The sequence below is a fragment of the Streptomyces sp. NPDC005141 genome, from assembly GCF_053599975.1.
Map to the genome: position 1 here is coordinate 57,672 of NZ_JBSFYW010000029.1, position 49,579 is coordinate 107,250.

The window sequence follows — 49,579 nt, forward strand, 5'->3', positions numbered from 1 at the left end:
CCACCACTCGTGCAGCGTGCGGATGCCGAACAGCTCGCGCAGCCGCTCGTCCATGCCACCCGGCCGCACCCGGTCGTCCTCGTCGGCGACGCCGGTGAGGAAGCCGCAGACGAGCGTCCCGCCCGATCGCACGTAGGCGAGGAGGTTGTCGACCGCCGTGTCCGTGAGCAGATACAGCTGGGGCACGACGACCATGCGGTAGGCGGAGAGGTCGTGCCCGGGATGCGCGAACGCGGTGGTGAGGTGGGCCTCCCACAGGGCGCGGTGCCAGGCCCGTACGACCTCGGTGTAGTCGGCCTCCGAGGACAGCCGGCCGTCCTGTGCCCCCGCCCACCAGGAGTTCCAGTCGTGCAGGATCGCGATGTCCGAAACGACATGACTATCCGCCACATATGAGCTGATCCGCGCCAGTTCGGCGCCGATCTCTTTGATCTCCTGGAAGGTACGGCCCCGCTCCCCCGCGTGGCCGATCATCCCCGAGTGGAACTTCTCCGCGCCCTGCCGGGACTGCCGCCACTGGAAGTAGCAGACGGCGTCGGCGCCGCGCGCCACGGCCTGGAGCGACCACAGCCGGTTCAGGCCGCGCGGCTTGGGGTGGTTCACGCCGCGCCAGTTGACCGCTCCGGCCGCCTGTTCCATGAGCATCCAGGGTCCGCCCGAGGCCTGGGAGCGCGTCATGTCCTGGACGAGCGCGCCGTTCTGCGCGCCGAGGGGGTCGCGCGGGTCCGGATAGAGGTCGACCGAGACGACGTCCTCCTCCGCGGCCCACCGCCAGGCGTCCTGGCCGACCCACATAGGCATGAAGTTGCTGGTCACCGGGGTGTGCGGGCTGTGGCGGCGGACGATGTCCCGCTCGGCGACGTAACACTCCAGGAGCATGTCGGAGGTGAACCGCTTGAAGTCGAGCACATGGGTCGGGTTCTTCATGTAGTGCGCGTGGCGCGGCGGCAGCACCTCGCGCCAGTCGTCGTAGCCCTGGCTCCAGAAGGCCGTTCCCCAGGCCGTGTTGAGCGCTTCGAGAGTTCCGTAGCGGTCCTGGAGCCAGCGCCGGAAGGCGGTGGCCGCCTCGTCGCCGTAGTCGAAGGTGCAGTACTCGTTGTTGATGTGCCACATCGTGAGAGCGGGATGGTTCGCGTAGCGGGCGGCCAGGTCCTCGGTGATGGCCGCGGCACAACGGCGGTAGACGGCGCTGGAGTGCGAGAAGTGCTGCCGGGAGCCCCACCATTCGGTGCGGCCGTCCTCGTCCCGGGGCAGCGTCTCGGGGTGCAGCCTGCCCATCCAGGGGGGCGGTGAGGAGGTGGGGGTGGCGAGCACGACGCCGATGCCGTGCTGGTGCATCAGATCCATCAGCCGGTCCAGCCAGCCGAACTCCCGTGCTCCCGGGCGTGGTTCCAGCCTGGCCCAGGAGAAGACACCGAGGGTGACGGAGTTGACGCCGGCCTCCTTCATGAGGCGTACGTCCTCGTGCCAGGTCTCCTCGGGCCACTGCTCGGGGTTGTAGTCGCCCCCGAAGAGGATGCGGCCCCGGGTGGCGTCGCTCAGACTCGGCCGCCCGGACTCGGGACCGGTTCCGCGGGGCGTGCGCATGACCTACCTCGATCGGCGAGAGGAGAGTGGAGTGTGGACCACCGCGGCCGACCGCCGGTCAGGAGCAGGTCGGCCGCGGCGAGTGGAAGGGTGCGGCGGAGCGAGGGGTGCGGGAGGCCGCCCGAGGCGGTCCTTCACGGTCCCGGGGTCAGCCCTTCACGGCCCCGGTGAGCATGCCCTTCTTGAAGTGCCGCTGGACGAAGGGCGAGAGGACCGCCACCGGCAGCAGCGCCATCACCATGACGGCCATCTGGATCGCGAGCGGCGACAGTTGGCCGGTGTTGATCTGGGTGGCGAGTCCGACGGGACGCTCCTGCTTCTGCACCAGCTGGATCATGACGTTCTGCAGCGGCATCATGTCCTGGTCGGTCAGGTAGATGGAGGCGTTGAACCAGGCGCTCCAGTAGCCGACCGCGTAGAACAGCGAGATCACCGCGAGGACCGCCCGGGAGAGCGGCATCACGATCTGCCACAGGATGCGCCAGTCGCCGGCGCCGTCGATGCGTGCGCTGTCGACGAGTTCGGGCGAGATGCCCATGAAGAACGCACGCAGCACCAGGATGTTGAAGACGCTGACCGCGCTGGGGAGGATCAGCGCGAGATAGGAGTCGGTGAGGCCGAGAGCCTGCACCAGCAGATAGGTGGGGATGAGTCCGGCGCCGAAGAACATCGTGGCGAGCAGCAGCATCAGGAGCCAGCGGTGGCCGAGCGAGCCGATGCGCGAGAGCCCGTAGGCGCACAGGACCGAGACCGCCATGCTGAACAGGGTGCCGACCAGGGTCACGCCGACGCTGACGAGCGCGGCGCGCTGTACCTGCCCGCCGGTGAGCAGCTCCTTGTAGGCGACGAAGGTAACGCCCTTGGGGATGACCACCAGGCCCCCCGCCGCGTCGATGGTCTTCTTCGACTGGAGGCTGGTGACGATGACGATCCAGAGCGGGAAGAGGATCGCGAAGGCGGCCAGGGTGAGAGTGAGCCCCTTGCCCGCGAGGCCGGCCTTCGAAGGCTCCTCCTCCCAGGGCGGCCGGGGCGGCGCCGCCCAGCGGCCGGGCCTGTCGCGCGGTTCGTACGTCACGGCGGTCACTTCTTGTACACCCCCTGCTCACCCATGAGGTGGGCGACCTTGTTGGCGGTCAGGACGAGCCCCAGGCCGACGACACCCTTGACGAGTCCGGCGGCGGCCGCGTACCCGAAGTCCTGGTTGCGGATGCCGTTCCACCACACGTACGTGTCGAGGACTTCGGAGGCTCCGGGGCCCACCGAGTCGCGCTGGAGCAGGAGTTGCTCGAAGCCGACGGTGAGCGCGTCGCCGACGCGCAGCACCAGGAGCAGGGCGATCACCGGGCGCAGGGCGGGCAGCGTGACGTGCCACATCCGCCGCCATCGCCCGGCCCCGTCCATGGCGGCGGCCTCGTACAGGTCGGGCGAGACGGCCGAGAGGGCCGCGAGGAAGACGATGATGCCCCAGCCCGCGTCCTTCCAGACTCCCTCGGCCGTCACCAGGAACTTGAAGATCCCCGGGTCGGTCATCAGGTCGATGCCCTGGTGCCCGTGTTGGCGCAGGGTCTGCGCGATGATGCCCGCCCCGCCGAAGATCTGCTGGAAGACGGTGACGACGAGGACCCAGGAGAAGAAGTGCGGGAGGTACATGACCGCCTGGGCGACCGCCCGGACCCGGGGCCTGACCACGCTGTTGATGAGCAGCGCGAGCAGCACCGGGATCGGGAAGTACAGCACCAGCTGGAGGAAGAACAGCACGAAGGTGTTCTGGACGGCGTGCCAGAAGGCCGAGTCCGCGAAGATCCGCTGGAAGTTCTCCAGGCCGACCCAGGGGCTCTCGAACATCGCGACGAACCCGTTGTCGCTCAGATAGGGGTCGTAGTCCTGGAAGGCGACGACATTGCCCAGGACCGGTATGTAGGTGAAGACGAGGATCAGCGCGATCGCGGGCAGGGTCATCAGGATCAGGGTGCGGTCGCGTCTGAACCGCAGCCGGAAGCTCGGCCTTCCGGCGTCCTGTCCGGTCCTGCGACCGGCCCGCCGCCGGGCGGCGCGCCCGGTGGCGCCGTCCGGCGGACTCCCGTCCGGCGGACTCCCGTCCGGGCTCGTCCCGCCCGCCTTCGCCCCGGCCCTGCTCCGAGGCACCGTGCTGTTGGACACGGCCTTCTCCTTGCCTCAGTCCTGGGTCACTTGGCCGCGGAGCCGTTGTCGTCGAGCAGCTTCTTGTACCAGGCGCGCAGGTCGTCGCCGCCCTTCTGCTTCCAGTCCGCGACGGCCTGCTGCATGTCGCCGATCTTCTTGCGGCCACGGACGATGTCGTCCTCCAGCTGCTCGAAGTCGTTGGCGAGGTTGGTCCACCGGTTGGGCTCGGTGATCGTCAGGCCGTAGAAGGAGGACTTCTTGGTGAAGGCGCCCATGCGCTGCTGCCACTCGACCTGGAGCTTGGCGATCTCCGGCAGATCGGGGTGGGCGAGGTAGGCGGCCGGGTCACCGGTGTAGTCGTAGGCGCCGTTGACCTCGTTGGTGCCCTTGGTGGTCTTGGTGGGCAGGCCGCCCTTGAGCGTGTAGTCGGTGCCCTCGACGCCGTACACCGTGAGCATGTACTCCTTGGTGCCGTACGGCGCCGCGCAGAAGTCGGCGAGCGCGAGGAAGTCCTTGATCTGCTGCTTGGACGCCTTCTTGCTGACGAAGGTGAAGATGCCCGCGGGCTGGGTCGCCCAGAGTGTGGGGTCGCCGCCGTCGGGGCCGAAGATGTCGAACGCGCCCATCTCGAAGTCCGTCTTCTGGGTGCGCTGTTCGGCCGTCGAGCCGTACCAGTAGGACAGATCGCCGTTGAAGACGAGGGACTGGCCCGCGGTGAAACGGTTGGACGCGTCGCCCTTGACGGCCTTGGCGTCGGGGTGGACGACGCCTGCCGCGTACAGCTTGCGCGTCCACTCCAGGGCTTCGAGGTACTCGTCGGTCTCGATCCGGTTGACCAGTTTGCCGTCCCGGAGGTCCCACCACAGCGCCTTGTCACTGCCGTTGAGGACGCCGTAGATGTTGAACGCCGTCCACTTGAGGTCGTCGCAGGCCCACACCTTGGCCTTGGCGTCGGTGGCCTCCTTCGCCCAGGACAGGAACTCGTCGGGCGACTTGGGCAGGGTGAAGCCCTTCTTGGCGAAGATGTCCTTGCGGTAGAAGGGCGCGATGTTCGTGACGTACGAGGCCGGCATCGGGATCGCGCGCAGCCGGCCGCCGAAGATGGAGCGCTGCCATGCGTCGGTCGGTACGGCCGCGAGGTTCGGGTAGTCCTTGACCTTGTCGCCGGACAGATACGGCCCGAGATCGGCGAACTTGGCGTTCACGGCGCTGGGTATCTTGCCGTTCAGGTTCCAGCCCGGGACGACCACCACGTCCGGGATGTCGCTGGAGGCGAGGATCGCGCCCAGCTTCTCGTCGTAGGTGTTGCCGTCCTGGTTCTGCCAGGTCACCTTGACGCCGATGGCCTCGTTCATGGCCGTGTAGTACGCGTTGTCGTTGGACGGCGGGCTGCCCCAGAACGGCGACATGATCTTCAGGTCGCCGCCGGCGCCCAGCTTCTTCGGGACGGACGTCTTCAGCGTGTTCAGGTCGATCGCGCGGGTGAACCCCGCCGCCGATCCGTTCTTCGACGGAAGGTCGGGCGTGACGACGCTCGACGCCACGAACGTCGGAAGGATCTTCTGGGCGTCCTTCCCCGAGGTGGTGCCGTCCTTCTTGCCGTCCTGTCCGCCGCCGCAGGCGGCGAGCAACGGCATTCCGCCGGCCACGGCGGCCGCTGCGACCGCCGTGGAGGCGAGGAAGCTTCTCCGGCTGGGGGCGGAGGTGGCGGAGTTCGGCGTCATTGCGTCAACCCTTCATGGCGCACAGCAGGACACCCGGCGGTGGAGCCGTCGGCTGCGGTGTCTTGAGTGGATCTGGCTGAGCTGAAGCGGTCATCGGAGGACTGTGCCCTCCAGGGAGGGAAGCCCGACAGTCGAAGCGCTTCGATGTTGCTGCGAGGTTAGGTGAACGCCTGGGGGTGCACAAGGGTCGACCCCAAGATTCCTCGGAGGGGTCACGCAACTGAGCGGCTCCGTCTGGGACTTGACATCGCCGCCGAGAATCGGAGTTTTGCGCCCGGGTGTCTTGACACCCACCCCTCGTTCGATCGAGCATCGAAGCGCTTCGAAAGTGCCCCGCCGCTCCATCGCAAAGGGATCACCACGTGACCGCACAGACGCCACCCATGCCGCCATTTCGTGACGCGAGCCTGCCGTTCGCGAAGCGCATCGACGACCTGCTGGCGCGGCTCACCCTCGACGAACGGATCGCGTTCCTGCACCAGTTCGCGCCCGCCGTCGAGCGGCTCGGCGTGCGGGCCTTCCGCACCGGCCAGGAGGCGCTGCACGGGGTCGCCTGGATGGGTCCTGCGACGGTGTTCCCGCAGGCTGTCGGGCTCGGCGCGACCTGGAACGCGGATCTCGTGCGCCGGGTCGGGGAAGCCGTCTCCTCGGAGGTCCGCGCGATGCGCGCCCGCGACGACCGCGTGGGCCTCAACGTCTGGTCCCCCACGGTCAATCTGCTGCGCCACCCGCTGTGGGGCCGCAACGAGGAGGGCTACTCGGAGGACCCGGGGCTCACCTCCGCCATCGCCACCGCGTACACCCGTGGGCTGCGCGGCGACCATCCGACCTATTGGCGCACGGCGCCGGTCCTCAAGCACTGGCTCGCGCACAACAACGAGACGAGCAGGGACACTTCGTCCTCGTCCGTCCGCCCGCGCGTGCTGCACGAGTACGATCTGCGGGCCTTTCGCGCGACCGTCGAGGCGGGCGCGGTCGCCGGCGTGATGCCCGCGTACAACCTGGTCAACGGCCGTCCCAACCACGTCTCGCCGTATCTGCGCGAGCAACTGCGCGTCTGGACCGACCAGGAGATGCTGGTCTGCTCGGACGCGGGCGCGCCCTCCAACCTGGTCGACTCCGAGCACTATTTCGACACCCACGAGGAGGCCACCGCCGCGGCGGTCCTCGCCGGCGTCGACAGCCTCACCGACCACGGCACGGACGGCTCGCGGATCGCCGAGCGCGTCCGGGGCGCCCTGGCCCGGGGCCTGTTGAGCGAGGCGGACATCGACGCGGCGGTCCGCCGCCAGCTCTCCGTGCGCTTCCGGCTGGGCGAGTTCGACCCGCGCCTCGACCCGTACGCCGACACCAAGGACTTCGACACGCCCGCCCACCGCGCACTCGCCCGGGAGTCCGCGGAGCAGGCGATCGTCCTTCTCAAGAACGACGGCCTGCTGCCGCTCGGCCCCGGCGTCCGCGTCGCGGTCGTCGGCCTGCTCGCCGACGAGTGCAAGCTCGATTGGTACAGCGGCACACTGATCCACCGCTCGACCCCGCTGGAGGGCCTGTACGAGCGCTTCGGCGCCGAGCGCGTGGACTTCGCCGAGGGCGTGGACCGCGTACGCCTGCGGACGTCGTCCGGCGGGTATCTCGCGGTGCCCGCCGACGACGGCGGGTCCGACGGGACGCACGGCGCCGAGGGCGCCCTCGACCCGGCGCTGCTCGCGGGCCGCACGGACCTGCCCCCGCTGACCGCCGACGCCATCGGCACCGAACTGGCGCTGATCGACTGGGGCGAGGGCGTCCTCACCCTGCGGGCCCCGGACGGCCGCTTCCTCTCGGTCGCCGACGACGGCTTCGTCCGCGCCTCCGCCGACCAGCCGGGCGGCTGGGTCGTCCAGGAGACCTTTCGCCTGGAACCCTCCGCATCCCATGAGAACGGCCACCTCCTGAAGCACCTGGGGACGGGCAGGTACGTCTCTGTCGCCGCCGACGGCGTGAAGGTTGCCGAGGGGGAGCCCGGGAACGCCGAGATCTTCGAGCTGGAGTTCGGCGAGCGCGGCGAGGACGCGGTGGCCCGCGCCGCCGCCTCGGCCGACGTGGTCGTCGTCGTCGCGGGCAACGACCCGCACATCAACGGCCGTGAGACCGAGGACCGTACGACGCTGCGGCTGCCCGCCCATCAGGAGCGGTTGCTGCGCGCCGCCCGCGCGGCGAACCCGGACACGGCGCTCGCCCTGGTCTCCGCCTATCCGTACGCGGTCGACCACGCCGAGCTGCCCGCCGTGCTGTGGACCGCGCACGGCGGCCAGGCGGCCGGCACCGCGCTGGCCCGCGTCCTCGCCGGTGACGTCTCCCCCGCGGGCCGCCTCCCGCAGACCTGGTACGCCGGGGACGACGATCTGCCCGGTCTGCTCGACTACGACGTGATCGGCGGCCGGCAGACCTACCTCTACTTCGAGGGAACTCCCCTGTTCCCCTTCGGACACGGCCTGTCCTACGCCTCGTTCGCCTACGCGGACCTTCAAGTCCGGCGGAACGCCGACGTGTTGACGGTCTCGTGCACCGTCACCAACACCTCGGCGGTGACCGCCGACGAGGTCGTCCAGCTCTACACCCGCGCGGTCGCCCCGTCCGTGCCCCGCCCGCGCCGCGAGCTGGCGGCCCACCGCAGGTTCCGGCTCACCCCGGGCGCCTCGACGACGATCTCCTTCGAACTCCCTCTCTCGGCGCTCGCGTTCTGGGACGTGGCGCACGGCCGTCACCGCCTTGAGCCGGGCGCGTACGAGCTGCTGGTCGGCGCCTCCAGCGAGGACATCCGGCTCAGCGCGACCGTCGAGCTCGAGGGCGAGCCGGGTGCACCCCGCCCGGTCCTCGAACGCGGCCTGGACGCCGCCGACTTCGACGAGCAGCGGGACACCGTCATCGTCGACCGCACGAAGGCGGCGGGCGACGCGGTGACCCCGGTGGGCGGTGGCAGGGGCGAACTCGTCTACCGGGGCTGCGACTTCGGCGGGGGCGCCACTCGGATCACCATCGATGCGGCGGGCGAGGGTGTCGTCGAACTCTCCCTGGACGGCGGCCCGCCGGTCGCCGAACTCCCACCGGTCGCGACGCGGGGGGCCTACGACTACCGCACCCTCGCCGCCGCGTTCACCGCGGACGGCGTGCACGACGTCCGCCTCGGACTGCGCGGCCCCGTACGGCTCGCGCACGTCGGCTTCTCCGGCTGAGGGTCCGGAGGAGCCGGCGCAGGGGTCCGGCACCGGAAGGCATCGGTGCCGGGCCCCTTCATCGGTGACGTTATCTGAAAACGATTGTCACTAGACATGCCGTTTTCGGTCAGGTCCCGACGGCCGACGGCCGACGCCTTGCCGTGGCCCGCCGGCCGAAGCATTCCGTCCGGCCCGACTGCCGAAGCCTTCCCAGTGCGGGGCCGTGTCCTCGTACGCCGACGGCCCGAGCCCCCGCACAGCGGGCTCGGGCCGTCGGCTTCGGAAGGTCCGCCGTCAGAGGGCGATACCCGTCAGCACCAGCACACGCTCGTAGGTGTAGTCGTCCATCGCGAACTTGACGCCCTCGCGGCCGACACCGGACTGCTTCACACCGCCGTACGGCATCTGGTCGGCACGGTAGGACGGCACGTCGCCGATCACGACACCGCCCACCTCCAGCGCGCGGTGGGCGCGGAACGCGGTCTGCAGGTCGTGCGTGAACACACCGGTCTGCAGGCCGTACTTGGAGTTGTTGGCGGCGGCGAAGGCGGCGGCCTCGCCCTCCACCCTCTGCACGGTGAGGACCGGTCCGAAGACCTCCTCGCAGGAGATCGTGACATCGGCCGGCACGTCGGCGAGCACGGTCGGCGCGTAGGAGGCACCGTCCCGCTTGCCGCCCGCGAGCAGCGTGGCGCCGGCCTCGACGGCCTCGTCCACCCACGACTCGACGCGCTGGGCGGCGGCCTCGCTGACCAGCGGGCCGACATCCGTCGTGTCGTCGGACGGGTCGCCGGTGACCTGCGCCTCGACGGCGGCGACGATGCGCGGGAGCAGCCGCTCGTACACCGACGCGTCCGCGATCACACGCTGCACCGAGATGCAGGACTGACCGCCCTGGTAGTTGGAGAAGGTCGCGATCCGGGTCGCGGCCCAGTCCAGGTCCGCGTCGCTCGTGAAGTCGGCGAGGACGACGGCCGCGCCGTTGCCGCCCAGCTCCAGGGTGCAGTGCTTGCGCGGCACCGAGTCCATGATCGCGTAACCGACCGTCTCGGACCCGGTGAAGGAGATGACCGGAAGGCGCTCGTCCTGCACCAGGGCGGGCATCCGCTCGTTGGCGACGGGCAGGATGCTCCACGAACCGGCCGGAAGGTCGGTCTCCGCCAGCAGGTCACCGATGATCAGGCCGGAGAGCGGGGTCGCGGGCGCCGGCTTCAGGATGATCGGGGCACCCGCGGCGATGGCCGGGGCGACCTTGTGGGCGCACAGGTTCAGCGGGAAGTTGAAGGGCGCGATACCGAGCACGACACCCTTGGGGAAGCGGCGCGTGAGGGCGAGCCGGCCCTGACCGCCCGCATCGGTGTCGAGGCGCTGGGCCTCGCCGCCGTTGAACCGGCGGGCCTCCTCCGCGGCGAACCGGAACACGGACACCGCGCGGCCGACCTCGCCTCGGGCCCACTTGATCGGCTTGCCGTTCTCGGCGGAGATGAGCTGCGCGATCTCCTCGGTGCGCTCGGCGAGGCGGCGCGAGACGTGGTCGAGGGCGGCGGCGCGTACGTGGGCCGGCGTGGCGGCGAACTCGTCCCGCACGGCGTGGGCCGCGGCCACGGCCTCCTCGACCTGCGCCTCGGTGGGCACGCTGACCTGACCGACGACCCGGCCGTCCCACGGCGAGGTGACGTCGAACGTGGTCTCACCGGTGGCCTGGCGGCCGGCGAGCCAGAAGGCGTGGGTGGAAGTCATGTGCGAGTCCCGGCCCTTCCATGTCGAGGGGTGTTTCTGGTGGTCGTGCGCTTTCCAGTCCACGGTAGGGCCGGTTCCACCACCGGTCGTTTGTCCGGCACGTAGCAGTCGGGGGGCGGGGTGTGCCGGATTGGCCTGGTCGTGGAGGCGCGTGCCACTGCCGTGGGGGCCACCTCGGGCCCGCGGTGGAGGCGGGCGCGCCCTGGACGGAGCGGGGGTACCGGACGGGCGCCGCGGGCACGGGGCGCCCGTCCGGTACCGGAGGTGCCACTGGGCACGGGGCGCCGCCGGACAGGAGGCACCGCCAGGCAGGGGCGCCGCCATGCAGGGTGCGTACGGGGCAGCCGCTCAAGACGGCTGGCCGCGGTCACCCCGCCGTCGGCGTGGAGTCGTTGGCCGGCCTGTGCGGGCCCGGCGTCCCGGGTCTCCCCGGACCGTGCGGGGGACGTTCGCACCTCCCGCCCGCCCGGCAGGGGCTCCTGCCGCGGGCGACGGCGAGAAGGGGCTCACTCCCCCGGTGCGGTCGTGGTCTTCAGGGCCAGCCAGAGTTCCATGCGGACGTCCGGGTCGTCGAGTGAGCGTCCGAGGATCTCCTCGACCCTGCGCATCCGGTAGCGCAGCGTGTGCCGGTGCACCCCCAGGTCGGCGGCCGCCGCGTCCCACTGGCCGTGGCGCGACAGCCAGGCCCGCAGCGAGGCGACCAGGTCCCCGCGCCCCGTGGCGTCGTGTTCGTGGAGCGCCCGCAGGAGCCCGTCCGCGAACGCCCGCACCGCGTCGTCCGCGAGCAGCGGCAGCACGGACCCGGCGGCCAGTTCCTCGTGCTCGACGAGAAACCGGCCCCGCCGCCGGGCGACGGACAGGGCCTGTTCGGCCTGCTTGTAGGCGGCGCGGGCGGCGATCGGGCCGGCGGGCGCCGAGAGCCCGACGACGAGTTCGTTCTCGTCCCCGGTGGCCCCGCCGGACGGCTCGCGCGGGGCGGTCCGCGCCGCCTCCAGCACCACGGCGTAGTCCCCGCAGGCGGCGACCGCGGCGCCCCCGTCCACGGCGAGGACGACCAGCCGCTCCCCGTCGGGCACGACGAGCACGGACTCCCCGGCGCGCGCGGCGGCGGATTCGACCACCTCGGCGAGGCCGCCCATCGGATCGCCGTTGACGTCGGGCGCGGCGACCCCGGTCTTCGAGGGCGCGGCGGCGCCCACGCGCGCGTGCCCGTCGGCATGCGCCCGCCCGGCCGAGGCGGACACCGACTCGGCGATGATCAGCCGGAAGGGCGCGTCGAGCAGTTCGCCGTAGAGGTCCCCGGCGACGGCCCGGGCGTGGTCGGACTCCCCGGCGAGCAGCATCCCGAGCACGGCCGCGCCGATCCGCTGCTCGGCGGCGTGCAGGGATCGCGACCGCTCGGTGGTGAGCGTCAGCAGGGCGATCGCCGAGTGCACGGCGTAGCGCTCGGCGGTCCCGAGGGCTCCGGCGGTACCGACGGCGAGCGCGGCGCGCGGCCTGCGTCCCGTTCCGAGGGAGTGCAGTTCGACGCGGTCCTCCCCGCCCACCACCGCACTCGCGGGCGCCGGACGCTCCCGCAGCCGCTCCACGTCGGGGGTGAGGCGCGCGGCGCGACGGCCCGCCCAGTCCGGCGCGGTGGCGACGACGGCGCCGGACGCGTCGTAGAGCGCCGCCCATCCGTCGACCTGTCCGGCGAGCGCGGTGAGCAGTCCCTCCGGCCCGTCGTTCAGTGCCTGTTTGGTGAGTTCGCGCTGAGCCGCGAATCCTGCGGTGACGGCCCGGTACTGATCCGCGGCGATGGCGGCGGACACGGCCTTGTTGATGGCGAGGAAGGGCGTGCGCCGGGGCACTTCGAGGAGCGGCAGCCCTTCCTCCTCGGCCGCGTCGACGAGCGCCTTCGGGATCTCGTCGTAGTTGACCCCGACGGCGAAGCCGAGCCCGACGACTCCGGCACCGGCCAGCCGCTTCACGTAGCGCCGCATGACGTCCGGATCGTCCGCGTCCAGCTTGAGCGCGGTGATCAGCAGCAGTTCCCCGCCCTCCATGTACGGCACGGGGTCGGCGAGCTCGCTGACGTGTGCCCAGCGCACGGGCACGTCCAGGCGGTCCCCGCCGGCGCGCACCGTGAGCTTGAGCGCGGAGTGGTGGACGAGCGAGGCGAGCGTGGGGGGCATGAGGCCTTCAGGTCTGTGTGATCTCTGTGATCTTTTGTCCGCCGCGTATGAACGGCCTGTGTCGATTCTGCCTCACCGTACGGTCGCCGTGTGACTTCATGCCCATACGTCCTGCTCAGCGGGTCCGGTGCCCACGCGTCCCGCCGGCGAGGTCCCGAGACGCCGGGTCCACCCGCCCGGCGGCGCGTCTCCACCGGCTCCGTTCAGCCCCGCAGGTCCACCAGCAGCGGGGGCGCGTGCTCGCCCTTCACGCTGGTCAGCGACAGCACCGCGTGCCCCGGCGGCACCCCGTGGGCCAGTTCGGACGCGGACCAGCGCTCCCGCTCGACCTGACGCACGGTGACGGCCCGCGCGGTCGGGGCGTTGCCCGTGATCACCCGGCGCAGCATGTGCACGGCCTTGCCGGCCGGCGTCTCGGCGATGATCTGCCGGTCGGTGACGTCACGTGCCTCGATCCACTCCTTGCCCCAGACCTCGGCGAAGTCCTGCCCGTCCCAGGGGGTGAGCCCGGACAGGGCCATCCGGCATCCGATGGCCCCGAGCAGCGGGCTGCGCAGTGGCCGGGGGGCGTCGTCGAGGGTGCGCAGGGTCAGGACGGCTCCCGCGTTGCCGGACCGCAGCCGCTGGACGCCCCGTACGGCCTCGGGGGTGACGACGCCGCTCGCGTCGTCGAGGACGAGACATGCGAACAGCGACCGGTCCTCGCGCACCGCGACGCTCGCCGTGAACTGCGCGAGCACCAGCCGCGCGAGAATCCGGGATGCGTCGGCGTGGCCGCGGGCCGGCAGATCGATCCGGACCCGCACCGGATGGTCGAGGGCGCGCAGCGAGAAGGGCCGCGACTGCCCCGAGGTGTCGAAGAAGCCGGCGAACGCGGGCCGGTCGAGCAGCGCGACCCGGTCGGCGAGCACCCCTCCGACGTCCCCCGGATTCCCCAACTGCCTTTCACGGGCGTCGAGTTCCCGCAGCAGCGACTCCTGTCCGGTGTCCTCGAGGCCCTTGCGGAGCGCGCCGAGGGGTCCGGGAGCCCCGTCGAGCAGCTGCCGCAGCTCGGGCACGGACGGGAACCTGCCGTGGACGGCCTGGAAGGGTCCGAGCAGCTGGGCGAGCACGGTGGTGGACCGCCGGCTGTCGCCTCCGGGGTGCGGGTCGGCGAGATCACCGACGAGCGCCTCGGCGAGCACGGCCGCGGCCTCGTCGGGGTCGGTGGTCCCGCCGTACAGGTCGAGGTCGTACACGGACTCGGGATTCCCGATCCGTACGACGACGTCGTACGCGTCGACGGACCCGAGCCCGGCGCCCGCCGCGCCGACCACGACCACCGCGGCCCGCCCGGCGAGGGCGTGCAGGCACAGCGACTCGGCGAGCGGCCAGACGACACTGCCGGTCTTGCCGGATCCGGGGGGCCCGACGGCGAGCAGCGAGGTGCCCAGCAGTTCGGGTCCGAGGGCGAGTCCGGTGCCGCGGTAGGCGTACGGATTGCGCGCGTCGTCGGCGGTCGTGCCGAGCCGTACCTGCCCGGTGACGAGGTCGTGGCGCGCGAGCCGCCCGGGCAGATCGCGGTCCCCGGAAGGGTGCAGACAGGCGGCGGAGCCGTCCTTCAGTACCGCCCCGGTGAAGGTGGCGAGGCTGTGCCGCCCGCTGCGCACGCCCTGCCAGGCCCGCGCGATCCGGGCGTGGTCGACGTCGCGCATCAGCCCGCAGCGGGCCTCGGCGGCGAGCCGGTCCGCGGCGTCGGCGGCGCCGGCCGCGCGGAGCTGGTCCCACTGGACGGGGTCGTTCTCGGGGGCGGGCGGGCGCTCGCTCACGGGCGCGGCCCGTCGCCACGCGGGAAGCCCGTAGCGACGCCAGACCTCACTCCATCGGCCCAGCCGCCCGACGACGATCATGATGATGAGGGCGATCAGCGTGTAGTACCCGTACCAGAGGAACGCGTTTCCGACCCGGTCGTCGCTGTGCCGCCAGGAGTCCGGGGTGAACAGTTCGAGGGGCACCACCCACCAGCCCCCCAGGTAGCCGTTCCAGAGCAGCGACCAGATCAGCCACCCCACGAGGAAGGCGATCACCGCACCGCTCAGCAGCTGCCGGGCCGGAATCCGCTCCGGCTCCTCCTCCGGCCGCGGCCGGTGCCCGAACCGCCACACCCCGGGTGCCGCGTCCGGCCTGGGCGTGCGTGCCCAGGCCACGAAGGCCGACCCGTCGGGCAGCGGAGGCACCCCGGGCGCCCGTGCGGGCCGGGGCGGAGCGGACGGCAGGTCCGGCGCCGCCGCCCCGTCCGGCGGCCCTGCCGGACGCGGCACAGGATTGGCATGTGTGCCCCGCGCGTCCTGGGTCCCGTCGCTGTCCATCGCCCTTGCCCCCTGACCAGCCGATCCGTGCGTCGTCCGCGAGTCAATCTAGTGCCCCTGCGGGGCGAGTTCACCGTTTACAGGGCCGGGCCCGCTCCGGGACCGGAGCACCGGACGTCCACCCCTCTATGTCCACCGCGGACAACCGATTCCTCCGACAACGCCCACATGGAGCATGCCGACCCCCCGCCCCCGGCTCTAGCCTGCGAAGAAAGAAGGCAAGCGTCCGAAAACACCCCCGCCCGGACCACCCCGCGTTCGCCGGGGACCGTCCGGTTCGCAAGATCATCAGGGAGCCCCTCATGACCGCACTTCCGCAGGAGCGCCGCGTCGTCACCGCCATCCCCGGCCCGAAGTCGCAGGAGCTGCAGGCCCGACGCCTCGCCGCGGTCGCGGCCGGTGTGGGGTCGGTGCTCCCTGTCTTCACCACGCGCGCCGGCGGCGGGATCATCGAGGACGTCGACGGCAACCGGCTCATCGACTTCGGCTCCGGCATCGCCGTGACGTCGGTCGGCGCGAGCGCCGAGGCCGTCGTGCGCCGCGCTTCCGCGCAGCTCCAGGACTTCACCCACACCTGTTTCATGGTCACGCCGTACGAGGGTTACGTCGCCGTCGCCGAGGCGCTCGCGGAGCTGACCCCGGGCGACCACGCCAAGAAGTCCGCGCTGTTCAACTCGGGCGCCGAGGCCGTCGAGAACGCCGTCAAGATCGCCCGCGCGTACACCAAGCGCCAGGCCGTCGTCGTCTTCGACCACGGCTACCACGGCCGGACGAACCTCACGATGGCGCTGACCTCCAAGAACATGCCGTACAAGAACGGCTTCGGCCCGTTCGCGCCCGAGGTCTACCGCGTCCCGGTCGCCTACGGCTACCGCTGGCCGACCGGCCCGGAGAACGCCGGTGCCGAGGCGTCCGCCCAGGCCATCGACATGATCAACAAGCAGATCGGCGCCGACAACGTCGCCGCGATCATCATCGAGCCGCTGCTCGGCGAGGGCGGCTTCATCGAGCCCGCGAAGGGCTTCCTGCCGGCCATCAGCCAGTTCGCCAAGGACAACGGCATCGTCTTCGTCGCGGACGAGATCCAGTCCGGCTTCTGCCGCACCGGCCAGTGGTTCGCCTGCGAGGACGAGGGCATCGTCCCGGACCTGATCACCACCGCCAAGGGCATCGCGGGCGGTCTGCCGCTCGCCGCCGTGACGGGCCGCGCCGAGATCATGGACGCCGCGCACGCGGGCGGCCTGGGCGGCACCTACGGCGGCAACCCGGTGGCCTGCGCCGGTGCGCTCGGCGCGATCGAGACGATGAAGGAGCTCGACCTCAACGCCAAGGCGAAGCACATCGAGTCGGTCATGAAGACCCGCCTCGGTGCCATGGCCGAGAAGTTCGACATCATCGGCGAGATCCGCGGGCGCGGCGCCATGATCGCGATCGAGCTGGTCAAGGACGCCGCCACCAAGGAGCCGAACCCGGAGGCGGCCGGCGCGCTCGCCAAGGCCTGCCACCAGGAGGGCCTGCTGGTCCTGACCTGTGGCACCTACGGCAACGTCCTCCGCTTCCTGCCGCCGCTGGTCATCGGCGAGGACCTCCTCAACGAGGGCCTCGACATCATTGAGCAGGCCTTCTCCCGCATCTGACATACGCGTCGCCGCAGCACCGGAACCCGGGACACCGCCCAGGGCGGATTCCGCTTGGTTCCGGTGCTGCGGCATTCGGGGTCGGAGCGTGTGAAGAAGGTGTGCGAGGTGCATGACGGGACGCGATTCCGCCTGTCGGAGCCGCACCCCCTGCCGTAGGTTCTAACCAGATCAGAGATACACCTCGCCCACAGGGGACTGTGGGTGGCACCGGGTCGAGGCCTCCCCGGCTTCGCCCTGGTCGTGCCCTCGCGCACACACCCGGAGCTTCCGGCTTCGGTTCTCCTCACCGATCGGACAGTCGCCCGCCCCAAACCCCCCGGGGCGCGCGGCATTCCGGTCCGGACGGCCGCCTCGGAACCACCCCCCCTGTTCCGGGGCGGCCGACCCTCCTTCTTCTTTCCGCTTCGCGGACCCGCCGCCGCTCAGCGCCGGCGCAGCACGTATCCGGCGGCCGGACCTGTTCTGACAGGCTGTCCCCCATGCCACCCGTGCCCCTCCTCTTCTGCCTGCTCGCCCTCGGCTTCGTGATCATCACCTGGCAGGTCGTGGCGGACGGCCCGCTCCTGGTCCTGGACGAGCGGCTGAGCGGCGCCCTCGTCCACCCGGACCGGTTCTCCGAGTTGCTCGCCGACCTGGGCAACGTCCAGGTGGCGGTTCCGCTCCTCGCCGTGACACTGGGTTACGTCGCCTGGCGGAGGCGCGCCGCCGGTCTGGACCGGTGGTGGCTGCCGCCGGCCGCCGCCGCGGTCCTGATGGCCGTCCTCCCCGCGCTGATCGTGCCGATGAAGGAACTCGTCGCCCGGCCGGGCCCCCCGGTCATGGGGCCCGGCACCGGCTTCTATCCCTCGGGGCACACCGCCACCGCCGCCATCGCGTACGGCGCCGCGGCGTTGCTCCTCCTTCCCCGGCTCGACACCGCGGGCGCCCGCCGCGCGGTGCTGACCGTCTGTGTGACCCTGAACGCGTGCGTGCCGTTCGGCCTGGTCCGGCGCGGCTACCACTGGCCGCTGGACGTGGTGGCCAGTTGGTGCCTGTGCTCGGTGCTGCTGTACTCCCTGTGGCTCTTCCTCAGCCGAAGTACCCGTCGAAGTTCCGCGAGAACTCCCAGCCGCCGAACCGGTCCCAGTTCACCGACCAGGTCATGAGGCCGCGCAGGCCCGGCCAGGTGCCGTGGGTGGTGTACGAGCCGCAGTTGGTCTTCTTAGTGAGGCAGTCGAGCGTCCTGGTGACCTCGGCCGGGGACACGTAGCCGTTGCCCGCGTTGGTGGTGGCCGGCATGCCGATGGCTATCTGGTCGGGGCGCAGGGGCGGGAAGACGTTGCTGGCGTCGCCCGCGACCGGGAAGCCCGTCAGGAGCATGTCGGTCATCGCGATGTGGAAGTCGGCGCCGCCCATGGAGTGGTACTGGTTGTCGAGGCCCATGATCGAGCCGGAGTTGTAGTCCTGGACGTGCAGCAGGGTCAGGTCGTCGCGCAGGGCGTGGATCACGGGGAGGTAGGCGCCCGCGCGCGGGTCCTGGCCGCCCCACTTCCCGGTGCCGTAGTACTGGTAGCCGAGCTGGACGAAGAAGGTCTCCGGGGCCATGCTCAGGACGAACTTCGAGCCGTACTTGGCCTTCAGGGTCTTCAGCGCCGAGATGAGGTTGACGACCACCGGGGTGGTCGGGCTCTTGAAGTTGGTGTCGCTCGCGTCCAGGGAGAGCGAGTGGCCCTCGAAGTCGATGTCCAGGCCGTCCAGGCCGTAGGTGTCGATGATCTTCGAGACCGAGGAGACGAAGGTGTCGCGGGCGGCCGCGGTCGTCAGCTGGACCTGGCCGTTCTGGCCGCCGATCGAGATCAGCACCTTCTTGCCGGCCGCCTGCTTGGCCTTGATGGCGGCCTTGAAGTCGGCGTCGCTCTCCACCGTGGGGCACTCGGTGACCGGGCAGCGGGTGAAGCGGATGTCGCCCGAGGTGGTGGAGGTCGGTTCGCCGAAGGCCAGGTCGATGACGTCCCAGCTGTCGGGCACGTCGGCCATGCGCGTGTAGCCCGCGCCGTTCGCGAAGCTCGCGTGCAGGTAGCCGACGAGGGCGTGGGTGGGCAGGTCCGGGGAACCGCCGCCGCCCGAACCCGCCGACGTCGTCGCGGTCACCGTCGCCGACTTGGCCGACTCGCCGGCGTCGTTCGTCGCCGCGACCTGGAAGGAGTACGCCGTGGAGGCCGACAGACCGCTCACGGTCGTCGAGGTGCCGGTGGCCGTCTGGACCTTCGTTCCGTCGCGGTAGACGGCGTAGCCGGTCGCGCCGGACACCGCCGTCCAGGACAGGCCGACGGCCGAGGAGGTGACCGTGCCGGTCTTCAGGCCGGTGGGCGCGGCCGGCGGCTGCCCCGCGTCGACGCCGGGGCCGGTCAGCGAGACGTCGTCGGCGTAGTAGGTGCCGGTGCCGTACCAGCCGTGCGTGTAGATCGTGACCTTGGTGGTGGCGGCGCCGGTGCGGAAGGTGGTGCTCAGCTGCTGCCAGTCGGGCGCGGACGGGGTCCAGGTGCTGACGTCGGTCGTACCGGTGCCGGTCGCGCCGAGGTAGACGTAGCTGCCGCGGACGTGACCGGAGAGGGTGTACTGCGCGTCGGGTTTCACGGTCACGGTCTGGGAGCACTGCGCGAAGTCGTTGCCGGCCGGGGTCGCCTTCAGCGCCGAACCACCGCTTCGCACGGGGGAGCTGACGGTGTTGCCCGCCGTGCAGGTCCAGCTGTCCAGGCCCGACTCGAATCCGCCGTTCCTGGCGAGGTCCGCGTCGGCCGCGCGGGCGGCCGACGAGAGCGTGACGAGGCCGGGCAGGGCCAGGGCGGTGGCCGTACACAGGGCGAGAAGCCTTCGATGACGACGGGCGAACGGTCTGTTGTGTCTGGTCCGGTCCACGACTGCCTCCGGGCATGGGGGAATTGGAGGGTGGAGCGCGCCCAACTTGGTCCAGACCAATTCGCTTGTCAAGACCTCTGACAGGCAACCGGCTCCGGACGGCCGCCGGGCCCGGCCCCCTCACCGCTGCCGGTCCTCGTTGCCGGCCAGGCCCGCCGCGGCCTCGTGCATGGCCAGTTCGAGCAGGGCTGGGTCCGTGAGAGTGCCCGAGCCGTCCGGCGGGACCAGCCACCGGACCCCGCGGGTCGACCGTCCCGGGTACGGCACCACGATCCAGGTGCCGTGGCCCGCCGTGCGCACCCCCGTCCCGAGCCACCGGGCCGCGGTGCCCGCGGGCACGAAGAAGCCCATCCGGGCGTCACCGAAGTCGACGAGCACCGGCCCGGGCTGGTCGATCACCCGGGTCAGGACGTCGAGCGTCGGATATCCGAGCTCGCCCGGCAGGATGAGTACGTCCCAGGCCCTTCCCGCCGGCAGCAGCGCGATCCCGAGGGGATTGCGCTCCCACTCCCAGCGGCAGGCCTCGGGATCCGGAGCCACGGATGTCAGCCACTCGACCGCCGCCTTGGGCCCTGTCATGACGGAACCTCCCTCTCGTGTCGACGCTGGTCGCGTCACAGAGGAGAGGGAGGTTCGGGCCGGGCATTACGCGGGTTCGGGCCACCAGTTCGCAGCGAACCGGGTCACACCGGCGGAGGTGGGCGTACGCCCGTGGATCACGTCCGGGATCGCGCGCCCTCAGCTGTCGAAGCCGAGGCCCAGCCGGTCCATCGCCTTCAGCCACAGATTGCGCCGGCCACCGTGCGAGTCCGCTCGTGCCAGCGACCACTTGGTGAGCGCGATACCGGTCCAGGCGAAGGGCTCGGGCGGGAACGGCAGCGGCTTCCTGCGGACCATCTCCAGCTCGGTGCGCTCGGTGCGCTCGCCCGCCAGCAGGTCCAGCATCACGTCGGCGCCGAACCGGGTGGCGCCGACACCGAGGCCCGTATAGCCGGCCGCGTAGGCGACCTTGCCCCCGTGGGCGCTGCCGAAGAACGCCGAGAACCGCGAGCAGGTGTCGATCGCGCCGCCCCAGGCGTGGGAGAAACGGACGCCCTCCAGTTGCGGGAAGCAGGTGAAGAAGTGCCCGGCGAGCTTGGCGTAGGTCTCGGGGCGGTCGTCGTACTCGGCGCTCAGCCGGCCGCCGTAGGGGTAGATCGCGTCGTAACCGCCCCACAGGATCCGGTTGTCGGCCGACAGCCGGAAGTAGTGGAACTGGTTGGCCGAGTCACCGAGACCCTGCCGGTTCTTCCAGCCGACGGACGCCAGCTGGTCGGCGGTGAGCGGCTCGGTCATCAGCGCGTAGTCGTAGACCGGGACGGTGTACGGACGGACACGCCTGACCAGGTTCGGGAAGATGTTGGTGCCGAGGGCCACCCGGCGGGCGCGGACCGATCCGTACGGCGTGCGGACGGCCATGCCGGCGCCGGACGGCTTCAGGGCGAGGGCGGGCGTGTGCTCGTACACCCGTACTCCGAGCTCCACGCACGCCCGCTTCAGGCCCCAGGCCAGCTTGGCCGGATGGAGCATGGCGACACCGCGGCGGTCGTGCAGCCCGGCCAGGAAGGTGGGCGAGTCGACCTGTTCCCGTACGGCCTCGGCGTCGAGGAACTCGATGCCGTCGGCGAGGCCCTCGCGCTCCAGCTCCTGGTGCCAGTCACGCAGTTCGGCCGCCTGGTGCGGCTCGGTGGCGACGTCGATCTCGCCGCTGCGCTCGAAGTCGCAGTCGAGGGAGTAGCGGGCGACGGCCGCCTCGATCTCGTCGAGGTTGCGGGCGCCCAGCTCCTCCAGCTTCCTGATCTCGTCCGGCCAGCGGGTGAGCCCGTTGGACAGACCGTGGGTGAGGGAGGCGGCGCAGAAGCCGCCGTTGCGGCCGGAGGCGGCCCAGCCCACCTCACGGCCCTCCACCAGGACGACATCCCGCCCGGGATCGCGCTCCTTGGCGATCAGCGCGGTCCACAGTCCGCTGTAGCCGCCGCCGACGACGAGCAGGTCGCAGGTCTCGGCGCCGGTGAGCGCGGGCTCGGGGCGGGGTTTGCCGGGGTCGTCCAGCCAGTACGGGACCGGCTGGGCGTCCGAAAGAGACTTCGTCCAATGATTACCACGGGTCATGGCGCTTGGGGCCATGATTTCCAACTCCCTACGAGCGTTTCGAGCGTTATGCCTTTTGCCTGTTACGGCGATTGCCGACGACCATTCCGGCCAGGACGAACAGTACGGCGACGAGGAACATGGCCGTACCGATGACGTTGATCTGAACGGGTGTTCCGCGCTGTGCCGAACCCCAGACGAACATGGGGAACGTGACGGTCGAACCCGCGTTGAAATTGGTGATGATGAAATCGTCGAAGGAGAGCGCGAAGGCGAGCAGCGCGCCCGCGGCGATTCCGGGGGCCGCGATGGGCAGGGTGACGCGCAGGAAGGTCTGCGCGGGACCGGCGTACAGGTCCTGGGCCGCCTGCTCCAGTCGCGGGTCCATCGACATGACACGCGCCTTGACGGCCGTCACCACGAAACTGAGGCAGAACATGATGTGGGCGATCAGGATCGTCCAGAAGCCGAGCTGAGCACCCATGTTGAGGAACAGGGTGAGCAGCGAGGCGGCCATGACGACCTCGGGCATCGCCATCGGCAGGAAGATCAGCGAGTTCACGGCGCCGCGCGCGCGGAAGCGGTAGCGGACCAGCGCGAAGGCGATCATCGTGCCGAGGACGGTGGCTCCGACCGTCGCCCAGAAGGCGATCTGGAGGCTGAGCGAGAGCGAGCCGCACATGTCGGCGACCCCGCACGGATCGCGCCAGGCGTCCGTCGAGAACTGCTGCCACTCGTAATTGAATCGCCCCTTCGGTTTGTTGAAGGAGAACACCGTGACGACGATGTTGGGCAGCAGCAGATATCCGAGCGTCACCAGGCCGGCGATGACGACGAAATGGCGCTTGAGCCAGTTCACGAAGGCCATTTAAACCAGATCCTCCGTCCCGGACTTGCGGATGTAGAGCGTGACCATGATGAGGATCGCGGCCATGAGGATGAACGAGAGCGCCGCGGCCGTCGGATAGTCGAGAATCCGCAGGAACTGGGTCTGGATGACGTTGCCGACCATGCGGGTGTCGGTTGAGCCGAGCAGGTCGGCGTTCACGTAGTCGCCGCTGGCGGGGATGAAGGTCAGCAGCGTTCCCGAGACCACACCGGGCATCGACAGCGGGAACGTCACCTTGCGGAAGGTGGTGATCGGCCTCGCGTACAGGTCTCCCGCCGCCTCGTGCAGCCGTCCGTCGATCCGCTCCAGCGAGGTGTAGAGCGGCAGGACCATGAACGGCAGGAAGTTGTACGTGAGTCCGCAGACCACCGCGAGCGGTGTGGCGAGGACGCGGTCCCCGGAGGTGAAACCGAGCCAGCTGGTGACGTCCAGGACGTGCAGCGAGTTCAGGGCGCCGACGACCGGGCCGCCGTCCGCGAGGATCGTCTTCCAGGCGAGCGTGCGGATCAGGAAGCTGGTGAAGAACGGCGCGATCACCAGGATCATGATCAGGTTGCGCCAGCGGCCCGCGCGGAACGCGATCAGATACGCGAGCGGATACCCGAGCACCAGACACAGGATCGTCGCGGCGCCGGCGTAGAGCACGGAGCGCAGGAACTGCGGCCAGTAGTCGGTGAGCGCGTCCCAGTACGTCTGGAAGTGCCAGGTGACCTTGAAGCCCTCTTCGAGCGATCCCGTCTGCACGGACGTGGAGGCCTGGTAGACCATCGGCAGCGCGAAGAAGACGACCAGCCACAGGAGGCCGGGCAGCAGCAGCCAGTACGGGACGAGGCGGCCACGCTTCCTGGGCGGCTTCTCGGCGGGCCGCGGCGCGATCGGCGGCGCCTGCGCCTCGGTGACGGTGGCCATCAGGCGGCCTCCTCCTCGGCCGTTTCGACACCCGCGTCGATGTCCTGGGCGGCGTCGAGGCCGAAGGTGTGCTCCGGGCTCCAGTGCAGGACGACGTCCGCACCGGGGACGAGCCGGGAGTCCCGGTCGATGTTCTGGGCGTAGACCTCGAACTCGGGACAGACGGCGCTGTCGATGACGTACTGCGTGGAGACGCCGATGAAGCTGGAGTCGGCGATCTTGCCGGTGATCCGGTTGCGGCCGGCGCGTATCTCGCCCGCGTCGTCGGCGTGCGTGAGGGAGATCTTCTCCGGGCGGACACCGACCAGGACCTTGCCGCCGGTCGTCGCGGGCGCGGAGCAGCGCGCCCCGGGGAGCACCAGCTTGCCGCCGCCCGCCTTGAGCACGATCTCGTCGCCGCTCCTGGAGTCGACCTCGGCCTCGATGAGGTTGGAGGTGCCGAGGAAGTTGGCGACGAAGGTGGTGTTCGGGTTCTCGTAGAGGTCGGCGGGCGCGCCCAGTTGCTCGACGCGGCCCGCGTTCATCACGGCGACCGTGTCGGCCATGGTCATGGCCTCCTCCTGGTCGTGCGTGACATGGACGAAGGTGATGCCGACCTCGGTCTGGATGCGCTTGAGCTCCAGCTGCATCTGGCGGCGCAGCTTGAGGTCGAGGGCGCCGAGCGGCTCGTCGAGGAGCAGCACCTTGGGGTGGTTGATCAGCGCGCGGGCCACGGCGACACGCTGCTGCTGGCCGCCGGAGAGCTGGTGCGGCTTCTTGCGCGCCTGCTCGCCGAGCTGCACGAGGTCGAGCATGTCCCCGACCTGCTTCTTCACCGACTTGATGCCGCGCCGGCGCAGGCCGAAGGCGACGTTCTCGAAGATGTCGAGGTGCGGGAAGAGGGCGTACGACTGGAAGACCGTGTTCACCGGGCGCTTGTAGGGCGGCAGGTTCGTCACGTCCTGCTCGCCGAGCGAGACGGTGCCCGAGGTGGGCTCCTCCAGGCCGGCGATCATCCGCAGGGTGGTGGTCTTGCCGCAGCCCGACGCCCCGAGAAGGGCGAAGAACGAGCCCTGCGGCACGGTCAGGTCGAGGGGGTGCACGGCCGTGAAGGCGCCGTACGTCTTGCTGATCCCGGAGAGGCGGACGTCGCCGCTGTTTTCGTTCGTCATGGTGGTCACGCCCCTGTGAGCTTCGCGAACTTCTCTTCGTAGGCCGTCTCTTCCTTCTGGCTCAACGAGCGGAAGGCGTGGGACTTCGCGGCCATGGCCTTGTCAGGAATGATCAGCGGGTTGCTCGCCGCGTCCCCGTCGATCTTCGCGAGGTAGGGCTTCACCCCGTCGACCGGGCAGACGTAGTTGATGTAGGCGGCGAGCTCCGCGGCGGGCTCGGGCTCGTAGTAGTAGTCCATGAGCCGCTCGGCGTTCGTCTTGTGACGCGCCTTGTTGGGGACCAGCATGTTGTCGGTGGACGTCAGATAGCCGCTGTCCGGGATGAGGAAGTCGACGTCCGGGCTGTCCGCCTTGAGCTGGACGACGTCGCCGGCCCAGGCGAGACAGGCCGCGAGGTCGCCCTTGGTGAGGTCGGACGTGTAGTCGTTGCCGGTGAAGCGGCGGATCTGGCCCTTGTCGACGGCCTTCTGGAGGCGGGCGATCGCCGCGTCGAAGTCGTCGTCGGTGAACTTCGCCGGGTCCTTGCCCATGTCGAGCAGCGTCATGCCCATGCTGTCGCGCATCTCGGAGAGGAAGCCGACGCGCCCCTTGAGCTTGGGGTTGTCGAGCAGGTCGGAGACGGACCTGACCTCGACGCCGTCGAGCGCCTTCTTGTTGTAGGCGATGACGGTCGAGATGCCCTGCCAGGGGTAGGAGTAGGCACGGCCCGGGTCCCAGTCGGGGTTGCGGAACTGGGCGGACAGGTTGGTGTACGCGTGCGGGAGGTTCGCCGGGTCGAGCTTCTGCACCCAGCCGAAGCGGATCAGTCGCGCGGCCAGCCAGTCGGTGACGACGATCATGTCGCGCCCGGTGTCCTGGCCCGCCGCGAGCTGCGGCTTGATCTTGCCGAAGAACTCGACGTTGTCGTTGATGTCCTCGGTGTACTTGACCTTGATACCGGTCCGCTCGGTGAACGCGTCCAGCGTGGGGTGGTGCTTCTCGCTGTCGTCGACGTCCATGTACTCGGTCCAGTTGGAGAAGCTGATCGTCTTCTCCTTGGCCGAGTGGTCCTCGGACGAGACGCTGCCCTGGGGCTTGCCGGCCGCGGGGATCCCGCAGGCGCTCAGTGCCCCGAGCCCGCCGACGGCGAGCGCACCGCCCGCCGACGCGCGCAGCAGTGAACGACGGGTGAGGGAGGCCCTGCCGTTCCGGAAGCTGCGCCGCAAGGCGGCCAGTTGAACCGGGGACAGGCGTTCGGGCTCGTACTGCTCCATGCTCTGGTGCCCTTTCGGAAGGGTCGCGGCTGTGGTCGCGGCCTGGTCTGCCACAGGGCCGTAGCCGGTCGATCGGCTACGGCCGGTCCCCGAAGACCGTGCGGTGCCAGTCCTTCCTGGCGACCGCGGTGTTGTCGAACATGACGTGCTTGATCTGGGTGTACTCCTCGAAGGAGTAGGCGGACATGTCCTTGCCGAAACCGGACGCCTTGTAGCCGCCGTGCGGCATCTCGCTGATGATCGGAATGTGGTCGTTGACCCAGACGCAGCCCGCCTTGATCTCGCGGGTCGCGCGGTTGGCGCGGTAGACGTCGCGGCTCCAGGCGGAGGCGGCGAGTCCGTACGGGGTGTCGTTGGCCAGCGCGATGCCCTCGTCGTCGGTGTCGAAGGGGAGCACGACGAGCACCGGGCCGAAGATCTCGGCCTGCACGATCTCGCTGTCCTGCCCGGCGTCGGCGACGAGCGTGGGCGCATAGTACGCGCCGCTCTTGAGTTCCCCCTGTGGGGCCTCTCCGCCGGTGACCACGCGCGCGTAGGCACGGGCCCGGTCGACGAATCCGGCGACGCGGTCGCGCTGGGCGTGCGAGATCAGCGGGCCGAGGTCGGTGCCGGGCGCGAAGGGGTCGCCCACGCGGACGCTCGCCATCAGGGCACCCGTGCGCTCCACGAACGCTTCGTAGAGCGGCCGTTGCACGTACGCGCGCGTGGCGGCCGTGCAGTCCTGGCCCGTGTTGATGAGCGAACCGGCGACCGCGCCGTGGACGGCGGCCTCCAGATCCGCGTCGTCGAAGACGAGGAAGGGGGCCTTGCCGCCGAGCTCCAGGTGGAGGCGCTTGACGGTCGAGGTGGCGATCTCCGCGACGCGCTTGCCGACGGCGGTCGACCCGGTGAAGGAGGTCATGGCGACGTCGGGGTGCCCGACGAGATGCTCACCGGCCTCCTTGCCCAGACCCGTGACGATGTTGATGACCCCGTCCGGGATGCCCGCGTGCGTGGCCGCCTCGGCGAACAGCAGGGAGGTGAGCGGGGTCAGCTCGGCGGGCTTCAGCACGATCGTGTTGCCGGCCGCGATCGCCGGGAGGATCTTCCAGGCGGCCATCTGGAGCGGGTAGTTCCAGGGCGCGATGGACCCGACGACACCGATCGGTTCCCGGCGTACGTACGAGGTGTGGTCGCCGGAGTACTCACCGGCCGACTGGCCCTGCAGATGCCGGGCGGCCCCCGCGAAGAAGGCGGTGTTGTCGATGGTCCCAGGCACGTCGAACTCGCGGGTCAGCTTGAGCGGCTTTCCGCACTGCAGCGACTCGGCCTGGGCGAACTCCTCGGCACGTTCGGCGAGCACGGCGGCGAAGCGGTGCAGGGCGTCGGAGCGCTCGCCGGGGGTGGCGCCCGCCCAGCCGGGGAACGCCGCGCGGGCGGCCGCGACGGCCGCGTCCACGTCGGCGGTGCTCGCGAGTTCGTACGTGTACACGTCTTCGCCGGTGGCGGGGTTCACGACCGCGTGCGTGCGGCCGGAGGTGCCCTTGGTCAGGCGGCCTCCGATGTACTGCGCGCCGTCCGCGAGGCGGTCCTGCGCCTGGAAGCGATGGCCCGGATTGTGCATGTCGCTCTCCTCCGCCGTCCTCCCCGTCGGGACGGGGGTCGGCGTAGCTCCAGCTCGATTTGAGTGCCGATCCTGACAGAGCAAAGGGACTCCAACAAGTGATTCCGTTGTTGCCTTTTGGTTACGCGACGGAATCCTTCGACCAGGTGTCGAGTCGTTCTGGAAAAGGCGGGACGGAATGTCAGTGGTGCGTGCCACAGTGGCGTGCATGGGGAAGATCGATACGCGGGAAGCACTGGTCGGTGCGATTCAGGCGGGGACGCCGGTGAAGTACCTGCACTTCTGGGGGCACCGCCCGCGACCGGACGGCCGGATCGGACAGAGCTGTCTCAGCCAGTGGTGGCCGTCACCCTTCGTGGTCGAAGGCGTCACCTACGCGACGGCGGAGCACTGGATGATGGCGTCCAAGGCACGCCTCTTCGGCGACGCCGAGGCCGAGCGGCAGGCGATTGAGGCTCCGAACCCCGCTCTCGCCAAGAAGGCCGGGCGACTGGTGCGCGACTTCGACAACGCCGTGTGGGAGCGCGAGCGCTTCGAGATCGTGGTCGAGGGCAGCGTCCACAAGTTCGGCGCCCACCCCGGCCTCCGGGCGTTCCTGCTGGGCACGGGCGGGCGCGTACTGGTCGAGGCGAGCCCAATGGACCGGATCTGGGGCATCGGCCTCGCCGCGACCGACGAGGGGGCGTCGGATCCCCGCCGCTGGCAGGGACCGAATCTCCTGGGCTTCGCCCTGATGGAGGCCCGGGACCGGCTGCGGTAGCCGCGGTGGCGCCCGGGGCCGGGGCCTTGCTGGGGCTGCGGGGCGGTGGGTGAGTGCCCTGGACCGCGGGCCGGTGGGCGGGGTGCTGCGGATGCGACCCCGGCCGAACCGGCTGAAACTGTCCGAGTGAGTGGCAGATACGCGGCGCGGGACGAGGCCGCCCCGACAACTCCCCGCGCCCCGCACCAGTCGCTGGCACTCGCGGCCATGCTCTTCGCGGTCGCGATGACGTTCATCGACCAGACGATCGTCTCCATCGCGGCGCCGGACATCGTCCGCGAGCTGGGGCTGTCGGCCTCCGGAATGCAATGGGTGGTGAACGCCTACCTGCTGTCGCTGGCCGCGTTCTTCGCCCTCGGCGGGCGTCTGGCGGACCTGCTGGGACCACGCCGTGTCGTCGTGGCCGGGACCCTGGTGTTCGTCATCTCGTCGGTGCTCTGCGGATGCGTCCCCGAGGGGGACTTCGCACAGACCTGGCTGATCATCTTCCGGGCGACACAGGGCCTGGGGGCCGCTCTCCTCTTTCCCGCGGCACTCGCCGTGGTCGTGGCCGTGTTCCCGGTGGACCGGCGTGGCCGGGCCCTGGCGTTGTTCTTCGGGCTGTCCGGGGCGCTGACGGCCATCGGCCCGCTGCTGGGCGGCTGGCTCACGGCGTGGACCTGGAGAGCGATCTTCTGGGTCAACGTGCCCGTCGCCGTCGTGGCCCTCGTCCTGACCGTCATGGCGCGCATTCCCGACCGGCGGCGCGACGAGTCGCTGGACCGCGTCGGGGCTCTGCTGATCGCGGTGGGCATGGGCCTGAGCGTGCTCGGTTTCCAGCAGGCCGCGGCCTGGGGCTGGGACAGCGCGGCGACCTGGGGCTGCATCGCGGGCGGCCTGGCGGTGCTGGTCCTCTTCTGGCGCTGCGAGGGAGGCAGGCGCCACCCGCTGGTCAACCTGGCGGTCTTCCGGGACAAGGCGTTCACCGTGGACTCCCTGGTGCTCTTCTTCGCCATGCTCGCCTTCGTACCGGTCTTCTTCTTCGCCTCGGTGTACGCACAGGTCTCCCTCAGCGCCTCGCCCAACCAGGCGGCGCTCTACCTGCTGTACTTCTTCGCGGGCTTCGCGATCGCCTCCCAGTGGGGCGGCCGGATGCTGGACAAGCAGGGCGCGCGACGGCCCATGAAGATCGGCACCGCCCTGGGCGCCGTCGGATTCGCCCTCTGGGCCGGCAAGCTGACCGACCTGTCCCTGCACGACCAGTGGCCGTACGTGGCCCTCGCGGGCGCGGGCATCGGTTTCATCCTGGCGCCCGCTTCCACGGACGCCGTCAACCGGTCCATCGGAGCCTCGTACGGCGAGGTCACCGGGATCACGCAGACCGTGCGCAACTACGCGGCGAGTGTGGGCCTGGCCGTCTTCGGAACCATCCTCACCCACAACATGACGGACAACGTCGTGTCGACGCTCCGGTCCCGGGGCCTGACGTCGGCCGAGGCCCACGATGTCGCCAAGGACATCGCCGAGGCGATCACCGGCAACGCCGACGCGCGGCAGCCGACCGGCGGCGGCCGAACCGCCGAGGTCATGCGCGACGCGATGCCGAGCGTGCGGATGGACTTCGCCGAGGCCAACCAATGGGTCTTCTACGCCATGGCCGTCGCGCTCGCCGTCGGGTTCCTGTGCGCCCTGCGCCACCCCGGAGACCGAGGACAGGCGTCCGCGGGCGACGAACCGCCGACAGCCGCCTGACCCAGCCGTCCGGCACAGCCGCCACGGGCTAACGGCGGTGCGTCACCAGAGAAGTGGAGAAGCCGTAGTCGCCGCCCGGGTCTTCGCCGCCGTCGTCCGGCGCGACGATGATGAGGACGAGCAGGGCGACGGCGAGGGCGACGCCGACGGCTCCGCAGATGACCCCGGCCAGCGCCTGCCCGGGATTCGTCGCCTCACCCCGGCGGGCCTTCCCCCGGCCGATCAGACCGAAGATCACGGCGAGGACGCCCAGCACGATCGCCAAAGGCCACACGCAGAACAGCACCGCCCCGATGATGCCCAGCACCAGACCGGCCGTCCCCATGCCGTTGCTCGGCATGGGCCGCATCATGGGCCAGCCGTAGCCCGGTGCGCCCGGGTACGCGAAACCCGGACGACTGCCGCCGTACTGCGGGTGGCCGTAGCCGTACGGGAGCCGCCCCGGGCCGTCGGGCGCGATCGGCGGCGGGGGGACGGGCTCGCCGGGAGCGGGCTGCGGGTACGGGGTGTGGGCCCCCGGCGGTGCGAAGGGGTTGTCCATCGAGGGGCCGCCGAGGCCTCCGGGGCCGGGCGGCACCGGTGCACCGGGGAACGAGGTGATCGTCGGCAGGCCGTACACCGGAGGAGGCGTGGCATTCCCCAGCGCACTCCCCGTGGACGAAGCGATCATCTCGGGCGGCGCCCAGGGGTTGGGCTCCTCCTCGGGCGGCGCCCAGGGATTGGGCTCGGAGTCCCGGCCGACGGCGCGCTTCCCGAGCGAGAACCGGGCATCGGGGGCGGTGGCAGGGACGGCAGAAGGCGGGGTGCCCTGCCCGGGCACGGAACCCTTCGGCCCGTCACCGAGCGCGCCGCCCACCCATCGCGCGCTCTCCCCCTGCGCGGCATCCGGACCGCTGTCCGCCGGAGGCGCCGCGGGGTCCGGGGCGTCGGCGGGTGCGCTGTCCGCTCCGGGTATCGCGTCCGTGGGCCCGGGTATCGCGTCCTGGGGCTCGGCACCCGGCGCGGCGTCCACCACGGGGGACTCCTCCCGTGCGGACGTCGGGTTCCCGTCGCGCGGCGCGGTCGACGCGTCTCCCCCGCCCGGCGGTGCCCACGCGCCCGCGTCGCGTGGCGCATTCGGCCTCTGGGCGTCGTCGGACATGCGCGCGGTCCCCTCTGTCGTACGTTCGGTCATGCTACGGCCCGGGCGGAGCCGGCGGATCTCCGTCGCACGACGGCCCGCGCCGGACACTCCGGGCCCGCACGGCGGTGGGCCGCCGCCTACGATGATCCCCGAGTCATCGATCAGCCGATCACCCGCGTCCCGCCGAGCACGGCCCGGAGACGCCGTTCCGGGGAGGAACCCCTTGACCGAGCACATCACCGCACGCGACGCCGCCCGCGACCTGCACTCCTTCATCGCCGGGCTGCCCAAGGCCGAACTGCACGTCCACCACGTCGGCTCCGCCTCCCCGCGCATCGTGTCCGCCCTCGCCGCCCGCCACCCCGACTCCCGGGTGCCGACCGACCCCGAGGCGCTCGCGGACTACTTCACGTTCACGGACTTCGCCCACTTCATCCAGGTGTACCTGTCCGTCGTCGACCTCATCCGCACCCCCGAGGACGTACGGCTGCTGACGTACGAGGTCGCACGGGACATGGCCCGCCAGCAGGTGCGCTACGCCGAGCTGACGATCACTCCCTGGTCCTCCACGCGGCGCGGAATCGACGAGCGCGCCTTCATGGACGCGATCGAGGACGCCCGCAAGGCCGCCGAGACAGAACTCGGTGTCGTCCTGCGCTGGTGCTTCGACATTCCGGGCGAGGCCGGTCTCGAGGCGGCCGAGGAGACCGTTCGGCTCGCGACCGACGACCGGCTGCGGCCGGAGGGACTCGTCTCCTTCGGGCTCGGCGGCCCCGAAGTCGGCGTACCGAGGCCGCAGTTCAAGCCGTACTTCGACCGTGCCCGCGCCGCGGGACTGCGGTCGGTGCCGCACGCCGGTGAGACGACGGGCCCGGAGACGGTCTGGGACGCGCTGAACTTCCTCGGCGCCGAGCGCATCGGCCACGGCACCAGTTCCGCGGGGGACCCGAAGCTGCTCGCCCATCTCGCCGAGCACGGCATCGCCCTGGAGGTCTGCCCGACCTCGAACATCGCCACCCGCGCGGTCCGCACCCTCGACGAGCATCCCGTCAAGGAGTTCGTGGCGGCCGGGGTGACCGTCACCGTCAACTCCGACGACCCGCCGATGTTCGGCACCGACCTCAACACCGAGTACGCGGTCGCCGCCCGCCTCCTCGGCCTCGACGAGCAGGGTCTCGCGGCGCTCGCGGGGAACGCGGTGCGGGCCTCGTTCCTCGACCAGGCCGGCAAGGCGGAACTCGCCGCGGAGATCGACACCTACACCGCGACCTGGCTCGCCCTCTGACCCAGCACAATGGGCGCATGCGCACCGTGACCGCAGTCGCCCACCGCGGCGACCCCTATCGCGCCCGCGAGAACACGCTCGACTCGTTGCGTTCCGCGCTCCACCAAGGCGCGGACGCCATCGAGATCGACGTACGGCTGACCCGCGACCGCGTACCCGTACTGCTGCACGACAAGACGCTCAAGCGTCTGTGGGACCACGACCGGCCACTGGGCTCGCTCTCCTGCGACGAGGTGCGCGGGCTCACGGCGGGCGGGGTGCCGACGCTGGCGGAGGCCCTCGGGGCGACCGGCGATACCCGGGTCATGGTCGATCTGCCGGGACCGGTGGACGCCGGGGTCGTGCGCGAGGTCGTGGACGTGGTGCGGGCCTGCGGGGCGGAGGAGCGGGTGTACTACTGCGCCGCGGCACCCGCCATGCTCACGGTGCGGGCCGTCGACCCGTCCGCGGAGATCGCGCTGACCTGGACGACCCTGGCACCGCCCCGCCCGACGCTGCTCGACGCCGTACGGCCGCGCTGGCTCAACTACCGCTTCAGCCTGGTGGACCGGGATCTCGCGGCCCGCGTCCACCGCGGCGGCCACCTGCTCTCCGTGTGGACCCCGGACACCCGTCGCTCGATGCGCCGGCTGCTCGACGTGGGGGTCGACTCGATCACGACCAACCGCATCGACGCGCTGACCGCCCTGCGCAGGGACTGAGCCCGGCGCTCAAGTAGCGGGCACCGGAACGCTCGCCCGGTCCGGGGTGAGCGCCTCCAGACGCTTGATCCTCTTTCGTACGACGTACAGGGGGATCACGCCGAAGATGCCGAAGGACATGTCGACGACCGTCCACCAGAAGGGAATCCCGCGGATCGGTCCGCAGATCAGGGCCAGCGGGACGATCCCGGCGCAGGCGATCATCCCGAACTCGACGACCCAGATGTTGCGGACCGGATCGCGGTACGGACCGTAGAAGGCGACCGCGATCACCAGGTGGGCGAACGCCAGCCAGTCCGTTCCGTAGAGCAGGAAGGGGTACTGGGAGTCGGCGTCGTCGAGGCCGTGCCGCACCCGTTCGATCCAGTCCATCAGGGCGGGCAGGTGCTCCGGGACGGACAGGGAACGCAACAGGTCCTCGGTCCAGCGGAGTTCATGCACCAGCGGGAAGGCCGTGGCGCCACTGAGCACCAGGCTGACGACGAAGAAGAGAAGCCACGCGCGGATGCCCTTGAGCAGGGCGGCTCTGTCGCTCATGCCTGGAGCGTACGCCCCGACTTGAACGCGTTCAAAACCGCCCCCGCCCGGGGCTCCGGCGACTCAGGCGCCGCTCTCCTTCAGCATGTCCTCGCGCTCGACGATCTTCACGCGCTCGCGGCCCTGCGGTTCGCCCAGCGCCTTCTCCGCGGCGTCCAGCCGGTGCCAGCCGTCCCACGTGGTGAAACGCACGTCCCGCTCGCCGAGGAAGGCGTCCACGGCGGCCGGCTCGGGCGAAGAGGGGGCGTGCAGACGGCCGTTGGCGTGGTCGTCGAGCAGGCTGGCGACCGTCTCGTTGGCGTCGCCCTTGGTGTGACCGATCAGACCGATGGGACCGCGCCGGATCCAGCCGGTGACATACGTGGACTGCAGGTGGTCGCCCGAGTCCTCCAGCACGCGGCCGGCCTCGTCCGGCACCGTGCCCGAGTCGACGTCCCAAGGCAGCTTGGGCAGGCTGTCGGAGAGGTAGCCCACGGCGCGGTAGACCGCGGTGACGTCCCAGTCCTTGAACTCGCCGGTGCCCTTGACGTTCCCGGTGCCGTCGAGGGCGGTGCGCTCGGTGCGCAGGCCGACGACCTCGCCGTTCTCGCCGAGGATCTCGGTCGGCGACTCGAAGAAGTGCAGGAACAGCTTGTGCGGGCGGTCGCCGGCGTCGCGGATGGCCCAGTTCTCCAGGGTCTTGGCGACCATGTCGGCCTGCTTGTTGCCGCGCCGGGTGGCGATCGAACCCTCGTCGTAGTCGATGTCCTCGGGATCGACGATGACCTCGATGTTCGGCGAGTGGTCCAGCTCGCGCAGCTCCATCGGGCTGAACTTCGCCTGCGCCGGGCCGCGGCGGCCGAAGACGTGGACCTCCAGCGCCTTGTTGGCCTTGAGGCCCTCGTGGACGTTCGGCGGGATCTCGGTGGGCAGCAGCTCGTCCGCGGTCTTGGCGAGGATGCGGGCCACGTCCAGCGCCACATTGCCGACACCGAGGACGGCGACCTTCTCCGCCTCCAGCGGCCAGGTGCGCGGAACGTCCGGGTGGCCGTCGTACCAGGAGACGAAGTCCGCCGCGCCGTACGAGCCGTCGAGGTCGATGCCGGGAATGTCGAGGGCCCGGTCGGCAGTGGCGCCGGTGGAGAAGATCACCGCGTCGTAGAAGGCGCGCAGATCGTCGAGGTTGATGTCCCGCGGGTAGTCGACATTGCCGAAGAGGCGGATCTGCGGCTTGTCGAGCACCTGGTGCAGGGCGGTGATGATGCCCTTGATCCGGGGATGATCGGGGGCGACGCCGTACCGGATGAGACCGAACGGGGCCGGCATCCGCTCGAACAGGTCGATGGACACACCGGGCTCGACGGCCACTGCGGATTTCAGCAGCGCGTCGGCGGCGTAGATTCCGGCAGGGCCGGCTCCGACAATGGCTACCCGCAGAGGGCGAGGCATGATCAGTTTCCCTTCGAGCAGGGGCAGGGGACTCGACGGGAAGCCTAAACTAAGGCAAACCTAAGTCAGTAGGCGGGTCGGGGCTATGACCTCATAAGGCTGACTTATGGGTGATCAAGGACCGCTTTATGGGTGGCAGGAAACCCGCCGGCGGCCTTGTCTCTCGCCATCACGCCTACCGCTGGACCGCCCGGGAAGGGGTGGGGTTCGCCCCGGTCCGTACGGCCGACGGCTCGACGGACGCGGAGGTCGGCGTCGCCGACGGCGACCGGGGGCGGGTGGGCGAGCGGGTCGGGTCGGTGGAGCCGGGGGCGGTGCTCGGGGCCGAGGTCCGGTCGGAGCGGCCGGTCGCGCTGGGGCGGGGGCTGACGGGCCCGGGCGACACCGACGGCGTGGGCTCGGCCGACGGGCTGCTCGCCGGCGGCGGGGCCAGCGGAACCACCGGGGACACGGGCGGCTCCGGTGCCGCCGACCGGAGCGGCAGCGCCACAAGGAAACCGACGGCACAGGCCAGGCCGACTCCGGCCGCGGCGCGCAGCAGCCGGCGACGGGCGGCACCCCGGCGGATCGCCTCGTAGCGGCCGGGCGGCGGACCGAGGTGGTCGGAGGGGGGCCGCATGATGACGGCGAGCGGGTCGTCCGCGTCGAAGTCCGGACCGTCGTCAGAGTGTGTGATCAAGACTTCTCCTCAAGTGGGCGCGGAGCAGTTCGCGGGCCGCGTGGAGATCGGCCTTGATGGTTCCTTCCTTGCGCCCCGTCAGCACGGACACCTCCCGGATCGGCATGTCAGCGTAGTAGTGCAGCAGGATCGGGACGCGCAGCCGTTCGGGCAGGGACTGCACGAGCAGACGTACCGACGGATCGGCCTGTTCGTTCCGCGGGCGGACGGCGGCCTCGGCGGTCGCCCGGTGCACGGCCCGCCGCTCCCGCTCCAGCTTGCGCCAGTGGTCCCGGACGAGGTTGGCCGCGGTGACGTAGAGAAACCCCCGCGGCTCGGCCACGGAGGTCCAGCGGGCCCAGAGCCGGGTGAACGCCTCCGAGGCGATCTCGTGGGCCGTCTCGTCGTCGTCGACGAGCCGGCGGCACCAGCCGGCGAGGCGCGGATAGAGGGCGGCGAACAGCTCGGACGCCGCCTTCTCACGGGACCCTTTCAACACTCTCCATGGTCGTGGCAGGACTGGAAGGGAAGGATCCCGGACCGCGGGCGTACGGTCCATCGGTCCAGGATCCCGCCTCCGCGTCCATGGGGGACCCGGAGGCTGTGACGGGGAACGCGACGGTCGCGGGGTTCCATCAGCCGTGACGGGAGCCTGCGATCGCGAGGGGCGCCCGGTCACTCGGTCGCCCGGGCATGCGGTCACTCGGTCGCCGAGAAGCCGGGCGTCCCCCGCCGGACGCCCGGCCGCGCGTCAGGGGCTCGCGGAGTTCAGCGTCGCGAACACGATCACGTTGTCGAGGTAGCCGTCCCCGGAACGGGGACCACCACAGGTGATGAGCCGCAGCTCCGGGCGGTCCACGTCGCCGTAGACCGCGTCGGCCGGGAAGTCGGCCTTGGCGACCGTGCGTACGGCGCTGACGGCGAACTCCGCCGACCCGCCGTTCTCCAGGCGCACCACGATCCGGTCTCCGTGGCGCAGGCGCGCGAGGTGCCGGAAGACGCCGTCGCCGTACGCGCCGACCGTGACATGACCGAGGATCACCGACGGACCGGTCTGCCCCGGAGTCGGCGAGTGCCGGTACCAGCCGGCCCGGTCGTGCGCCGCGATCGGGGGCACCTGCACGCTGCCGTCCGGGGCCAGCCCGAGCCGCATGACCGGGGTGTCGACCCCGATGGCCGGTATCCGGAGCCCGACCGGGACCGAACGCCCCCGTGGACGCGCCGGCTTCGCGACGGAGGGCGAAGGCGACGGCGTGCTCCCGGACCGCGCGGTCGCGCCCCGGCCGGCCGGGTGGCCGCCGCATCCCACGAGCAGCGCGGCCGTCGCCGCGGTGACGAACGCGCGCCTGGAGAAGGACGTCATGCCCCGGTCGCCCGCCGGCGGCGTACGACGAGGACCGCCACGCCTCCGACGACGAACACCGCCGCGGCACTCCCGCCGATCAGCCCGCCCTGCCCGGCGGAGTTCGCCGCCGCCGGCGCCACGCCGGTGTCGGGCGCTCCGCTCGGCCGCACGGAGACCTGCCCCGGGGACGGCGCCCGCGTCGGTACGGCGCTCGGGGCGGCGGTGGGCGTCCGGGTCGCGGCGGAACTCGCCGGGGCCGGCGCGGCCGTGACACTCGGACGGCTCGTGGGGCTCGGGGACGTCCCGTCGGCGAACGCGGGCACCGTGCCCACCAGCACGGCGGTGCACGCGAGTGCCGTGGCACTGAAGACGGTTCGGCGCATGAGTCGCTCTCTTTCGTCGGTCCGCCCGCCGTCGGCACGGCGGGCTGCGTTACGGATCGAGCGGAGAGACGAGGCGGCGGGGAGCGGGGTTGTAAAGGGAAGGCAAAGACGGGCGGGGCGTTGCCTTCACCGGCGAGGTGCTGCCCTGCGCGCGAGACACGATGAGGGTCGCCCGCCCTCGGCGAGGGCATCTGCCCAGTCCGGGTCAGCGGTCGGTACGCATCGCCTCGAGCAGGTCCCGCCCCGCCGCCACGACGGCCGGCCACCGGGGCGACACCAGGTACACCTCGTCGCGGACGTCACCGAGTTCGTCGATGAGTGGCCCCAGTACCTCGGCCAGTACCCGCGCCGCCCGCGCCTCGTCGCGCCCCGCTCACAGCCCCGCGATCGCGTTCCAGCGCTTGGCGAAGTCCGTGCGTTCGGTGGAGGTGATGTCGCGGGCGATCGCCAGGCGCCTGCGCATGGTGGCGTCGGGGAAGATCAGAGGGTCCTCGGCGAGTGCGGCGGTGTCCTTGTCCTTGGAGGAGGCGAGGACGTCCCGGGCGGCGGGGACCGGACAGACGTAGTTGACCCAGGCGGCCAGCTCGGCGGCGACCTCGGGCTCGTAGTAGTAGTCGATGAGCTTCTCCGCGTTGGCCTTGTGCCGGGCCAGGTTGGGGATCATCAGCGACTCCGCCCACAGTTCGGCGCCCTCCTCGGGGACGACGAAACGGATGTCGGGGTCGTCGGCCTGGAGCTGGATCACGTCGCCCGAGTAGGCCTGGCAGGCCAGGACGTCCCCGCTCGCGAGGTCCTTGATGTAGTCGTTGCCGGTGAAGCGGCGGATCTGACCGCTGCGCACCCGCTTCTCGACCTGATCGCACACCCGGTGGAAGTCGTCCGCCCGCCATTTCGTGATGTCGACGCCGTTGCCCTGCATGAGCAGCGCGAACGCCTCGTCCAGGCCGGAGAGCAGGGTGACCCGGCCCTTGAGGTCGTCGGCCCACAGATCGGACACGTGCTTGATCTCGCGGCCGACCTTGCGGCGGTTGTACGCGATGCCGGTGATCCCCGACTGCCAGGGCACCGAGGACTTGCGGCCGGGGTCGAAGGCGGGCGAACTCAGCAGCGGATCCAGGTACTTGGTGACGTTCGGCTGCCGGGACCGGTCCATCTCCTGGACCCAGCCGAGCCGGACGAAACGGGCACACATCCAGTCGCTGATGACGATGAGGTCCCGGCCCGTCCGCTGGTGGTTCATCAGGGACGGGCTGATCTTGCCGAAGAACTCGTCGTTGTCGTTGATCTCCTCGATGTAGTCGACGGAGATCCCGGTGCGCTTCTCGAAGGCCTCCAGCGTCGGCCGGCTGGTCGTGTCGTCGTCATCGGTGTCGATGTACAGCGGCCAGTTCGCCCAGGTCAGCCGCTTGTCCGCGGCGGAGACGTCGGTTCCGGCCCGGTCGCCGGGTCCCACGTACGCCGCCGGCACCCCGCACCCCGCCAGGGCTCCGAGCGCGGCACCACCGCCCAGGGCGCGCAGCAGGGACCGGCGGGACAGGGGCGAGGTCTTCCGATTCACTGGCACGCGCGAAGCATGCCTACCCGGGCCGGGTCCGGACAATGGACGCTGCGTCGAGCGGTCGCCCGCCGACCCGACACCCTGTCGATCACTTTCCGGGCGCTCGGCAGGCCCCGGGCGGGTGCGCGCCGGCCGGCCCCGCAGGGGAAGCGTGCCCGTCGGCCCGCCCCGGCCGGGGGACGGGCGGTGCGCACGGCGGGAACGTGACCCTCACCGTCAGGCCGCCCTGCGGGCGGGGCCACGCCTCGACCGTGCCGCCGTGGGCGGTGGCGACGGCCGTGACGATCGACAGGCCGAGGCCCAGGCCGTCCCGTTGGCGGCCCTTCCCTCGCGAGCGGGGCCGGGGGTGCGCGAGGGTCCGTTCCGCACCCAGTCGCCGGAAAGGCTGGAAGAGTCCGGCGACCTGGTCACGCGGGATCACCGGGCCGGTGTTGTCGATCCGCAGCACGGGCCGCCCCGCCTCCGTCCCGGTCCACAGACGAACCCAACTCTCCCCGCTCTCCGGACTGTTGTGCCGTACGGCGTTGTCCGTGAGGTTGACCACCAGCCGCTCGATCAGCTGCGGATCACCCAGGACGGGCGCGGAGTTGAGGTCGGCCCGCACCCGCGGCCCACGGTCCTCACCCCCACCGGACGAAACCCCGCCGTTCTCACCCCCGCGGGACGAAACCCCGCCGCTCTCGACCCCGCCGGACGACACCGCATTGCCCTCGACCCCACCTGCCGAAGCCCTGCGGTCCTCGACCCCGCCGCCCTCGACCCCTCCTGCCGAATCCCCGCCGTCAGCGCAGCCGCCGGCCACCACCGCACCGTCCGGCAGCCGCCCCCGCACCATCTCCGCGAGGTCGACGAACTCGCTCCGCTGAAGCCCCCGTTGACTGCGCGCGAGTGTCAGCAGGGCGTCGATGAGCCGCGCCTGCTCCTGTCCGGCCGCGCGCACCCGCAGGCACGCGGCCCGCAGACTCTCCACGGACGCCCCGGGGTCGGCGAGCGCGACGTCCACGATCGCCTGCTGGAGCGTGAGCGGAGTGCGCAGTTCGTGCGAGGCGTTGGCCACGAACTGCTTCTGCGCCTCGAACGCGCCCTCCAGTCGCCCCAGTACGTCGTCGAAGGTGTCCGCCATCGCCTTGAGCTCGTCCTCGGGGCCCGGCACCGCCAGCCGCTGCCGGAGGTTGTCGGCGGAGATCCGCCGTGCGGCGGCGGTCATCGTGCGCAGCGGCGCGAGGACGCGTCCGGCCATCAGCCGGCCGAGAGCCACGGAGGCGACCGTCATCACGGCGAGCGCGATGCCCGCCTCGAACAGCAACTGGTGCAGTTGATCGGCGCGCAGGGCCTCGGCGTACATCGTGAGCGTCGGCGGATCGGGGCTGGGGAAGCCGCTGCCCGCGGGCAGCCCCGGCCCCTCGCTCGAGCCGACCGCCGTCGACGGCTTGGACCGCGACGCGAGCAGGTAGGTGAAGCCGAGCAGGGCCGCCCCCGCCACCATGAACAGCGCGCTGTAGAGCAGGGTCAGCCGCCAGCGAATACTGCGTGGGGCCAGCTGCCATCGCATGCGGGTCGGGCCCGGCGGCCGACGCGTACCGCGTGGGGCCGGTCGCCTGCGGCTGTCCCGGGGCGCCGGCCACCAGTGGTGACGGGGGAGCGCCTGCCACCGGCGTCGGCCGTGGGGCGCCCGCCACCTGCGGTGACCGTGCGGCGCCGGTCGCGGGCGGACACCAGGCGCGGCCGGTCGCGCGGGCACGCCGTGCGGGGCCGGCCGGTTCGGGCCTGCGGACAGGTCCGTCATGAGATCCGATACCCCGCCCGGTCCACCGTCGCGATCAGCGGCGGCTCCCCCAGCTTGCGGCGCAGGCGGCTCACGGTGACCTTCACGGTCTGGCTGAACGGGTCGGCCGCCTCGTCCCAGGCCCGTTCCAGGAGTTCCTCGGTGGAGACCACGGCGCCCTGAGCGGCCAGCAGGAGTTCGAGCACGGCGAACTCCTTCGGGCTGAGGGCGAGCCCCGAACCGCCCCGGGTCGCCTGCCGTCGCGCCGGGTCGAGCCGCAACTCTCCGCGGACCAGGACAGGAGGCAGCGCGGGCTGCGCACGCCGCGCCAACGCCCGTACACGTGCGACGAGTTCGGCGAACGCGAACGGCTTCGGCAGATAGTCGTCGGCTCCGAGGCCGAGCCCCATGACGCGGTCGGCCACCGTGCCGGACGCGGTGAGCATCAGCACCCTCGCCCGGCTGCCGCCCGCAGCCAGCGTCCGGCACACCTGGTCGCCGTGGACGCCGGGCAGATCGCGGTCGAGCACGACGACGTCGTACCCGTTGACTTCGGCGCGTTCCAGCGCCGTGGGTCCGTCCAGCGCGAGATCGACCGCCATGCCCTCGCGGCGCAGCCCGGCGGCCACGGTCTCGGCGAGCTCTTCATGGTCCTCGACCACCAGCACACGCATGCCGGTCAGTGTGGTGGTCCGGTGGTTACACGGGGATAAGCGTCCCCTGTGGAAGCGCCCCTCCGCCCGTTCCTCCCCGCCGCCGCCGGACCCACCCGCCCCGCCACCGCCTTCGCCGTACCCCGCCCATACCTCCTCCGCAGCCGCCACCGCCACTGCCGTTGCCGGACACCGCCCGCCACGCCGCTGCCGTTGCTGCCGCCGAACCCCGCCGACCCCGCCGCCGCCTCCCGGGACGGGGCTCGGCCCCGCTCCCCCGGGTTGAGCGCCGCCCCTGTTGCGCCCCGATAAGGACGGCCGTTCCCACGCCGTAACCGCCCCCGGGCTTGTCTGGAGCCCAGCACGACACAGCGCACCGCGCCACACAGCGCACCGCGCCACAACACGTCCGGCACGACACGCGACGGCGCGGCACGGCACATCGGTGCGCCACCGCATCCGCTCGGCGGCGACGCCGCCCACCCCATGGAGGAACCTCATGCGTGCACTGGCCACCCGGCCACAACGACTCGCCCTGGCCTGCGCCCTGATCTCGGCCGCCACGCTCGGGACCGTCAGCGCGTCGGCGGCCTCGGCGTCCGACAAGTCCACCGTGACGACCGCGGCGGCCGTAACGGCCCAGCACCCACTGCACGCCAGGACCACCAAGCCGCCCAAGGGAGCCCCGCCGGCCATCGCCTACCGGCCGACCGCTCACGCCCCCGGCGACGTGAACACCGCCAACGACGCGTTCGCGACCTGCATGCGCGGCCACGGTCAGAAGGTCTTCCCGGACTTCCACGCCTCGAAGGACCGGCAGGGCCACATCCGGTTCAACGTGAGGATGAAGGCGAGCAAGGGGTTCGACCCGACGTCCAAGGGCTACCGGGCCGCCGTGAAGGCGTGCGCGCCGATCCTGAAGAAGGCCGGCATCACCCTCTCGTCGGGGACCGGCCTGCCTCCGCTGCCCGTACCGGGCAAGCCCGGCGGCGAGCCCGGCACCGGCTCCGGCGGCGGCTCGGTGAAACTGCCGCCCCGCCTCCACACGGAGAAGGGCGAGCCGGGCGCACCTGACCTGCCCTCGTTCTCCAGCGTGACCGAGAGCGCCTGAGCCCGGCCGAAGGGGGAACGCCGCTGCCCCGGCCGGGATCGGCTCCCGTCCGGGGCAGCGGCGTGCGCACGATCCCCGCGCGGCGCACCGGCTACCGGCGCGCCGCCCGCGTCCGCGCGGCGCGCGGTCGGTGCGCGGCGGTCAGCCGTCGAGCGACGTCATCACGTGCTTGATGCGCGTGTAGTCCTCGAAGCCGTACCCCGACAGGTCCTTGCCGTAGCCGGACTTCTTGAAGCCGCCGTGCGGCATCTCGGCGACCAGCGGGATGTGGGTGTTGATCCACACGCAGCCGAAGTCGAGGGACTTGGACAGGCGCATCGCGCGGCCGTGGTCCTTGGTCCACACCGAGGAGGCGAGGGCGTAGTCGACGCCGTTGGCCCACTCGATGGCCTGGGCCTCGTCCGAGAAGGACTGCACGGTGATGACCGGGCCGAAGACCTCGTTCTGGATGATCTCGTCGTCCTGCTTGAGGCCGGAGACGACGGTGGGGGCGTAGAAGTAGCCCTTGTCGCCGACCTGCTTGCCGCCCGCCTCGACCTTGGCGTGCGCGGGCAGGCGCTCGATGAACCCGGCGACCTGCTTGAGCTGGTTCGGGTTGTTCAGCGGGCCGTAGAGCACGTCCTCGTCGTCCGGCTGTCCGGTCTTCGTCTCGGCGGCGGCCTTGGCGAGGGCGGTGACGAACTCGTCGTGGATGGATTCCTGGACGAGGACGCGGGTGGCGGCCGTACAGTCCTGGCCGGCGTTGAAGAAGCCCGCGACCGAGATGTCCTCGACGGCCTTGGCGATGTCGATGTCCTCGAAGACGACGACCGGGGCCTTGCCGCCCAGCTCCAGGTGGACGCGCTTGACGTCCTTGGACGCGGACTCGGCGACCGAGATGCCCGCGCGGACGGAGCCGGTGATGGACGCCATCGCCGGAGTGGGGTGCTCGACCATCGCGCGGCCGGTGTCGCGGTCGCCGCAGATGACGTTGAAGACGCCCTTGGGCAGGATGCCGCCGATGATGTCGGCGATCAGGACGGTGGAGGCGGGGGTGGTGTCCGAGGGCTTCAGGACGACCGTGTTGCCCGCGGCGAGGGCCGGGGCGAACTTCCACACCGCCATCATCATCGGGTAGTTCCACGGCGCGACCTGGGCGCAGACGCCGATCGGCTCGCGGCGGACGATCGAGGTCATGCCCTCCATGTACTCGCCGGCCGAGCGGCCCTCGAGCATGCGGGCGGCACCCGCGAAGAAGCGGATCTGGTCGACCATCGGCGGGATCTCCTCGGACCGGGTCAGTCCGATCGGCTTGCCGGTGTTCTCCACCTCGGCAGCGATGAGCTCCTCGGCCCGCTCCTCGAACGCGTCCGCGATCTTCAGAAGAGCCTTCTGGCGCTCGCCGGGGGTCTGGTCGCGCCAGGCCGGGAAGGCCGCGGCGGCGGCCGCCATCGCGGCGTCGACGTCCGCCTGGCCGGAGAGCGGCGCGGTCGCGTACGCCTCGCCGTTCGCGGGGTTGACCACCTCCGTGGTCCGTCCATCGGCGGCATCGCGGAAGTCTCCGTCGATGTAATTGCGCAGACGACGCAGCTCGGTGCTCACTGCCCGGCCCTCCTGTCGGATGTCCAACGACCCAGGTGTCCACTACCTGAGATGCCTGAGTCCCCACCCTAATCCGTGGCTCGACGTTTTCAACACCCCCGTGCCGCTCAGAACTGCGAAATCCGCAAGACACGTACCTGTAAACAACGAATTTCATCGCCTCATGCTTGCGGAACTATCGAGACGTCGTGCAGAGTGAGCCCGTGGCCAGTCGAAGCGCGGAACCCAGGGACTCCCGCGAGTCCAGGAACGGCAGTCCCCAGCTGGACGCCGTCTCCCTCGCCATCATCGAGCAGCTGCAGCAGGACGGCCGCCGCCCGTACGCCGCGATCGGCAAGGCCGTGGGCCTCTCCGAGGCGGCTGTGCGCCAGCGCGTCCAGAAGCTGCTCGACCAGGGCGTCATGCAGATCGTCGCCGTCACGGACCCGCTCACCGTGGGATTCCGCAGGCAGGCGATGGTGGGCATCAATGTAGAGGGTGACCTCGACCCGGTGGCCGAAGCACTGACTGCCATGTCGGAAGTCGAGTACGTGGTGATGACCGCGGGCTCGTTCGACATCCTCGCCGAGATCGTCTGCGAGGACGACGACCACCTGCTGGACGTCATCAACAAACGCATCCGGGCTCTGCCCGCCGTGCGCTCCACCGAGAGCTTCGTCTATCTGAAGCTCAAGAAGCAGACCTACATGTGGGGAACCCGATAGCCGTGAGCACCAAGGACCTCAGCAAGACCGCGTACGACCACTTGTGGATGCACTTCACCCGCATGTCCTCGTACGAGAACGCGCCCGTTCCCACCATCGTCCGTGGTGAGGGCACCTACATCTACGACGACAAGGGCAAGCGCTACCTCGACGGTCTCGCGGGCCTGTTCGTGGTCCAGGCCGGCCACGGCCGTACCGAGCTGGCCGAGACGGCCTTCAAGCAGGCCCAGGAGCTGGCCTTCTTCCCGGTGTGGTCCTACGCCCACCCCAAGGCCATCGAGCTGGCCGAGCGCCTCGCGCACCACGCTCCGGGCGACCTGAACAAGGTGTTCTTCACCACCGGTGGCGGCGAGGCCGTCGAGACCGCGTGGAAGCTCGCCAAGCAGTACTTCAAGCTGCAGGGCAAGCCGACCAAGTACAAGGTCATCTCGCGTGCGGTCGCCTACCACGGCACCCCGCAGGGCGCCCTGTCCATCACCGGCCTGCCGGCCCTGAAGGCCCCCTTCGAGCCGCTGGTCCCGGGTGCCCACAAGGTCCCCAACACCAACATCTACCGCGCCCCGCTCTTCGGCGACGACCCCGAGGCCTACGGCCGCTGGGCCGCCGACCAGATCGAGCAGGAGATCCTCTTCGAGGGCCCGGAGACCGTCGCCGCGGTCTTCCTGGAGCCGGTGCAGAACGCCGGTGGCTGCTTCCCGCCGCCGCCCGGCTACTTCCAGCGCGTGCGCGAGATCTGCGACCAGTACGACGTGCTGCTGGTCTCGGACGAGGTCATCTGCGCCTTCGGCCGCCTCGGCACGATGTTCGGCTGCGACAAGTTCGGCTACGTACCGGACATGATCACCTGCGCCAAGGGCATGACCTCGGGCTACTCCCCGATCGGCGCGTGCATCGTCTCCGACCGCGTCGCCGAGCCGTTCTACAAGGGCGACAACACGTTCCTGCACGGCTACACCTTCGGCGGCCACCCGGTCTCCGCGGCCGTGGCGCTCACGAACCTCGACATCTTCGAGCGTGAGGGCCTCAACCAGCACGTGCTGGACAACGAGGCCAACTTCCTGCAGACCCTGCAGAAGCTGCACGACCTGCCGATCGTCGGCGACGTCCGCGGCAACGGCTTCTTCTACGGCATCGAGCTGGTGAAGGACAAGGCCACCAAGGAGACATTCACGGACGAGGAGTCGGAGCGCGTGCTCTACGGCTTCGTCTCCAAGAAGCTCTTCGAGTACGGCCTCTACTGCCGCGCCGACGACCGCGGTGACCCGGTCATCCAGCTGTCGCCGCCGCTGATCTCCGACCAGTCGACCTTCGACGAGATCGAGGGGATCGTCCGTCAGGTCCTGACGGAGGCGTGGACCAAGCTCTGATCCCGCGCCCCTGATCCTCCCGCGCCTCTGATCCCGCACCGGAGATCCTCCGTCGCCGGCTCGGCTCCGCCGATCTCCCGTCGGCGGGCTCCGGCCTCCCGCGGGACTGATCAACACCGGCCCCGGTGGCGCCCGTTCGAGTGAGAATGGGCGGCCCGGGGCCGCGTGCTGTCCGGCGTCCCGGCCTTGACTCCCTAGCGTGCGAAGTGACCGATCGGCCCTGCCTTCGTTCCCCCGTCCGGGGGACCGAGCGACCTCGAAGAGGCCGCCGGGCACGGCACATCAGATCTGAACGAGGTGTACGCGATGGTGGCCCCGCCTGACAACGACGTGCTCTGGGCACGCGCCCTGCACGTCAAGCACAACGGCTCGCCCGCGCTCAGCGGTGTCTCGCTCGGCGTCCGTGAGGGCGAGATCCTCGCCGTCGGCGGCCCGCGGGGCAGCGGCAAGACGACCCTCCTGCAGTGCCTGTCCGGCCAGCTGCTCCCGCAGCAGGGCGAGGTCTGGTTCAACAGCTCGCCCGTCCACACCATGGGCCCGCTCACCCGCGAGCGGCTGCGCCGCGACCGGTTCGGCTGGATCGATCCGGTCCCGTCCCTGATCCCCGAGCTGAACGCCTGGGAGAACGCCGCCCTCCCGCTGATGCTGCGCGGCTACGCCCGCCGGGCCGCCAAGACCACCGCCCTGGAGTGGCTGGAGCGCCTCGACATCGGCGGCTGCGCCCGCAAACGCCCGCACGCCCTGCTCCAGGCCGAACGGCAGCGCGTCGCCATCGCCCGGGCCCTCGCCCCCTCCCCCACCGTGCTGTTCGCCGACGAGCCGACGGCCCCGCTGCACCGCGCCGACCGAGCCCATGTGCTGCGCACGCTCACCACGGCGGCCCGCTCGCACGGCATCACCGTCGTCCTCGCCACCCACGACGCGGACACGGCGGCGCTCGCCGACCGCACGGTGTCGCTGCTCGACGGACGGCGTGTGAACACCGTCCACCTGCCCCCGGTCACCGAGACGGAAGGCCGGGCCGCGTGCTCGCTCTCCGTCTAGCCCGCGGGGGCAACCCCCTCGTCCAGCTCCGCCGGCTCCTGGTCGCCACCGCCTCCGGGGGCACCGGGTTCCTGCTGCTGTGCACGCTGGGATACGCGATGAGCCATCCGGACGCCTCGGCCGCCGGCGCGCTGCGCCTGGCCTGGTGCGTCGCCCCTCTCGCCGCCACGGTCCACTTCGCCGTCGCGGTGGCCCGCACCGACCCCGGCACGCGCCCCCGGCCCGGCCTGTCCGCCATCGGCCTCGGCCCGGGCCGGCTGATGGCGATCTCCGCCGCCACCACGGCCCTGTCCACGCTCCTCGGCTCGCTGCTCGCCCTGCTCCTCTTCCTCCACCTGCGCGGCGACCTGACCGGCATCCCGTTCGACGGCGCGGCCGCGGAGTTCCTCGCCGCCGGCCAGTCCCTGCCCCTGCCGGCGGCCCTGACGCTGCTCGCCCTGGTGCCGATCGCGGCCTCCGGCGCGGCCGCCCTGGTCCTGCGCCCCCGGCGCAGCGGACCGCAGCGCACCGCCTGGTCGTACGGCCGCACCTGGATGTCGGCACGGCAGAGCGCGGCCCCGAGCGCTCCGGCACGCGGGACCGCGCGGGGTGGACAGCACACGGGCGGCCATCGCGGCGCGCCCGCCGCCTCCGCCGCGACCGGTACCGTCGACGGACTCGGGGACGCCCCGGCGGACGCCGGGAGCGCGGCCCCGCCGCAGCCGGACCCCCGCACCCCGGACGCCGCCGCGGACGCGGACGGCCCCGACTTCCACTGGACGGCCGAGGCGTTCGCCGGCGAGGACACCCTTCGGGGGGCCGGCGGGGACACCGCTCCCGGAGACACCGCTCAGAGGGTGGGGGCGCAGGACCGTTCGGCCGCCGCCGACGGGCACCCCGGGACGCCGGCCCCGTACACGGGTGCCGACGCGCCCGAGACACACCGGGACGGGCGTCCGGTCGCCGAGGCCGATCCCCATCGGCTCCCGCCGCCGGAGACGTCCCCGAACGGTCTCCCCTGGGGCGCGGCCACCCTGGCGGCCGGGCTGGCCGTGGAGACGTACGCGAGCCGGTCGGGACCCGCGCCCGCGCTCGCGCTGCCCGGCGGTTTCGTCGGCGGTCCGGCCGGGGTGCTGATCGGCTGGGTGCTGACGGCCGTCGGTCTGGCCCTCGCGGGGCCCGCGATCACCCATCTGTGCGGGCAGCTGCTCCAGGCCGTACGTCCTGGGGCGCTGCGGCTGCTGGCCGGACGGGTACTCCAGGCGGAGGCGCGGCGCATCGGGCAGCCGCTGGGTGTGGTGTGCGCGGTGGCGTCGGGCGGGTTCGCCATGACGACGCTGTACACCGGTTCGCGGCCCGCGTTCGGACCGCTGACCACCCTGGGCGCCCTGCTGGTCGCCGGGTGCACGCTGCTGACGCTGGCGACCGCCGCCGTCGAGGCGAAGCAGGAGCGGGCGGACACCACGGCGGCCCTGCTGCGGCTGGGTGCGCCCACCGCGACGCTGCGCGGCGCCGCGGCCCTGCGCGTCGGCGCCCTGTTCGCCGCGTTCGCCCCGCTGACCTGGGCCGTCGCCGAGCTGGCCGCGCTTCCCCTGAGCCGCTGATCCGTCCACGGACCGGTCCACGCGATGGCTGAGGAAAAAGTCCGTGCCGGGCGATGAGTTCCGGGCGGACCCCCGGTCTATCCCTGCGAACGGCACAACACTGACGGGAGACCTCGCATGTATCAGCAGATGATCTTCGTGAACCTGCCGGTGTCCGACGTGGACACCTCGAAGAAGTTCTTCACGGAGCTCGGCTACACGATCAACCCGCAGTTCTCCACCGACGACTGCGCCTGTGTGGTGATCAGCGACACGATCATCGCGATGATGCTCAGCAAGCAGCGCTACGCGGACTTCACCAAGAAGCAGATCGCGGACGCGACCAGGACCAGCGAGGTGCTGCTGTGTCTGAGCGCCGAGAGCCGCGAGAAGGTCGACGAACTGGTCGACGGCGCGATCGCCGCGGGCGGCTCGGCGACCGGCGAGACGCAGGACCAGGGCTTCATGTACGGCCGCGCCTTCGACGACCCGGACGGCCACACCTGGGAGGTCATGTGGATGGACCCGGCGGCGGTCCAGGGCTGAGTCCGGCCGTCCCGGTTCACGTCACGGGGCCGGTGCGCGGTACGGGGCCGGTGCGCGGTACGGGGGTCCGCGCACCGGTTCCGTGGCGTCGGCCCCGAGAGCCCGGACCGCGACGTCGGCCCCGGCCCGTGTCTCGGCGTCCCGCCCGTCGCCCGACGGGGCGCCACCCACGTGGCGGGCGCATCCGGGTGACGCGCCATCACCGCGAAGCGCCGTGCCGGTACCGCGAACCCCGGGTGTCCTTCGAACGGCACGCCCTAGTGCTGGATTCCTCTTTGGATGTACACATATCGGCGTCGTAGTTGGCGGGTGGGCGGGGCGGGTCGGCCCCAGATCCAGGGTCGGGCGCGGG

Annotated in this window: 38 protein-coding genes and 1 pseudogene (1 of these 39 running past the window's edge); 13 read left to right on the top strand and 26 right to left on the bottom strand. The window is 71.3% G+C overall.

The window, feature by feature from the left end; genetic code table 11:
• The 4 genes from ACWD68_RS22865 to ACWD68_RS22880 form a co-directional block, all read right to left on the bottom strand.
• On the bottom strand, positions 1-1,587 hold the 5' portion of the coding sequence (locus ACWD68_RS22865) for a beta-galactosidase (RefSeq protein WP_451808283.1). The gene continues 420 nt to the left of window position 1, outside the view; 1,587 of the gene's 2,007 nt are visible here — the first part of the coding sequence; its start codon is at positions 1,585-1,587; its stop codon lies off the left edge, out of view.
• Between the two features lie 148 nt (positions 1,588-1,735).
• Positions 1,736-2,662, bottom strand: a complete 927-nt coding sequence (locus ACWD68_RS22870) for a carbohydrate ABC transporter permease (RefSeq protein WP_451808284.1) — start codon at positions 2,660-2,662, stop codon at positions 1,736-1,738.
• 5 nt (positions 2,663-2,667) lie between these two features.
• Positions 2,668-3,747 (bottom strand): ABC transporter permease, encoded by a 1,080-nt coding sequence (locus ACWD68_RS22875; RefSeq protein WP_451808285.1) that lies wholly within the window; start codon positions 3,745-3,747, stop codon positions 2,668-2,670.
• Positions 3,748-3,773: 26 nt separating this feature from the next.
• Entirely contained in the window at positions 3,774-5,453 is a 1,680-nt protein-coding gene (locus ACWD68_RS22880; RefSeq protein ID WP_451808286.1) for an extracellular solute-binding protein, read from the bottom strand.
• Between the two features lie 362 nt (positions 5,454-5,815).
• Here ACWD68_RS22880 and ACWD68_RS22885 point away from each other — a divergent pair, with 362 nt between their 5' ends.
• Entirely contained in the window at positions 5,816-8,668 is a 2,853-nt protein-coding gene (locus ACWD68_RS22885; protein WP_451808287.1) for a glycoside hydrolase family 3 C-terminal domain-containing protein, read from the top strand.
• 276 nt (positions 8,669-8,944) lie between these two features.
• On the opposite strand, the gene ACWD68_RS22890 is transcribed toward ACWD68_RS22885, so the two are convergent.
• The 3 genes from ACWD68_RS22890 to ACWD68_RS22900 form a co-directional block, all read right to left on the bottom strand.
• Positions 8,945-10,390: an aldehyde dehydrogenase family protein gene (locus tag ACWD68_RS22890; protein WP_451808288.1), complete on the bottom strand. Its 1,446-nt coding sequence runs from the start codon at positions 10,388-10,390 to the stop codon at positions 8,945-8,947.
• 506 nt (positions 10,391-10,896) lie between these two features.
• A complete protein-coding gene (locus ACWD68_RS22895; protein WP_451808289.1) occupies positions 10,897-12,564 on the bottom strand; it encodes a PucR family transcriptional regulator in 1,668 nt (555 codons plus the stop codon).
• A 203-nt stretch (positions 12,565-12,767) separates the two neighbouring features.
• Positions 12,768-14,912: an ATP-binding protein gene (locus tag ACWD68_RS22900; protein ID WP_451808290.1), complete on the bottom strand. Its 2,145-nt coding sequence runs from the start codon at positions 14,910-14,912 to the stop codon at positions 12,768-12,770.
• Between the two features lie 302 nt (positions 14,913-15,214).
• Between ACWD68_RS22900 and gabT the strand changes: the two genes are divergently transcribed.
• Both gabT and ACWD68_RS22910 read left to right on the top strand, forming a co-directional pair.
• Complete coding sequence (gene gabT / locus ACWD68_RS22905) at positions 15,215-16,549, top strand: 4-aminobutyrate--2-oxoglutarate transaminase (protein ID WP_451808291.1); 1,335 nt, start codon at positions 15,215-15,217, stop codon at positions 16,547-16,549.
• Between the two features lie 200 nt (positions 16,550-16,749).
• A complete protein-coding gene (locus ACWD68_RS22910) occupies positions 16,750-17,697 on the top strand; it encodes a phosphatase PAP2 family protein (protein ID WP_451808292.1) in 948 nt (315 codons plus the stop codon).
• Here ACWD68_RS22910 and ACWD68_RS22915 read toward each other — a convergent pair.
• From ACWD68_RS22915 to ACWD68_RS22950, 8 genes are all read right to left on the bottom strand, one after another.
• A complete protein-coding gene (locus tag ACWD68_RS22915; protein WP_451808293.1) occupies positions 17,621-19,450 on the bottom strand; it encodes a chitinase in 1,830 nt (609 codons plus the stop codon). The two genes, ACWD68_RS22910 and ACWD68_RS22915, sit on opposite strands and share 77 nt — an antisense overlap.
• A 120-nt stretch (positions 19,451-19,570) precedes the next feature.
• Entirely contained in the window at positions 19,571-20,029 is a 459-nt protein-coding gene (locus tag ACWD68_RS22920) for a hypothetical protein (protein WP_451808294.1), read from the bottom strand.
• Positions 20,030-20,188: 159 nt separating this feature from the next.
• Positions 20,189-21,616 carry an NAD(P)/FAD-dependent oxidoreductase gene (locus tag ACWD68_RS22925; RefSeq protein WP_451808295.1) on the bottom strand — a complete coding sequence of 476 codons (1,428 nt, stop codon included), beginning with the start codon at positions 21,614-21,616 and terminating at the stop codon, positions 20,189-20,191.
• Positions 21,617-21,647: 31 nt separating this feature from the next.
• On the bottom strand, positions 21,648-22,448 hold the full coding sequence (locus tag ACWD68_RS22930; RefSeq protein ID WP_451808296.1) for an ABC transporter permease: 801 nt from the start codon (positions 22,446-22,448) through the stop codon (positions 21,648-21,650).
• Complete coding sequence (locus ACWD68_RS22935) at positions 22,449-23,378, bottom strand: ABC transporter permease (RefSeq protein ID WP_451808297.1); 930 nt, start codon at positions 23,376-23,378, stop codon at positions 22,449-22,451.
• Positions 23,378-24,529 carry an ABC transporter ATP-binding protein gene (locus ACWD68_RS22940; protein WP_451808298.1) on the bottom strand — a complete coding sequence of 384 codons (1,152 nt, stop codon included), beginning with the start codon at positions 24,527-24,529 and terminating at the stop codon, positions 23,378-23,380. The genes ACWD68_RS22935 and ACWD68_RS22940 overlap by 1 nt, the downstream gene beginning before the upstream one ends.
• Before the next feature lie 5 nt (positions 24,530-24,534).
• Positions 24,535-25,782: a polyamine ABC transporter substrate-binding protein gene (locus tag ACWD68_RS22945; protein ID WP_451808299.1), complete on the bottom strand. Its 1,248-nt coding sequence runs from the start codon at positions 25,780-25,782 to the stop codon at positions 24,535-24,537.
• A gap of 76 nt (positions 25,783-25,858) precedes the next feature.
• Positions 25,859-27,385, bottom strand: coding sequence for a gamma-aminobutyraldehyde dehydrogenase (locus tag ACWD68_RS22950; protein WP_451808300.1), 1,527 nt, complete (start codon positions 27,383-27,385; stop codon positions 25,859-25,861).
• 208 nt (positions 27,386-27,593) lie between these two features.
• On the opposite strand from ACWD68_RS22950, the gene ACWD68_RS22955 reads away from it, so the two are divergent.
• Both ACWD68_RS22955 and ACWD68_RS22960 read left to right on the top strand, forming a co-directional pair.
• Entirely contained in the window at positions 27,594-28,145 is a 552-nt protein-coding gene (locus ACWD68_RS22955; RefSeq protein ID WP_451808301.1) for an NADAR family protein, read from the top strand.
• A gap of 207 nt (positions 28,146-28,352) precedes the next feature.
• Complete coding sequence (locus tag ACWD68_RS22960) at positions 28,353-29,876, top strand: MFS transporter (protein WP_451808320.1); 1,524 nt, start codon at positions 28,353-28,355, stop codon at positions 29,874-29,876.
• A gap of 28 nt (positions 29,877-29,904) precedes the next feature.
• On the opposite strand, the gene ACWD68_RS22965 is transcribed toward ACWD68_RS22960, so the two are convergent.
• Entirely contained in the window at positions 29,905-31,017 is a 1,113-nt protein-coding gene (locus ACWD68_RS22965) for a DUF4190 domain-containing protein (RefSeq protein ID WP_451808321.1), read from the bottom strand.
• A gap of 138 nt (positions 31,018-31,155) precedes the next feature.
• Here ACWD68_RS22965 and ACWD68_RS22970 point away from each other — a divergent pair.
• Together ACWD68_RS22970 and ACWD68_RS22975 are read left to right on the top strand one after the other, a co-directional pair.
• Positions 31,156-32,284 (top strand): annotated as a pseudogene (locus ACWD68_RS22970) (adenosine deaminase).
• Positions 32,285-32,301: 17 nt separating this feature from the next.
• Positions 32,302-32,985: a glycerophosphodiester phosphodiesterase gene (locus ACWD68_RS22975; RefSeq protein ID WP_451808302.1), complete on the top strand. Its 684-nt coding sequence runs from the start codon at positions 32,302-32,304 to the stop codon at positions 32,983-32,985.
• A gap of 9 nt (positions 32,986-32,994) precedes the next feature.
• On the opposite strand, the gene ACWD68_RS22980 is transcribed toward ACWD68_RS22975, so the two are convergent.
• The 9 genes from ACWD68_RS22980 to ACWD68_RS23020 all read right to left on the bottom strand — a co-directional run bounded on the left by ACWD68_RS22980 (position 32,995) and on the right by ACWD68_RS23020 (position 41,333).
• Positions 32,995-33,522, bottom strand: a complete 528-nt coding sequence (locus ACWD68_RS22980; RefSeq protein ID WP_451808303.1) for a hypothetical protein — start codon at positions 33,520-33,522, stop codon at positions 32,995-32,997.
• Positions 33,523-33,585: 63 nt separating this feature from the next.
• Positions 33,586-34,950: an FAD-dependent oxidoreductase gene (locus ACWD68_RS22985; RefSeq protein ID WP_451808304.1), complete on the bottom strand. Its 1,365-nt coding sequence runs from the start codon at positions 34,948-34,950 to the stop codon at positions 33,586-33,588.
• A gap of 175 nt (positions 34,951-35,125) precedes the next feature.
• Complete coding sequence (locus ACWD68_RS22990) at positions 35,126-35,629, bottom strand: hypothetical protein (protein WP_451808305.1); 504 nt, start codon at positions 35,627-35,629, stop codon at positions 35,126-35,128.
• Positions 35,613-36,104 carry an RNA polymerase sigma factor gene (locus ACWD68_RS22995; RefSeq protein ID WP_451808306.1) on the bottom strand — a complete coding sequence of 164 codons (492 nt, stop codon included), beginning with the start codon at positions 36,102-36,104 and terminating at the stop codon, positions 35,613-35,615. The genes ACWD68_RS22990 and ACWD68_RS22995 overlap by 17 nt, the downstream gene beginning before the upstream one ends.
• A gap of 255 nt (positions 36,105-36,359) precedes the next feature.
• On the bottom strand, positions 36,360-36,971 hold the full coding sequence (locus ACWD68_RS23000) for a class F sortase (protein ID WP_451808307.1): 612 nt from the start codon (positions 36,969-36,971) through the stop codon (positions 36,360-36,362).
• Positions 36,968-37,336 (bottom strand): sortase-dependent protein, encoded by a 369-nt coding sequence (locus ACWD68_RS23005; protein ID WP_451808308.1) that lies wholly within the window; start codon positions 37,334-37,336, stop codon positions 36,968-36,970. Before ACWD68_RS23005 ends, ACWD68_RS23000 begins: the two co-directional genes overlap by 4 nt.
• A 373-nt stretch (positions 37,337-37,709) precedes the next feature.
• Entirely contained in the window at positions 37,710-38,900 is a 1,191-nt protein-coding gene (locus ACWD68_RS23010; RefSeq protein WP_451808309.1) for an ABC transporter substrate-binding protein, read from the bottom strand.
• Positions 38,901-38,982: 82 nt separating this feature from the next.
• On the bottom strand, positions 38,983-40,446 hold the full coding sequence (locus tag ACWD68_RS23015) for a sensor histidine kinase (protein ID WP_451808310.1): 1,464 nt from the start codon (positions 40,444-40,446) through the stop codon (positions 38,983-38,985).
• 230 nt (positions 40,447-40,676) lie between these two features.
• Positions 40,677-41,333 carry a response regulator transcription factor gene (locus ACWD68_RS23020; protein WP_451808311.1) on the bottom strand — a complete coding sequence of 219 codons (657 nt, stop codon included), beginning with the start codon at positions 41,331-41,333 and terminating at the stop codon, positions 40,677-40,679.
• Positions 41,334-41,811: 478 nt separating this feature from the next.
• On the opposite strand from ACWD68_RS23020, the gene ACWD68_RS23025 reads away from it, so the two are divergent.
• Complete coding sequence (locus ACWD68_RS23025; RefSeq protein WP_451808312.1) at positions 41,812-42,423, top strand: hypothetical protein; 612 nt, start codon at positions 41,812-41,814, stop codon at positions 42,421-42,423.
• A gap of 141 nt (positions 42,424-42,564) precedes the next feature.
• Here the strand turns inward: ACWD68_RS23025 and ACWD68_RS23030 are convergent, their stop codons facing one another.
• Complete coding sequence (locus tag ACWD68_RS23030) at positions 42,565-44,004, bottom strand: gamma-aminobutyraldehyde dehydrogenase (RefSeq protein WP_451808313.1); 1,440 nt, start codon at positions 44,002-44,004, stop codon at positions 42,565-42,567.
• A gap of 188 nt (positions 44,005-44,192) precedes the next feature.
• Here ACWD68_RS23030 and ACWD68_RS23035 point away from each other — a divergent pair, with 188 nt between their 5' ends.
• The 5 genes from ACWD68_RS23035 (at position 44,193) to ACWD68_RS23055 (ending at position 49,227) form a co-directional block, all read left to right on the top strand.
• The gene (locus ACWD68_RS23035; protein ID WP_451808314.1) at positions 44,193-44,708 is read left to right on the top strand and encodes an Lrp/AsnC family transcriptional regulator; all 516 of its coding nucleotides are present in this window, start codon (positions 44,193-44,195) and stop codon (positions 44,706-44,708) included.
• Entirely contained in the window at positions 44,693-46,075 is a 1,383-nt protein-coding gene (locus ACWD68_RS23040) for an aspartate aminotransferase family protein (RefSeq protein ID WP_351540436.1), read from the top strand. Before ACWD68_RS23035 ends, ACWD68_RS23040 begins: the two co-directional genes overlap by 16 nt.
• Before the next feature lie 306 nt (positions 46,076-46,381).
• A complete protein-coding gene (locus ACWD68_RS23045) occupies positions 46,382-47,119 on the top strand; it encodes an ABC transporter ATP-binding protein (RefSeq protein ID WP_451808315.1) in 738 nt (245 codons plus the stop codon).
• Positions 47,101-48,702: a hypothetical protein gene (locus ACWD68_RS23050; RefSeq protein ID WP_451808316.1), complete on the top strand. Its 1,602-nt coding sequence runs from the start codon at positions 47,101-47,103 to the stop codon at positions 48,700-48,702. Before ACWD68_RS23045 ends, ACWD68_RS23050 begins: the two co-directional genes overlap by 19 nt.
• A gap of 117 nt (positions 48,703-48,819) precedes the next feature.
• The gene (locus ACWD68_RS23055; protein ID WP_451808317.1) at positions 48,820-49,227 is read left to right on the top strand and encodes a VOC family protein; all 408 of its coding nucleotides are present in this window, start codon (positions 48,820-48,822) and stop codon (positions 49,225-49,227) included.
• The last annotated feature ends 352 nt before the right edge of the window (positions 49,228-49,579 follow it).

Coding starts and splice junctions, on each gene's coding strand:
- ACWD68_RS22880 (WP_451808286.1), bottom strand. CDS start 5,453: ATGACGCCGAACTCCGCCACCTCCGCCCCCAGCCGGAGAAGCTTCCTC.
- ACWD68_RS22980 (WP_451808303.1), bottom strand. CDS start 33,522: ATGAGCGACAGAGCCGCCCTGCTCAAGGGCATCCGCGCGTGGCTTCTC.
- ACWD68_RS22975 (WP_451808302.1), top strand. CDS start 32,302: ATGCGCACCGTGACCGCAGTCGCCCACCGCGGCGACCCCTATCGCGCC.
- ACWD68_RS22930 (WP_451808296.1), bottom strand. CDS start 22,448: ATGGCCTTCGTGAACTGGCTCAAGCGCCATTTCGTCGTCATCGCCGGC.
- ACWD68_RS22925 (WP_451808295.1), bottom strand. CDS start 21,616: ATGGCCCCAAGCGCCATGACCCGTGGTAATCATTGGACGAAGTCTCTT.
- ACWD68_RS22985 (WP_451808304.1), bottom strand. CDS start 34,950: ATGCCTCGCCCTCTGCGGGTAGCCATTGTCGGAGCCGGCCCTGCCGGA.
- ACWD68_RS22960 (WP_451808320.1), top strand. CDS start 28,353: ATGCTCTTCGCGGTCGCGATGACGTTCATCGACCAGACGATCGTCTCC.
- ACWD68_RS22955 (WP_451808301.1), top strand. CDS start 27,594: ATGGGGAAGATCGATACGCGGGAAGCACTGGTCGGTGCGATTCAGGCG.
- ACWD68_RS22965 (WP_451808321.1), bottom strand. CDS start 31,017: ATGTCCGACGACGCCCAGAGGCCGAATGCGCCACGCGACGCGGGCGCG.
- ACWD68_RS22950 (WP_451808300.1), bottom strand. CDS start 27,385: ATGCACAATCCGGGCCATCGCTTCCAGGCGCAGGACCGCCTCGCGGAC.
- ACWD68_RS23045 (WP_451808315.1), top strand. CDS start 46,382: ATGGTGGCCCCGCCTGACAACGACGTGCTCTGGGCACGCGCCCTGCAC.
- ACWD68_RS22940 (WP_451808298.1), bottom strand. CDS start 24,529: ATGACGAACGAAAACAGCGGCGACGTCCGCCTCTCCGGGATCAGCAAG.
- ACWD68_RS23000 (WP_451808307.1), bottom strand. CDS start 36,971: ATGACGTCCTTCTCCAGGCGCGCGTTCGTCACCGCGGCGACGGCCGCG.
- ACWD68_RS23055 (WP_451808317.1), top strand. CDS start 48,820: ATGTATCAGCAGATGATCTTCGTGAACCTGCCGGTGTCCGACGTGGAC.
- ACWD68_RS22920 (WP_451808294.1), bottom strand. CDS start 20,029: ATGACAGGGCCCAAGGCGGCGGTCGAGTGGCTGACATCCGTGGCTCCG.
- ACWD68_RS23025 (WP_451808312.1), top strand. CDS start 41,812: ATGCGTGCACTGGCCACCCGGCCACAACGACTCGCCCTGGCCTGCGCC.
- ACWD68_RS23015 (WP_451808310.1), bottom strand. CDS start 40,446: ATGCGATGGCAGCTGGCCCCACGCAGTATTCGCTGGCGGCTGACCCTG.
- ACWD68_RS23005 (WP_451808308.1), bottom strand. CDS start 37,336: ATGCGCCGAACCGTCTTCAGTGCCACGGCACTCGCGTGCACCGCCGTG.
- ACWD68_RS22900 (WP_451808290.1), bottom strand. CDS start 14,912: ATGGACAGCGACGGGACCCAGGACGCGCGGGGCACACATGCCAATCCT.
- ACWD68_RS22935 (WP_451808297.1), bottom strand. CDS start 23,378: ATGGCCACCGTCACCGAGGCGCAGGCGCCGCCGATCGCGCCGCGGCCC.
- ACWD68_RS23020 (WP_451808311.1), bottom strand. CDS start 41,333: ATGCGTGTGCTGGTGGTCGAGGACCATGAAGAGCTCGCCGAGACCGTG.
- ACWD68_RS22895 (WP_451808289.1), bottom strand. CDS start 12,564: ATGCCCCCCACGCTCGCCTCGCTCGTCCACCACTCCGCGCTCAAGCTC.
- ACWD68_RS22945 (WP_451808299.1), bottom strand. CDS start 25,782: ATGGAGCAGTACGAGCCCGAACGCCTGTCCCCGGTTCAACTGGCCGCC.
- ACWD68_RS22890 (WP_451808288.1), bottom strand. CDS start 10,390: ATGACTTCCACCCACGCCTTCTGGCTCGCCGGCCGCCAGGCCACCGGT.
- gabT (WP_451808291.1), top strand. CDS start 15,215: ATGACCGCACTTCCGCAGGAGCGCCGCGTCGTCACCGCCATCCCCGGC.